This is a genomic window from Novosphingobium sp. CCH12-A3 (assembly GCF_001556015.1).
Classification (GTDB): Bacteria; Pseudomonadota; Alphaproteobacteria; order Sphingomonadales; family Sphingomonadaceae; genus Novosphingobium; species Novosphingobium subterraneum.
In genome coordinates, this window is the sequence record NZ_LSIA01000080.1 from 1 (window position 1) to 41,479 (window position 41,479).

A 41,479-nucleotide genomic window follows, 5' to 3' on the forward strand; every position below is an offset into this window, starting at 1 on the left:
GGGCGGCGGGCGCGGCGAAGGCGGGCGCGGCCGGAGCGGACGGGGCGCCGACGATGGTGAGGCTGGCCCGGCGGCCGACGGAATCGCGCCGGGGGGGCGCACTGCGCATGGAACGTACGGTCATGTCTGTGGCTCCCGTGAAATGGGATGGATGGTAAGGCGGCGATGTCTTGCGGTGTCCGGCGGCGGGCCGGGGTGCCTAGGGCGTCAGGTGAGGCGCCAGGCGTGGTAGCGGCCGATGCGGTCGGTTCGCTGGAGATGGGCGGTGGTGCCGAGGAGAAGCGCGGCGCTCTGGATGGCGATGGGCAGCTGGCTCATCGCGAAGTAGCCGTAGCGGACGAGCGAGAGGTCGATCATCTTGGCGAGGTGGGCGAGGATCAGGATCACCTGCCCCGAACAGGCCCAGAGCGGCCAGGCGCGGTTGGCGCGCAAGGCTACCCACAGCAGCGCGGCCAGGGCCCAGCTGTCGATGACCAGGTGCCCCGGGTCGATCGCGAAGAAGGCGGGACTGCCGAACAGGGCATGGTTGGCGAGATCGAGCAGGATGGTCGCGATAAGGATGGCCGCGACCATGCGCTCCGGCTCCCCGCCCTTGCGCAAGGCAAAGACGAGGATGCCGACAAAGGCGATGCGAGCGGCCCAGATCACGAGCATTGCTTCAACCCCTGCCTGCTGCCCGATTCATCAGCGCCCGAGGCTCAGGCCGCATCGACCAGCGCGACCGGGTGGGCGGCATCGCCGAGCGAGCCCGTGGGCGGGCAGTCGTCGACCAGGCCAGAGCCCATTTCGCGGCCGACGTCGGCCAGCTTGCCATGAACGCGGGCGAGTTCGCCGCTGGCATCGAGCACCGCCTTCTGGCTGGCGGCGAGGCGGAGCAGCGCTTCCTGGCCGGTGAACGGGCCGACCGGGGTTTCACGCCGGGCGCGGACCATGGTGGCGAGCAGGTTCGCCTGGCGGATCAGCGCTTCGTCGAGCGCGGCCTCGGCATCGTGGAGATCGCGGCTGATGCGCAGGCCATGAACGGCGGTGGCATTGCCGGCAACGGCGGCGCGCGCCTTGGCTTGCCCGCCCTTGGTTTGCCCGAAGGTCATCGCGATCGTGTTGTCAGTAGCTTTCATCTTCACACCCTGTCCCGCCCCATTGTCGGGACGGACCCCTTCATGTGGACGCCGACGCCCCCGCGCCGGAAATCCGGTTCATGGAAGGAGATGGCCGGTGAAGGACCTTGCCCTACCGATCGAGCATGGCGGACAGTTGCATGAACATGCTCAGCCCGCCCAGCACGATCAGGATCAGGAACACCGTTATGCCGCCAATATACCCTAGCCGCAGAAGGGTGCCGTTCGGCCCGTCGAACATCTCCGGGAGGACATGATGATAGACCATCCCGTCAGCCTCGGCCGGCGCCTGGCGCCTGCGTTCGACCGGAGCATCCGCCCGACCCTCGATCCCTGGTGCATCTTGCACCGGAAGCCTGGCCTCTGCTCCTGACGGTCCGACATCCGTGTCATCCCGAGAGCTGGTTTCGACCGGAAGCGGCGGAAAACGTATATGGGAATCTTCATATACGGGTTGTTCGTATGTCTCCACCAATCGGCGATAGGCTTGCGCGACCTCACCCCGGGTGGCCACGCCAAGCTTGGCCCGGGCCAGCATGATGCGTTGATCGACGGTATGAGGCGAAATCCCGAGCTGACGCGAGATCTCCTTCGATGTCATATGCTGAATCAACAGATCGAGAACCTCTCTCTGCTTTGCCGTCAGCTCGACCAGCGGATTGTCGCAAAGTTCGCCCGTCACAATCATTGCAGTGATGAATCCCGACTATTCCCGGCCTTCGAAAAAGGTAAACATCCGGTACTGTCAATTCTGCACGAACGCCCCGGATTTGCCAAATATTCTTTCATTCATCGCACCATGAAGGTGATCAGCCAGTTAAAACGCGCTTAACTTGGGGCGGCGCAAACCCGGCGTGTCCAAATCGCTGTTCACGGCGCGTATGGCGTGCAAAAATGATGCGGGGAGTCCGAATCAGGACAGGACGGGTAGGAAATGCGCAGGCGGAACACGGGGCGAGTCGTTGCGACCGGGCGGGCCATCCTTGCGCTTGCGTTTCTGCTCGCCCTGGTGCTTGATCCGACCGTACCGGTGCGGGACAGCGCCTTGGGCTACAGCCTGCTTTCGGCATACACGCTGTGGACGGCAGCGCTTATGGTCCTCGCGTGGCGAAGCTGGTGGTTCGATTTTCGGCTTGCTCCAGCCGCGCAGGCCATCGACATCGCAATCTTCATCGCGGCAGTCTATTTCACCGAAAGCCGCTACACCGAGTTCCAGAGCCCGTTCCTCGCACTGGCCGCGTTCCTGCTTGTTGTCGCCATGGTCCGTTGGAACTGGCGCGCCACGGTCGTCACCGCCATCGTTTTGCTGTTCACGAACCTGCTGTTCGGAATGATCCTGTACTCCTGGGGCGTCGACATCGATCCCTACCGCTTCGTACGGCGCACGATCTACATGATCCTGCTTGCCTCGATGCTGATCTGGTTGAGCATGTCACGCTCGACCGGGCGCCTGGCAGTGTTGCCAGAGCCGACGGGGATTCCGGGCAAACGGCGCGACCTCGTGTTCGATGGAGCGCTCAATCTGCTGGTCCAGTCCTTCGGAGCGCGCAACGTCGCCTTCGCCTTCGCCAGCAGCGAGGAACCGTGGATCGATCTGCGCCGCATGGACGATGGGGTTCCGGACAGACAGCGCCTTTCGCCTGAAACATTCGCGGAGGAGCTCCTTGCCCCCCTGCCGACGATGCTCATAGACATGAAGCGAAGCAGGCAACTGATCGAAACCCCTGTCGACGACGCGATCGAAGTCCGCGCCGAGCAGCTGGATTCGCGGCTTGCGACCTACCTCGGTGTCGAGACCGGGATGATCGCTTCGGTGCGCAGCGTGATGGGGTCCGGCCATCTCGTTGTGTGGAATGCCCACGCCCTCAGTTTTGACGATATCGGCCTGATGTCTGCCATCGCCCGGGAGGTCGGACAGGCGCTGGACCGGGAAGAAATGGCCCTGCTTGCCCGAACAGCAGCCGAAACCGGCATCAGGCACGCGGTCGCGCGCGACCTGCACGATAGTGTCGCCCAGTTCCTGGCGGGCACGCTGTTCCGTCTCGAAGCGCTGCGACGCTGGATCCGCGAAGGCAATGACCCGGAAGGCGAGATCGATTCGATCAAGAACGCATTGCGCCGCGAACAGGGGCAGCTGCGCCTGCTGATCGAACGACTGAGGCGGGGACAGGACAGCGACCGCCGGACCGATATTGCCGAGGAGCTGCGCGATCTTCTGGCTGAGGCAGGTGCGCACTGGCACATCTCGACCGAGCTTGTGCTGACAGGTGCGCCCGAGCCGGTGTCCGTGCAGCTTTCCCACGAAATCCGCCAACTGGTGCGCGAAGCGATTGCCAACGCGGCCCGTCACGGCAAGTGCAGCAAGGTGCTTGTCACCCTGACCGAAGATGTCGGCGAACTGCGCCTGAGCATCACCGATGATGGTGTCGGATTCCCCACCCTCGGCAATGCCGCGCGGCCACGCTCGATTTCGGAACGTGTCGAAGCGCTGGGGGGGAGCTTCAGGCTTGATTCCAGCAGAGGCGGCGCTCGTCTCGAAATTGCCTTACGATCCGGAGAACTTGCATGATTCCAGTCCTAGTGGCCGATGACCACGGCTTCATCCGCGCAGGCGTGGAAGCGGTGTTGCGCGGCACCCGGTTCTCGGTAGTAGCGGCCACCGCAAGTGGCGAGGAAACGCTGGACGCGATCAAGACCCACGATCCGGCCATTGTCCTGCTTGATATCAACATGCCCGGCATGAACGGCGTGCAGACGCTGGAAGTCTTGCGCGATCGTGGCGACAAGCGCCCTGTCGTGCTGCTGACCGCCGAGATCAATGATCGCCAGCTGATTTCGGTGATGCGTGCAGGGGTAGAGGGCATCGTCTCGAAAGACGGGGCGGAGGACGGCCTGGTCGACGTGCTGGAAAAGGTTCACGGCGGCCAGAAGGCCATCGAGCCGATCTTCCTGCAGCGGGCCATCGATCTTTCGCTGCGCCCCGATGCGCAGGGGCCGCTGGCCAAGCTCAACCCGCGCGAGCGCAAGATCGCCGGGCTGGTGGCACGTGGCCTGCGCAACCGCGACATCGGAGCGGAACTGGGCATCGGCGAAGGCACGGTGAAAGTCTATTTGCACACGATGTACCAGAAGCTGGGCATCGATAACCGCACCGAACTAGCGCTGCTGGCGGTGAACGAACAGGACAACTGATCGGTCGTTCGAGCCTGAAAAGCGGGACCCCGGGTCGAGCCCGGGGTGACGGCAGGGAGGTTGGAGGCGAGTTTGAACGACCCGCAACGGTATCGTCCTGACGGGCTTCTCTTGCCCTCTCAATAACTCCTTGGCAGCCCGAGCACGTGTTCGGCCAGGAACGACAGGATCAGGTTCGTGCTGATCGGCGCAACTTGATAGAGGCGCGTTTCGCGCAGCTTGCGCTCCACGTCGTATTCCTCGGCAAAGCCGAAGCCGCCGTGGGTCTGGACGCAGGCGTTGCCCGCTTCCCATGAGGCATCGGCGGCGAGCATCTTGGCCATGTTGGCCTCTGCCCCCATCGGCAGGCCCGCTTCGTACATCCGTGCCGCCTCGCGCACCATCAGTTCGGCCGCGCGCATGTTCGCGTAAGCCTTGGCGACGGGGAAGGCGACGCCCTGGTTCGCCCCGATCGCCCGCCCGAACACCTGCCGCTCCTTGGCGTACTCCACCGACCGCTGCGTGAACCACTTGGCATCGCCAACGCATTCCGCGGCAATCAGCACCCGCTCGGCGTTCATGCCGGAGAGGATGTAGCGGAAGCCCTTGCCCTCCTCGCCCAGCAGGTTCGCCGCAGGGATGCGCATGTTGTCGAAGAACACCTCAGTGGTCGCATGGTTCATCATCGTGCGGATCGGGCGGATGGTCAGCGATCTGCCCACCACTTCGCGCATGTCGACGATGAACACCGACAGGCCGTCGGTCTTCTTCGTTACGTCCTCGCGCGGGGTGGTCCGCGCCAGCAACAGCATCAGGTCGGAATGCTCGGCCCGGCTGGTCCAGATCTTCTGGCCGTTGACGACGTATTCGTCGCCCTCGCGACGGGCGAAGGTGCGCAAGCTGGTGGTGTCGGTCCCGCTCGTCGGTTCGGTCACGCCAAAGGCCTGCAGGCGCAACTCGCCGCTGGCGATCTTGGGCAGGTACTGGCACTTCTGCTCTTCCGAGCCGTGGCGCAGGATCGTGCCCATGATATACATCTGCGCGTGGCACGCCCCGCCATTGCCGCCCTCGGCCTGGATTGTCTCGAGGATCGCCGCCGCCGCGCCAAGGCCAAGGCCCGAGCCGCCGTACTCATCGGGGATCAGCACCGAAAGCCAGCCCGCTTGCGTCAGCGCGTTGACGAATTCTGTAGGGTACTGGCGCTTCTCGTCCAGCTTGCGCCAGTATTCGCCCGGAAATTGCGCACAGAGCTTGCGCACGCCCTCGCGGATTTCGCCGTGGTCCTCGGAGTCATAAGGCGAGAGGATCATCAGGCGGCCTCGAATACGGCTGCTATGCCTTGCCCGCCGCCGATGCACATCGTCTCAAGCCCATAGCGCCCGCCGCGCCGTTGCAGTTCGCGCGTGAGGTTGGCGAGGATGCGGCCGCCGGTCGCGCCTATGGGGTGGCCGAGGCTGATGCCCGAGCCATTGACGTTGAGCATGTCATGGCGGCTGTCATCGTCGGACCAGCCCCAGCCCTTGAGGCAGGCGAGGACTTGCGGCGCGAAGGCCTCGTTCAGCTCGATCAGGTCGATGTCGGCCCACGACAGGCCATTGCGGGCAAACAGCCGCTCGGTTGCGGGGACCGGGCCATAGCCCATGCGCGAGGGATCGCAGCCCGCCGCCGCCCACGAATGGAACCAGGCGATCGGCTCCAGCCCAAGCTCTTCCAGCTTGTCCTCGGCCACGACCAGACACGCCGCCGCTGCATCGTTCTGCTGGCTGGCATTGCCTGCGGTGACCACACCCTTTTCAAGCGGCTTGAGCTTGCCGAGCGATTCCATCGTCGCGTCGGCGCGATAGCCCTCATCGTGTGCGAAGGTCACCGGGTCGCCCTTCTTCTGCGGGATGGTCACCGGCACCAATTCATCATCGAACAGGCCCTTGGCCCAGGCGGCTGCGGCGCGCTGGTGGCTGCGCACGGCATAGGCATCGCAGGCCTCGCGGCTGATGCCGAAGTCCTTTGCAAGATTCTCCGCCGTCTCGATCATGCCCGAGATCACGCCATAGCGCTCGATCGGCTGGCTCATCACCCGCCCCCGCGTCAGGCGGTCATGCAGCGTCAGCGAGCCTGCGCGCACGCCCTTGCGCACATCGGTGGTGTAGTGCTCGACGTTGGACATCGATTCCACGCCGCCCGCCACCACGACATCGGACACGCCCGTCTGCACCATCATCGCGGCATTGACGATGGCCTGCAGGCCGGAACCGCAGCGCCGGTCGAGCTGATAGCCTGGCACTTCCTCGGGCAGCCCGGCCAGCAGCCAGGACCAGTGCGAGATGCACGGCGCCTCGCCATTGCCATAGCCTTGCGCGAAGATCACGTCGTCCACCCGGGCGGGATCGATCTTCGTCCGCTCCATCAGCGCGGTGAGGATCGTCGCGCCAAGCTGCCCGGCGGTGAGCGAGGAAAGGCTGCCACCAAACTTGCCGACGGCAGTGCGGATCGGGGCGACGATGGCGGCTCTACGAAGGGTCATGGTCATTCCTTGTCTGAAGTGGCGACCACGCCCTTGTCGATCAGTGCGGCGATCTCGCCCGAGGACATGCCCAGCCGCTGGCTGAGGACCTCCTCGCTGTGCTGGCCAAGATAGGGCGCGGGCAACGGATCTCCCGCCTCGCGGCCTGGGATGTTGGCGAAGCTGCGCGGGGCGGGATATTCGAAGCCGCTCGGGTTGGCGGGCGATGGGCCGAACAGCGGATTGTTGGTGACGAGGTCCGGATCGCGCGCCATCTCGTGCATTGTGCGATAGCGCTCGAACGTAGCCCCGGCCCTGGTCAGCCGCGCGGCCAGATCGGCGTAGCTGAACTGCTCCGCCGCTTCCTGGAACATCGAGAACAGGCGGTGGCGGTGGACGAAGCGGTGATGATCGCTGGCGGCAAAACTCACTCCCAGTTCCGCTTCAACCGCGGCCACATCATCGGTCAGCCCGAACGCCTCGACCGTCGCCTTCCACTGCTTGGGCGTCAGCGCGGCGACCATGAAGCGATGGCCATCGCCACTGCGGAAATCGCGCCCGAACGCGCCCCAAATGGCATTGCCGATGCGTTCGCGGTCGCCTCCGCGATAGAGCATTTCCGCTGCCGCCCCTGCATTGAAGGCCGTACCGATGGCGACGTCGCCGAGCGGCACGCGCAGTTCGCAGCCTTCGCCGGTGGCATCGCGATGGCGCAATCCCGCCAGCAGCGCAAAGGCGCAATAGGCCCCGGTGATGAAGTCCCAGGCCGGCAGTATCTGGTTGACCGGCGGCGCGGTGCCTGCGTCCCACTCCTCGGGCCCGGTCATCAGAGGATAGCCCAAGGCGGCGTTGACAGTGAAGTCCATTGCCTGCCGCCCGTCATGCCAGCCCATGATACGCACCGAGACGAGATCGGGCCGCCCTCCCGCAATCCGCTCATGCGCCATGAAGCTTTCCACCGGCAGGTTGGTGATGACCTGCCCCGTCTTGCGCGCCAGCTCCACCGCCAGTTCGCGCCCTTCACCGGTCTGCAGGTCGAGCGCCACGCTCTTCTTCGCGCGGTTGAGGTTCTCCCACGACAACGAGCGCCCCTCGCGCGTCATCATGTAGCGCTTGTAGTCCAGGCCGCCGCGCCGATCGTCGATGCGGATGACCTCTGCCCCCATCTGCGCGCAATAGAGGCCCGCCGTCGGCGAGGCGACGAAGGACGAGACCTCGACGATCGAAAGCCCGGAGAGCAGCTGGTACATGACTTACCAGACGGTCCCTTCGCTGGCGAACTCACGCAACAGGTGCTTGGCAATCTGCAACTGCATGATCTGGCTGGTGCCTTCGTAGATGCGCAGGATGCGCGCATCGCGGAAGAAGCGCTCCGCCGGATATTCGGCAAGGTAGCCGGCACCGCCGAACACCTGCACGCAGCGGTCGACCACGCGCCCGCAGGCCTCGGACGAAAACAGCTTTGCCGCTGCCGCCTTGCGCTGGATGTTCTCGCCGCGGTCGGCGCGGGCGCAGGCATCGGCGACCATGCATTCGGCGGCGTAGAGGTCCGCTTCGCTGTCGGCCAGCATCGCCTGGATCAGCTGGAAATTGGCGATGGGTTCGCCAAAGGCCTTGCGTTCGTTGGCGTAGCGGATCGCGGTATCAAGCGCGCGGCGCCCCATGCCCACCCCCATGCCGGCCACCGAAAGGCGTCCGTTATCAAGGCTCTGCATCGCGATCTGGAAGCCGCGCCCTTCCTCGCCACCGACCAGTGCCGAGCCCGGAATGTGGACGTCCTCCATGATGACATCGGCAATGTGCGCGCCCGATTGCCCCATCTTCTTGTCGGGCTTGCCCACGGTGATGCCGGGTGTGCTCATATCGACGATGAAGGCCGAGACGTGCGCGTTCTTGGGCAGCGCTTCCTTCGACGTACGCGCCATGATCAGGCCGATCCTGGCGCTTGGGCTGTTGGTGATGTAGCGCTTGGTGCCGTTGAGCCGGTAGCCGTTGCCGTCGCGCACGGCGGTGGTCTGCATCGCCGCGCTGTCCGATCCCGATCCTGGCTCGGTCAGGCCGAAGCAGGCAATCTCGCCACTGGCGATACGCGGCAGCCATTCGGCCTTCTGTTCAGGCGTGCCATGGTTCTTGATCGCGCTGCCGGTCATGCCGATGTTGATCGACACGGTGGAACGGTAGGCCGGCGAGGCATAGGCCATGTGCATCACCGTGGTGATGTATTGGCTGATGTTCATGCCCGCGCCGCCGAATTCCTCGGGGATGGTGATGCCGAACAGGCCCATCTCGCGCATTTCGTCGAGGATATCGTCGGGAATGCGGTCATTGGCAATCACGTCGTCCTCGGCGGGGATCAGCCGCTCGCGCACATAGCGTCGCAGCTGTTCGAGGAACTGTTCGAAGATTTCCGGGTCCATGCCGGGGTTGACGTTGGCCATGTCAGGGTTCCTCAGACGGGATCATAGGGAAAGACGTGCGCCGAAACCTCGTCGGCACGCGCAAAACTCGGGCGGAATGCGGGGATCAGCTCCTCGGCAATCGCCGTGGGCGTCCAGCCCTCCAGCTTGACCATCGAGCGTACCGGCCGCGGCTTGCTGAACAGCAGGATCTCGTTCTTGCGCACCGAGAAGATCTGGTTGGTAACGTCCTTGGAAAGGTCCGAAGCGAGGTAGGCCACCAGCGGCGCGATCTTGTCGGCGCTCATCGTCTGCATCCGCTCCACCCGCAGCTTCTGCTCGGGCGTCTCTGCCGGGATCGACGCGGTCATGCGGCTCCACGCAAACGGCGCGATGCAGTTCGACCGTACGCCCCAGCGCGCCATGTCGAGCGCGATCGACTGCGACATCGCCACCAGCCCCAGCTTCGCCGCCGAATAGTTGGCCTGTCCCACGTTGCCGATCAGGCCCGAGGTGGAGGTGAAGTGGATGAAGCTGCCCGAGGACTGTTCGCGGAAGTAGGGTGTCGCCGCCTTCGAGACATTGAACGCGCCCGTGAGGTTCACGTCGATGACGCTGGTCCAGTCCTCGTAGGACATCTTGTGCCAGATCGTGTCGCGCAGGATGCCGGCGTTGTTCACCACCGCATCGATCCGCCCGAACCGCTGCACCGCATCCTCGACGATGCTTGCCGCACCCACCGGATCGGCCACGCTGGCAAGATTGGCGTGAGCCTTGCCTCCCGCTGCCACGATATCGTTGACCGTGGTCTGCGCGGGGCCTGCATCTCCACCATCCCCGCCTTGCGCCACGCCTGGATCGTTGACCACCACCGCAGCACCTTCACGGGCGCAGAGCAGCGCGATCTCGCGCCCGATCCCGCGCCCGGCGCCAGTCACGGCAACGACCTTTCCATCCAGCACGCCGGCCATCCGAATCTCCCAACGGTGTCTTGTTGACACTCTTGTTAAGCGACCGATTAAACCATTTCAAGCGCTGCCACCACCACCTTCGGCAGCGCCTTTGGGAGAGGACTTCACAATCACCAAGAATTGTGGTTTGGAAGCTCAACCAATCACCTTGTGATTGAATCAAGGGTGGCTTCCGATGCGCTTCAAGGGCCTCGATCTCAACCTGCTCGTCGTGTTCGACGCGCTGATGGAAACGCGCAGCGTGACCCGCGCGGCAGAGCGGATCGGCCTGACCCAGCCTGCGACAAGCGCGGCCCTGCGCCGGTTACGCGACTACTTCCATGACGAGATCGTCGTCGCCGTAGGCAAGCGCATGCACCCCACGCCGTTCGCCGAGGGGCTCCACCCGCAGATTCAGCTCGCCCTGCGCGGGGTCGAGCGTGCGATCACCACGCCCACCGCGTTCGATCCGACGACCTCGACCCGCCGCTTTCGCATCGTCAGTTCGGACTACATCATGGTTGCCGTGCTGGTCCCCCTGATCGAGCGCTTTGCCGTAACGGCGCCGGGCGTGCGCGTGGAGATTATCCAGCCGACCGAACAGGCCGTGTCCGAACTGGAATCGGGCAAGGCCGACCTCCTCGTCACGCCCGAGCCGTTCCTTGCTGCCTGGCATCCGCATGAAATCCTGTTCGAGGAAGAACAGGTCGTGGTCGGCTGGGCAGAAAATCCGGTGCTCAAGCGGGGGCTTACCGAGGAAGACTTCTACGCCGCAGGTCACGTCACCGTCGCCTTCGGGGCCACGCGCACTCCAGCCTTTGCCGATTCCACGCTATCGCGCATGGGGCGCGAACGGCTGGTAGAAGTTACCGTGTCCAGCTTTGCCTCGGCGCCGTGGTTCATCGAGGGCACCGCGCGCCTTGCGGTTCTGCACGAGCGCCTCGTCCGCCAGATCGCCCGCCGCTTCAATCTGGCCTGGGCGCCAATGCCGTTCGCGTTTCCCAAGATGCACGAAATGATGCAATTCCATGAATCGCGCGCCGACGACGCCGGGCTCAGCTGGCTGCGCCAGCAGATGCGCGAGGTTGCCGCAGAGGCAGCTTGAGCGAAATTGCGCCGCAAACCTTCCCCCTTGATGGGGGAAGGATACCGTAGCTTGCGGGCTTGCCCGCTAGCGGAGGTTGGATGGGGGTGAAATTGCGCCGAGTTCGCGGGCAATGACAAGCGCAACTCCCCCGCGGTTGCCCAATACCTCGTTGTTCCAGAACCGCAGGACCCGGTATCCCTCTCTTGCGATCATTGCATCGCGACGCGCATCGTCTTTTCCACCGTGCTGACCACCATCGATCTCGATTACCAAACGTGCTTGGTGGCTTGCGAAATCACAGATTGCGTGAGCGAGCGGGACCTGTCGGCGAAAACGCCAACAGCCGAATTGCTCCTTGAGCAGGCGCCACATCACCGCTTCGGCTTCGGTGGGTTCACGCCGCATCTTTCGTGCGCGCTGAATTGCCAGAGGAGGTGGAGGCTTCTTCACGTGCGAATTTCACCCCCATCCAACTCCGCCTAGGCAGCAAGCTGCCAAGCCTTCGTATCCTTCCCCCATCAAGGGGGAAGGGAAAGCGGGTTTGCTACCAATTCTGCAGGACGGTCATTGGCAAATCATAGCCATCATCCGGATGCCGCTACTCGTTGCCAGACATCCAGCCACCACCCCTAGTGCGAGGTGCGTCGCGCCCGCTTGATCGTGCCGGAAAAGCTCAGCACGGCTTCCTCCTGTCCATCCGCGCCGTTGCGCAGGATCGTGCCGCGGGCAAAGACCAGGCTGCCCCCTGCGCGCACGCATTCTCCGCGCGCGGTCAGCATCTCGCCCGCCTGTGCGCCGCTGGCGAATTCGCAGTTCATCGTCACGGTCACGCCACTCACTTCGTCGCCGTTCGAGGCAGCGACCATGAACAGCGAGAAGTCGGCGAAGGTCATCAGCGATCCGCCATGGACGATGCCATGGCCATTGAGGTTCTTGGCTTCGGGAACGAACCCGGTGACGATGCCGCGCTCGTCGCGCTTCACGAAGAACGGACCGGTGCCGTCCTCGAACGGGTCCTTGCCCGACCATTTCCACCAGCCGGCCCAGGGACCGTCCTTGACCTGTTCGAAATTGCCCCTGATCGGCGAAGTCTCTGACGTGCTCATGGCCGCCTTCTTAAGCGGACGTTTGAAGGGCTGTCGATAGGGTCAGGCCACTTCCTCACGTTCGCGGGCCATCATGCGGGTTGCCAGCGTCCTTCCCGATATCCACGCATTCTCAACGCGCGGACCCAGCAGCCAGTCACCGCATACGCCGATTTTCGACTGTGCGCTCCACAGCGCGCCAAGGTTGCTGCCGGTCGACATCGCATAGCGCCAGCGATGGGCCGAGGCCGTGACCGGTTCCGGAAGGGTTTCCTCCAGCGCCTCGCTTAAGGCGGCAAGCAGGGCAGCCGTGACCTGCTCCACCGTGTCCTCGATGTGCTGGGTCGACCAGTGGGGGCTGGCCTGCACCACCCATGTTTCCGGGCCTTTGCGCCCCGGCTTGGCACCATTGCGCGCGGCCCAGCTTATCAGGCCCGCCTCGCGTACCGTGTCCTGTCGGCTCGGCAGCCGCTCGGCAAAGGCAAACATGCCGGTCCAGCACGGTTGCGACCGGGCAGCCAGCGCGGTTGCCGCCAGCGAAAGATCGTGCAGGGCCACGATGGCGGATGCCTGCTCGGGCGGGAGGGATACGACAACGGCGTCGAACGGCCCGGCCTGCAGCCGCTCTCCCGCAGCGGTCTCGCCGGTCAGGAACCAGCGATCCTCGCGGCGGACAAGGCCGCGCACGTGCCAGCCGAACGTCACGTCGTGCTGGTCGGCCATGTCCTTGATGACGGCGTTCATCGTCGGCACGCCGACCCACGCGCCGGTTCCGGCGGCAGGCCAGGGCGCAGCAACGCCGCTCGCCGACCAGCGCGCGACTTGCGCCATGAACGCGGGATCGCGCACCGTGAAGTACTGCGCGCCATGGTCGAAATGGGCATCGCCCAGCGGCGTGGTCATGCGGCGCGTCGACATGCGCCCGCCGGGGCCGCGCCCCTTGTCGTAAAGCGCTACGGTGTGGCCCGAGCGAACGAGCTGGGAAGCGCAGGAAAGACCGGACATTCCTGCGCCAACAATGGCAACATGCATCTTCATCGGTGTTTTCGCGGGCTCAACCACGTCCCATCAACGCCAGGACTTCCTTGCGGCTGCTGGCATCGTCGAGGAAGCAACCGAGCATCCGGCTCGTCACCATCCCCACGCCATGCGTCCTGACCCCCCGTCCAGTCATGCAGCCGTGCTGCGCCTCGATCACCACCGCGACCCCTTGCGGCTGGAGATTGTCCCAGATGCACTTGGCGACTTCCGCCGTCAGCCGCTCCTGCACCTGCAACCGGCTGGCATAGCCGTGAAGCACGCGCGCCAGCTTGGAAATGCCGACCACGCGGTCCTTGGGCAGGTAGGCGATCGAGGCGGTGCCGATGATCGGCGCCATGTGATGTTCGCAATGGCTCTGGAACGGGATGTCGCGCAGGAGCACGACTTCGTCGTAGCCGCCCACTTCCTCGAACGTGCGCGAAAGGTGCAGGCCCGGGTCCTCGGCATAGCCGCGGCAATATTCGCGCCAGGCCCGTGCCACACGCTTGGGCGTATCGAGCAGGCCCTCGCGCTCGGGTTCGTCGCCCGACCAGCGGATCAGCGTGCGGATCGCCTCCTCGACCTCGGCGGGAACGACGATCTTCCCGTCCTCGCCGATCACGTCAGCCATGCCCGATGAGGCGGCGAGGGAGGGTGACAGGACGTTCATCGGCAAAGGCTCCGATCCGGCACGAAAAAAGGTTGCGGAATGAAGTCCGGATGCGCCCCGGCCCTGTCAGGAACAACACGGACCAAAGGGCACGGGCTGGAAATGCGCGGAAAGGCGCGTATATCTGTCCGCATGTCCATAGCCGAGATGATCGCCTCCAGCCCGACGGCCGCCGTCATCAGCAATCCGCGTTTGCCGGACAACCCGATCATTGCCTGCAATGACGCGTTCGTCGAACTGACCGGATACCCGCGAGAGGAGATTATCGGCCGCAACTGCCGCTTCCTCCGCGGGCCCACGACGGAGGACGACAAGGCGAGGGTCCTGCGTGAAGGCATTCACCGCAAGCAACCGGTGATGGTCGAAATTATCAACTACAAGAAGGACGGCACCCGCTTCCGCAACGCGGTGATGGTCGCGCCGATCTTCGATGCCGAAGGCGAAGTTGAATACTTCCTTGGCTCCCAGGTCGAACTGCCCGAAGAACAAGGCGCAGCCAACGACGTGCGCCGCAATGGCGCTGCTGAACGCGTCGAACGCCTCAGCCGTCGCCAGAAGGAAATCCTCGTGCTCATGGCGGCCGGAAAGCTCAACAAGCAGATCGCCTACGAACTGGGCCTTAGCGAACGCACCGTGAAGATGCACCGCTCCGCCGTGCTCAAGGGGCTGGACGTGAAGACCAGCGCCGATGCCATCCGCGTGGCGATCGAAGCCGGGTTCTGACGCCCGTCAGCGGTCCAGGAGCTCAGCGCTCTAGCGGCCGCACGCCCTCGATGCGCATTTCGCACCACACGCCAGCCGGATCGAAGTTCAACTCCAGTCCTTCGATCCCCGGCTGCGGCACCAGCAGCGGCGAGCCTATGCCCGGGCGCGCGGGGCTGGTAACGCGCGGGCCGCCTTTCTCCGCACACAAGATATAGAGCGTCGAACCCGACGGGCCGATGAACCAGCTCAGCTCCACATGGCCCCGCCCGCCCGACAGTGCGCCGTACTTTACCGCATTGGTGCACAACTCGTGCAAAGCCATGATCAGCGGAATGCAGCTTCCAGCCGGCAGCACGCACGGTTCTCCCGTCATGCGGATGCGGTCGTCGTGTTCGAACGGGGCGACCGTGTCGCGCACGAGTTGCGGCAGCCGTCCTTCCGCCTCTGCGCCGATCTGCAAGAGATCGCTCGCAGCGGCAAGCCCTTCGATCCGCAGGCTGAACTCCTTGTAGAAATCCATCGCCGATGCCGCCTTGGGCCCGCGCGAGGCGAGCGCCTGGATCAGCGTCAGCATGTTGCGCACGCGGTGGCGCAGCTCGCGATTGTAGCGCTCCTGCTCGGCATTGACGACCGCGATCCGCCGCATAGCCCCGCGCAGGATGCTGCCGATCAGGACCGTCAGCCCGCCCGAGAACACGAACAGCATGAAGAGCAGGCTGCGCACGACGCTCATCTGCGAGAACCAGGGTTCGCCCCCGAAAAGCCGCTGTGCCAGCAGGGAAGCAACAACCAGGTAGGTCAGGGCGTAGCGCAGCTCGAGTGCGAGCGATGCAATCAGCAAGGCAGGCCAATAGGTCACGAACGGCCGCCCGAGCGCGCCCATGTCGAGCGAGGCGCGCAATATCGTGGGCACGACAAGCAGCACCGCAATCCACGCCAGCGATTCCGCAGGCGACCGCACATGGCCAACCAGCGCCCGCACGATTCGTGCCTGACGTGTCTCGCCCACTGCCACGCTCCACCCCCAAATTGCCTGCGACCGGCATGTGCCACGGATTGGTCCGCTATGGACCTCGGTAATCTCCGGCGCGTGCCAAGTCCAAGGAAATTGCTGATTTTGCCGCCAGTTCGGGAGCGTTAACCAACAGTCGCGAGCGCCTCGAAGTCCACCTTGAGCGGCGTTGCCAGCCGCAGCACGTCCGCCAGCGCGATGACTTCGGCCACCGCTGCGGCTTCCGCCACGGTCAGGCCCGAGAAGTCCGGCAGGAACGCCCGGCAGGTCTGCAGCAGATTGGCAGGCGAACGCTCCAGTTCGGAACGATAGGCTTCCAGCGAGTGGCAACCGTCGATCTCGCTCCACGCGATGCCGCTGGGAGAGGGCCGTTCGTGGTAGGCCCAGAGCGCATGGATCGCGCGCTCCACCGCCATCTGCACCTGCTCGACCACCAGCGCGCCCGAGGCGCGAGCCTTAAGGCGTTGGCGGTAGCGGCGTTGGCGTTCGGCGTTGGAAAGAGGCATGGCTTTGATTCTACGCGTTAACCCAATTTGATCCTACTCCGTTACGTTACTTATCCAGTCCGCAACGTACTTTGACCTGCATCAAGGCCGAGATTGTATGTGTTGCATATGATCTTGGCAGGCGCCGCATCGAAGGCCTGTTCGATTCGGCGACAAGATCGCTTGGGAGACCAGATGCATGGAACACCATCAGACCCCGTCCGCCGCTGCCCGCGAACAGGCCTTGCGCCGCGCCATCCCGCTGTTCGACGGCGCCCCGGCCTCGCGCGGCTATGAACTCAATGCCATGTGCTTTTCGTTCAACGAGAAAGCCAACCGCGATGCCTTCCTTGCCGATGAGGAAGCCTATTGCGCCCGCTTCAACCTGACGCCGCAGCAGCGCAAGGCCGTTGCCGAGCGCAACGTGCTGGCCATGCTCGAGGCCGGCGGCAACGTCTATTACCTTGCCAAGCTTGCCGGCATCTTCGGCCTTGGCGTGCAGGACCTCGGCGCCCTCCAGACCGGCATGTCCGTCGACCAGTTCAAGGCCATGCTCGTCGAATGGGCAGCCAAGATCCCCACCAAGGAGAATGCATGATGGCACAGGTCATCGGCGGCTATTTCACCAGCCACGTCCCCGGCATTGGCGGCGCGATCATGCGCGGCGATCAGGACACGCCCTACTGGAAGCCGTTCTTCCAGGGCTTCCCACCGATCCGCGAATGGCTGGCGCAAGCGAAGCCAGACGTCGCCGTGGTCTTCTCCAACGATCATGGCCTGAACTTCTTCCTCGACAAGATGCCGACCTTCGCGGTTGGCGCAGCGCCTTCGTACGACAACGCCGACGAAGGCTGGGGCCTGCCGGTCTACAAGAGCTTCGAGGGCCACCCGGCGCTTTCGTGGCACCTGATCGACAGCTTGGTGCGCGACGAGTTCGACATCACCACCTGCCAGAAGATGCTGGTCGACCACGCTGTGTCGATCCCGTTCGAACTGGCCTATCCCGGTGTCGAGACATGGCCGATCAAGCTTGTGCCGATATCGATCAACACCGTGCAGTATCCGTTGCCCAGCCCGAAGCGGTGTCTGGCGCTGGGCCGTGCGGTCCACCGCGCCCTGCAATCGTGGGGCGGGGACGAGCGCGTGCTGATCTGCGGCACAGGGGGCCTGTCGCACCAGCTCGACGGTCCGCGCGCCGGCTTCATGAACCCGGACTACGACCTGTTCTGTCTGGATAACCTGGCGAGCAACCCGGAAGCACTGACCGGCCACACTGCCGAGGAAGTGGCGGAGCTTGCCGGCACCCAAGGTGTCGAGATCCTCAACTGGATCGCTGCACGCGGCGCCATGGGCGAACAGGGGATGAGCGAAGTCAGCCGCAACTACCACATCCCGATCAGCAATACCGCCGCCGCGAGCCTGCTGCTGGAACCGGCTTAAAGCCAGGAGCCCAAGGTCGGGAGCCTAGCTCCTGCGGCGGGTCTTGCGCGTCGTCTTCGCCGGAGCCTTGCGCTTCGGCGGAGGCGCGACCTTTGGCTGGATATCCGGCCAGGCATCGGCGATCGCCGCCTTCACCACCATGCGGCCCTGCAGGGTCTGCGCTTCGTCATGGCTGGCGAGATAGGTTGCCACCACATCGCGCACCTGCCCCGCACTCACGTCGTCCGGCACCTTGGGCGGGCGCTCCATACTGCGAAACCCGTCGAGCACGCCGATCACGTAGGACAGGCACATGGCCCTGTCGACCGGCGCCTTGGCCGAGCACGCCTCGTTCAGCTGCGCGCCGCTCATCCACTCGGCCCGCGCAGGTGTGGCAAGCAGGGTCAACACGGCAAGAGCGGGAAAACAGCGCAACACGATCAGGGCAACTCCGGGCAATCGACCATCCACAACCCGCGCCAGGCGGTTTTGATCCTCGCTCTTGCCCCGGTGGCGCGACCATCGGCGATAGCGGTGGCGGATTGGCTGCTACTTGCACGCCCGAGTGAAAAGCGGACTTTCCGGATGCGACGCCTAACCAGACTCTGGCTCAATCCCATGATCCCCCATTCGGGGCACGACCCATCCGAGTATCACCGGCACTAAGCTGATCATTAATCCGCCGATGTTGAAAGTTATATGATCCGAAAGACGCCACGTTGGCCCGATGCCGAACTGGAGGATCATCAAAAGCAACCATGCAGTGGATAGGTTCGCATTGCGAAGGCGATGATAAGTCATCAGCGTAAGGGTAATCGCGGCAGAAACCCCGACAAGAAAAACAAGCCAAGCGGGGATGCCGATATTTACAGAAGCCAAAGCAACACAAATGATCGCTACAAGCGTTGCCGATCCAATCCGGTAGCGTGGCCTCTCTGCGTAGCGTTTGATATTCATCTGCATCAATAGCGGCTTAAGATACGAACAATCCGTTTTCCACCCCATTCCTGCTGTTCGGAGCAAAGGTCGACAGCCCCGAAAGCTGCCGTGATCCCGGGTATGAACCAGCGATCACGCCTTCTGTTGCAGGCACTGGACAAGAACGACCCATGGCGCCGGATCAGGTCAGGGGCCATTCGCTTCAGCAGATGGCGGAAGCGTCAGTTCAGCCTAACCCCTCCACCACCCCCAGGGTCAGGATCAGAACTTGTTGTCCCTCGGGAAGCCGTTGGGTGGCAGGCGGCCTGCTGCACCGCGGGCGACCTTCCATGGCAGGAGGTCCTTCTCGACGCGGGTGCGGCCGGATTCGCCGCCCATCGTCCATGACAGGCCGTCTTCCAGCTTCAGCGTGATCACGTCCGACATCTCGCCGTCCTTGTAGCGCTGCAGGGTCACGCCCTGCCCCTTGGCGAGGAGCGGCACCTCAGACAGGGCGAAGATCACCAGCTTGCGGTTTTCGCCGATCACCGCGACATGATCGTGTTCGGGCGCAATCTCGCGCACCACGGCCAGCTTCACGCCGGGCTTTGTGGAAACCACGCCGCGACCTTTTCGGGTTTCGGCGAGCAGTTCGTCCATCTCGGCGGCGAAGCCCCGGCCGGTGTTGGCGGCGAGCAGAAGCTGTCCCTTGGGCTTGTAGACGGTGACGCTGACGATCTGCGCTTCCGGGTCGATATCGACCATCGTGCGGATCGGTTCGCCGAAGCCGCGCGCGCCGGGGAGCTTGTCGGCCCCCACGGTGTAGAAGCGGCCGTTGTCGACCGCGACGAGCAGCTTGTCGGTGGTCTGGCAGTGGAAGGCGAAGGCGGGGCCATCGCCTTCCTTGAACTTGAAGTCGCCATCAAGCGGAACGTGGCCCTTGGCCGCCCTGATCCAGCCCCTGGCGGAGAGGATCACCGTGACCGGCTCCTTCTCGATCATCGCGTCCATGCTGAATTCGCGCGTCGGCGCGGCTTCGGCGATGGTGGTGCGGCGGCGGCCGAGCGGGGTGTCCTCGGCGTAGTCCTTGCGCAGGGCGCCCAAGTCGCGCTTGAGGCGGGTGCGCTGGCGGGCCGGGCTGTCGAGCAGCTTCTGCAGCTCCTCCTGCTCGGCCAGCAGTTCGTCACGCTCCTTGCGCAGCTCCATTTCCTCGAGCTTGCGGAGCGAGCGCAGGCGCATGTTGAGGATGGCTTCGGCCTGGCGGTCAGTCAGTTCGAACTCGGCCATCATCACCGGCTTGGGCTCATCCTCGGTGCGGATGATCTCGATGATCCGGTCGAGGTTGAGGTAGGCGATGATATAGCCGCCGAGCAGTTCCAGGCGGCTCGCGATCTTGTCCAGGCGGTGCTGCGAGCGGCGCAGCAGGATGTCGATCTGGCTGATCACCCATTCCTGCAGCACCAGCTTGAGACCCAGAACCCCCGGCGTGCGGTGCGAATCCAGCACGTTGAGGTTGAGGCCGAAGCGGTTTTCGAGATCGGTCAGCTTGTAGAGCGATTCCTTGAGCAGTTCGGGATCGACGTTGCGGCTCTTCGGGATCAGGACGAGGCGGATCTGCTCGTCGGATTCGTCGCGGATGTCCTCGAGAATCGGCAGTTTCTTGTCGGCAATGAGCTGGGCGATCTGTTCGATCAGCTTGCTCTTCTGCACCATGTAGGGGATTTCGGAGACGACCAGCTGCCACTGCCCGCCGCCCAATTTCTCGACGCCGGTTTCCTCCCAGTTCCCCGCCTCGTCACGGCCCGTGGAAAAGCGCCCGCGCACGCGGATCGCGCCGCGCCCGGTTTCATAGGCGTGGGAGATGACGGCGGGACTATCGACGATGACGCCGCCGGTCGGCAGGTCCGGTCCGTGGAAAACTTCCATCAGCTGGCTGTGTTCGGCGTGGGGATTGTCGATCAGCAGCAACGCGGCGTCGATGATCTCGGCGACATTGTGGCTGGGGATGTTGGTCGCCATGCCCACGGCGATGCCGCTGGAGCCGTTGGCGAGCAGATTGGGGAACAGGCCGGGGAAGATTTCCGGCTCCTCGTCCTCACCGTTGTAGGTGGGGACGAAATTGACGGTGCCTTCGTCAAGCCCGGCCATCAGCTGCATCGCCGTGCGCGTCAGGCGAGCTTCGGTGTAGCGGTAGGCGGCGGCATTATCGCCATCGACGTTGCCGAAGTTGCCCTGCCCCTCGACCAGCGGATAGCGCAGCGACCAGTCCTGCGCGAGGCGGACCATGGCATCGTAGACCGAGGCATCGCCATGGGGGTGATACTTGCCGATCACATCGCCCACCACGCGCGCCGACTTCTTGAAGGCGTCGGTGGGGTTGAGCTTCAGCTGGCGCATCGCCCAGAGCAGGCGGCGGTGGACCGGCTTCAGTCCATCGCGCAGATCGGGGAGCGAACGCGCGGTGATCGTGGAGAGCGCGTAGACGAGGTAGCGCTCCGACAGTGCGGAATCGAACGGGGCATCGACGATTGCGTCGAAAGGATCGGGCTCGGTCGTGTCTGTCGCCATGGTTGGAACGCCTTAGCAACACGTCCGCCCGTGCGGAAGTCACGGAACAACCGCAGTCCCCGGCAATTCTTGGGGGGAACGGGCAAATGCCGCCCCGAATTCCCCCAAAGGAGATTTTCATGAGCAAGCGCGTGCTGATCGTCGCGACCGACGGATTCGAACAGTCGGAACTCGAAGGCCCCAAGAAGGCGTTGGAAGACGCCGGAATCGAAACCGTGGTTGCCAGCCTCAAGGCAGGTTCGATCACCGGCTGGAAGGACAAGAACTGGGGCGATGCCGTCGCGGTCAACATCACGCTCGATGAAGTGGACGCCAACGAATACGACGCGCTGCTGCTTCCCGGCGGCCAGATGAACCCGGACATCCTGCGCATGGACGACCGCGCGGTCGACATCGTCAATGAGTTCGACGATCTCGACAAGCCGATCGCCGCGATCTGCCACGGCCCTTGGCTTCTCGTGGAGGCTGACATCGTCGACGGCCGCACCGTCACCGGGTGGCCCTCGATCCTGACCGACCTTGCCAACGCCGGTGCCGACGTCGTGGACGAGGAAGTCGCCGTGGACGGCAACCTGATCACCAGCCGCAAGCCTGACGACATTCCCGCGTTCTCGAAGGCGCTGATCGAGATGCTGGCTGACGACTGATACCACTTCTGGCGGTTTCCGGGGGTTCACCCCGCCCTCGGGAACCGCTAGGGTCGTATCAGATGAAACAGCTTGATCACACAGAACACAAACTGATCGAGGGGATGGATGCCGCCGCCATGCTGGCGCAGGTGGAGGCATGGTGCACGGTCAATACCGGCACCGGCAACCTTCCGGGGCTCGAAGCGCAGTGGAACCTGCTGGCCGACGCCTTCGCCGCATTGCCCGGAGACATTCGCAAGGTCGAGCCGGCCCCGGTCACCGCGATCGCCGCCGACGGGCACGAGGTGCAGACAGCAAACGGCGCGCATTTCGTGCTGTCGGTCAGGCCGGAGGCGCAGCGGCGCTATCTGCTGACCGGCCACATGGACACGGTGTTCCCCCCTGCCCATCCTTTCCAGACCCTGCGCTGGCTCAACGCGGAAACGCTGAATGGCCCGGGCGTTGCCGACATGAAGGGCGGCATCGCGGTGATCCTCGCTGCGCTCAAGGCATTCGAGCAGAGCCCTGCTGCGGCCGGGGTTGGCTATGACGTGATGATCAATTCGGACGAGGAGACCGGCAGCCTGTCTTCCGCCCCGCTGATCGCGCAGCTGGCACAAGGCAAGGCGGCGGCGCTGACCTACGAACCTTCCGCCCTGCCAGATGGCACGCTGGCCGGAGAGCGTCCGGGAAGCGGGAACTACAGCGCGGTGATCAAGGGCCGATCGGCCCACGCCGGGCGCAATCCGCAGGACGGACGCAACGCGGTGATCGCGGCGGCCGACATGGCGCTGAAGCTGAAGGGTCTGGAGCGTCCCGGCCTCTCCATCAACCCTGCCAGGATCGATGGCGGGAGCGCCAACAACGTCGTGCCCGACTATGCGATCCTGCGCTTCAATGTCCGGCCTCGGCTGCCGGCAGTTGCCGTGGAGTTCACCGAGAGTCTGCGAGAGTTGGTGCAGAGTCTCGAAGCGTTGCACGAGGTTGCAATCCACCTCCATGGCGGGGTGTCACGGCCACCCAAGCCGCTGACCCAAGAGGCCGAGGCGCTGTTCGGACTGGTGCGCGAGTGCGGCGAATCTCTTGGCCAGACGATCCGTTGGCAGGCCTCGGGCGGGGTCTGCGACGGTAACAACATTGCCGCCTGCGGCGTGCCGGTGGTCGATACCATGGGCGTGCGCGGCGGGGCGATCCATTCCGATCAGGAGTACCTGATCGTGCCATCGCTGGCTGAGCGCGCCGCCTTGTCCGCGCTTGTCCTGCATCGACTGTCCGGGGGACACCAATGACATTTCGCATCCGCGCCGCGCGCGCGAACGATCTCCAACCGCTCTACGAGATGGCCAAGCTGACCGGCGGCGGCTTCACCAACCTGCCACCCGACCGCAAGGCCCTGACGGCGAAGCTGGCGCGGGCATCGGAGGCCTATGGCAATAGCGAGGAGGGCGATCCGAAAAATCCGAAGGACGAGCTGTTCGTCCTGGTTCTGGAGGATACGACCACCGGCGAAGTGCGCGGCACGGCGCAGATCTTCACCTCGGTGGGGCGCCAATGGCCGTTCTATTCCTATCGCATGGCCACGCTGACCCAGCATTCGAAAGAGCTGAACCGCACCTTCCGCGCCGAGATGCTCAACCTTGTCACCGACCTTGAAGGATCGAGCGAAGTGGGCGGGCTGTTCCTGCATCCTTCCGAACGCGCAGGCGGGCTTGGCATGCTGCTCGCGCGCAGCCGCTATCTGTTCATCGCGATGCACCGGAAGCGCTTTGGCGACAAGATTCTGGCGGAGCTGCGCGGGGTGATCGACGAGCGCGGCGGATCGCCGTTCTGGGACGGCGTGGCCGGTCGCTTCTTCGGCATGAGCTTTCAGGAAGCAGACTATTTCAACGCGATCAACGGCAATCAGTTCATTGCCGACCTGATGCCCAAGCACCCGGTCTATATCGCCATGCTGCCCGAGACCGCGCGCTCTGCCATCGGTCTGCCCCACCCTTCGGGCCGCGCCGCGATGCGGATGCTGGAAGAGGAAGGCTTTGCCTACGAAGGCTACGTCGACATCTTCGATGGCGGCCCGACGATGACCGCGCGGACCGACCGGGTGCGCTCGATCTGCGAGGCGAAGGAGGTGCCTGTGGCGCACATCCGCGCGCCCGAGGGTAGCGGCAACGTGACCAAGGCTCTGGTGGCGACGGGCAAGCTGGCCGAATACCGCTGCACTTTCGCCGAGATAGCCGAGGCGGACGATGGCCTGACGCTCGACCCCGTAGCCGCCACCGCTCTCGGCGTAAGCGTGGGTGACATGGTCTGGTTTGTCGGTCGCTAAGGAAAAGACATGCCTCTGGTGGAAATCAACTTCGACGGTCTGGTCGGACCGAGCCACAATTATGCAGGCCTCAGCCTTGGCAACCTGGCCTCGGCCAGCAACGCGGGCGAGGTGTCCTACCCGCGCGCGGCAGCGCTTCAGGGCTTAAGCAAGATGCGGCACAAGCTGGGCCTCGGGCTGGCCCAAGGGCTGTTCACGCCCCTGCCCCGCCCCAACCCGGTACTGCTCGGCGCGCTCGGGCTTGAAAGCATCGACGAAAGCGATGCGGCGCAGCGGCGGTTGCGGGCGGCGGCGTGGTCTGCGTCATCAATGTGGACGGCCAATGCGGCGACGGTGAGCCCCGCCCCTGACACCGCGGACGGGCGCTGCCACCTGACTGCGGCGAATCTGGTGACGATGCCCCACCGCTCGCAGGAATGGCCCGATACGGTGCGCCAGTTGCGCCTCGCCTTTGCCGACAGCACCGCCTTTGCCGTGCACGATGCGGTGCCGCCGTGCTTCGGCGACGAGGGCGCGGCAAACCACATGCGCATGTGCGCGAGCCACGATGCGCCGGGGATCGAGATCTTCGTCTACGGGACGACTGGCGGCGCCTTCCCCGCACGCCAGCACGAGCAGGCGAGCCGCGCCGTGGCACGGCTGCATGGCCTCGATCCCGAGCGCTGCCTGTTCGTGGAACAGGCGAGCGAGGCGATTGCGGCAGGCGCGTTCCACAACGACGTGGTGGCCGTGGCCAACGAGCGGGTGCTGTTCACGCACGAACAGGCCTTTGCTGACCCCGAAGGCACTTATGCCGCGATCCGCGAGAAGTTGCCCGAGGCCGAGATCGTGGTGGTGCCGGCCAGCGTGGTGAGCCTTGGCGATGCGATCAGGAGCTACCTGTTCAACGCACAGTTGCTGACGCTTCCACGGGGCGAGATGGGCCTGGTGATCCCGCTCGAGGCGTGGGAGACGCCATCAGTGCGCGGCTGGCTGGAAGGGCACGTTGCCTCGAACGGCCCGATCCGCAAGGTGCTGCCGGTGGACGTGCGCCAGTCGATGGCCAATGGCGGCGGACCTGCCTGTCTGCGCCTGCGAGTTGTCGCCGATCCTGCCACTGTCGACCCGCGCTTTTTGCTGGACGAGGCGAAGATCGCGGGGATCGAGAGGGTGGTGGAGGCGCACTGGCCCGAGCAGATCGATCCTGCTGATCTGGGGGCGGAATCCCTGGGCCGCGCAGTGGTCAGCGCCCGGCAGGCACTGCTCGAATTGCTGGAGGTGCAGGAACTGGCCTGAGCCTTGCGGCGTATCTTCCGAAAGAGCCGCTTCACAGGTTGTCGCTTCGCTTTACAGTGAAGATTGGATTAACCAGACTATTGCCAGCGTTTCATGATCTGGCACGATGCTTGCGGAGAGACTCGCCGACGAGGGGCGCCTCGTCAAATGAGGATATTGCTTCGGATGTTTCGCAAGATCGGTCGCCTGTTTGTCATCAAGACCCGCTTCGAAGCGTTCGCGGTGATCTACGCGCTGGCGCTGGGCGCGGTGGAGCGCGGGCACGCCTATCTTGGCCAGTATCCGGGCTTTGCCGGCAAGTTGCTGTTCGTCGCAGCCACCGGCGCGGTGTTCATCGCCGGGGCGAAGATCCTCGACTCGCTGCGGATGGAGCGGCGGCTGCAGGAGCTTGAGGCGAAGGCCGAGGGGTAGTGCCAGCGTCCTTCGACAAGCTCAGGACGAGCGGGACTTGGGACTACCTTTTGAAAGCCGCTCATCCTGAGCTTGTCGAAGGATCGCAGCAAAGCAAGTAGGGCGATTCTGTTGCTAGGCTCGCCCCCAGCCCCCGGTTTCCGATTCTGTTACCCGGTTCGGTCCGAACCGTGCTTTCGCTTTATAACTTCAGGGCGTTAGCCCCTAGAATTATGCGGCGAGAGCAAGTGCTTCGTTGTCGTTGGCACTTGTGAGTTTTGAGCCTTGAACGGGTTACTCAGCCCGGGCAAAAACAGCGCTTTTCAACACACGTCGATCCTAGTTCGGCCCCATCAACACCCTTGCGACAACAAGGCCCGCATCCCGAAAGACACGGTAGTGATGGTGGAGCCGCCGGGTACCGCCCCCGGGTCCGCTGTGCCTATTGCACGCCGCAGTTTATCACCATAGCCGGCCGAAACCGGCAGGGACCCATATAGGGATGCGGGCGCAAATGAAAAGGGGCGGGATTGCGCCTGCCCCTTTGAAGTTGTTCTGGCAAGGCGCTTCAGCCCTTGGCCCTCAGCGCATCGCGGATTTCGGCGAGGAGTTCGACCTCGGTCGGGCCGGCGGGCGCGGCGGGTGCTTCCTCGGCGGGCTTTTCGAAGGCCTTGTTGATCGCCTTGACCAGCAGGAAGATGATGAAGGCGACGATCACGAAATTGACCGCCTGGGTGATGAAATCACCATACCCGATCATCGGCACCCCGGCGGCCTTCAATTCGGCATAGCTGGACACATCGCCCTTGAAGTCTGCCGGGACCGGGCCGAGGCGCACGAAAAAACGGCTGAAATCGACGCCGCCGGTGATGAAGCCGACGACCGGCATGATCACGCTTTCGGTGAGCGAGGTGACGATCTTGCCGAATGCGCCACCGATGATCACGCCGACCGCCAGATCGAGCACATTGCCCCGGGCGATGAATTTCTTGAACTCTGCGAACATGCCGACCACTTCCCCCTTCACGTCCTGATTAACCATGATCCCTTTTCCGTTGGTTGCCATCGTGCGCGGAACGCCACAAGTGGCAATCGGTTGCAGCATGGGGGATACTTGAACCGTTTCGGCGGACCGCTATCTCTGCTGCATAACTTTAGGGGAACTCACGTCGATGGCCGCTACCCGCTTCACGCAGATCGCTTTTGCCACCGTTGCCGCTGCCAGCCTTTCGGCCTGCGGGATCAACTCGGTCCCCGCGGCCGAGGAAGAAGCCAAGGCGCGCTGGGCGGACGTCGAAAGCTCGTACCAGCGTCGTGCCGACCTGATCCCGAACCTGGTCGCCACGGCCAAGGGCGCGGCGGCTTCGGAAACCCAGATCCTGACCAACGTGACCAACGCGCGCGCCGCCGCCACGTCGATCAACATCACTACCGACGATCTTTCCAATCCGGAAGAGTTCGAGAAATTTCAGAACGCGCAGAACCAGTTGACCCAGGCGCTGGGCCAGCTGCGCACGGTGGTGGAGAACTATCCGCAGTTGCAGAGCCAGGCGCGCTTTGCCGACCTGATGGTGCAGCTCGAAGGCACCGAGAACCGCATCAATGTTAGCCGCACCCGCTACAACGAGGCGGTGCAGGCCTACAACACCACGATCCGCACCTTCCCCGACGCGATCGGCGCGAAGCTGATCCATGGGGCCAAGCCGATGGTGCCGTTCAAGGCTGCTGCCGGATCGGACGTGGCGCCGACCGTCAATTTCGACATGAATGCACCGGCGCCTGCAGCGTCGGGCAAGTGACGTGACCCGCCAGTTGCGGGCTTTCTGGCAGACTGTTGCGCTGCTGTTCCTGCTGATCGCGGGAGCAGCACACGCGGCCATGCCCGCACGGCCTGCGGGACCGGTGCTGGATCAGGCCGGGATCATACCCGATGCCGACGAGGCGGCGCTTGCGCAGAAGCTTTCCGCCTACAACGCGCAGACCGGGCGGGCGGTGATCGTGGCCACGGTCGCCTCGCTCGACGGGCAGGATATCGAGACATATGCCAATACGCTGTTCCGGGCCTGGGGCGTGGGCGGGAAGGAGACCGATCAAGGCCTTCTGTTCCTGATTGCGCCCAATGACCGCAAGGTGCGGATCGAGGTGGGCTATGGGCTGGAGGAGTTCCTGCCCGACGTGCTGGCTGGCCGGATCATCTCGGGCGCGGTGACGCCGCTCTTCAAGGCGGGCGACTATCCGGGTGGCATAAACGCCGGCATCGACCAGATCCTGACCCAGCTTAACCGCAGTCCCTCAGATGCCAAAGCTGTGGCGGAAGCGGCCAAGGCCGGTGCGCGCGAGGGCGTCTCAGGCGGATCGACCATAGGCAGCGCGATATTCTGGGTGGTTCTGATCGTGGTGATGATCGCCGTCTTCGGCCGTCGTCGGAAGGGGTATGTGCAGCGGCGCAGCGGAATCGATCCGGGCATCGTGCTGTGGGGCATCAGCGAAATTGCGCGTGCCGCATCGGATAACCGCCATTCCGGCGGCTGGGGCGGCGGCGGCGGGTCCGACTGGGGCGGTGGCTTCGGTGGCTTTGGCGGCGGCGATTCCGGTGGCGGCGGCGCTTCGGGGGACTGGTGATGAGCAGGCTGGTGCAGATGACCGAGGCAGATCACAAGCTGGTCTCCGACGCCGTGGCCGCAGCGGAGGCGCAGAGCGCGGGCGAGATCGTGACGATCGTGACGCCACTATCCGACAGCTACCGCGACGTGGCGCTGGTCTGGAGCGCTCTGGTGGCGTTCGTGGCGCTGGCCGTGGTGGACATGTTCGCCGGGTTCTACCTGCCCGTCGTCGAGCAGGTGCTGGGGTTGTGGGCGTTCGAATGGACTCCGCGCGCCGTACTGGGACTGGCGCTGACGGTTATCACGCTGAAGTTCGGGGCCATGTACCTGCTCATGCGGTTCACGCCGCTCGGCCTGTGGCTGACGCCGCGCCGGGTCCGCAATGCGCGGGTGCGCGAGCGGGCGCTGACGTGTTTCCGGGTTGGGGCAGAAAGCCGGACGACTGGCCATACCGGCGTGCTGATCTACCTGAGCCTTGCCGAGCACCGAGCCGAGATCATCGCCGATGCGGCGATTGCCTCGAAGGTTTCGCCCGAGACCTGGGGGCTGGCGATGAAAGCCATGCTTGACCCGCTGCGGCAGGGACGGATGGCGGAAGGCATGGCAGCGGCGGTGGCCGAGGTGGGCAGGGTCCTGGCCGAGCATTTCCCACGTTCCAGCGATGACAAGAACGAACTGCCCGACAGGTTGATCGAAGTATGAGTCTTGAAGAAGAGTACCGCGACCATCCTGAGCAGGTGCACTGGCAAGGGCGTTTCATCGTCGCCAAGACGCGCGGACGGTGGGAATATGTCTCGCGCAATCGCAACATCAAGGCGGCCGTAATCCTTGCGATCGAAGACGGGCACGTGCTGCTGGTCGAGCAGTTCCGCGTGCCTCTCGGGCGCCCGTGCATCGAACTGCCCGCCGGGCTGATCGGTGACGAAGCAGGTGCGGAGAACGAGGACCCGACCGCTGCGGCGGCGCGCGAACTGGAGGAAGAGACCGGCTATCGGCCGGGCCGGATCGAATCGCTGGGCGAGTTCCATTCCTCGCCGGGCATGGTGACCGAGGCCTTCACGCTGTTCCGCGCGCGCGATCTGGAAAAAGTTTCCGAGGGCGGCGGCGTGGAAGGCGAAGGCATTACCGTCCACCGGGTTGCCCTTACGGAAATCGAGCGCTTCCTCAGCCAGAAGCGTGGCCAAGGCTATGCCATCGACGTGCGGATGCTGCTGCTGCTCGCGCCGGGAATCATGGGCTGATCTTGCGCTGACGTTTCCGGGACTTGCGCGATCGGGCGCGAGTTGCTTCGTTGCCGACAATCAACAGGTGGAAAGCCCACCCCCGACCCCTCCCGCAGGCGGGAGGGGCTGGGGGTGGGCCTCTTCACTTGGCGCGCAAAGACGTTGGAGAGGACAAACATGGGCAGGGTTCAGGGCAAGAAGGCACTCGTCACCGGGGCAGCGCAGGGCCTTGGTGCGGCGCATGCGTGGATGCTGGCGCGCGAGGGGGCACGGGTCCTGCTGACCGACATCAACGGCGATGGCGCAGCGGCGCAGGCCGAAGCGATCAACGCCGAACTGGGCGCCGGGACGGCCTTTGCCATGCGCCATGACGTGACCCAGGAAAGCGATTGGGACGCAGCGATTGCGCTGGCGGCGGAAAAGCTGGGCGGACTTTCGGTGCTGGTCAATAACGCTGGCGTTGGCGTGCGCGGGAATATCGAAACCTGCACGCTGGAGGAATGGCATCGCGGCTTTGCCATCAATGTCGATTCCGTTTTTCTCGGCTGCCAGAAGGCCCTGCCCCTGCTGCGCGACAACCAGCCTGCCTCGATCGTCAACATCAGCTCGATCGCCGGCCTGATCGCTTCGGACACCATGCCCGGCTATAATGCCAGCAAGGCGGCGGTGTGGATGCTGACCAAATCGGTTGCGCTCTATTGCGCCAAGCGCGGCTGGGACGTGCGCTGCAATTCGGTGCATCCCACGTTCGTGGACACGCCGATCCTAGACGGCATCGCGACAAATGCGAACATCGACAAGGACGTGGTCATGGGCAAGCTCGCCCGCCAGATCCCCTTGGGCCGCGTGGGCGAACCGGACGACATTGCTGCGGGCGTGCTTTACCTCGCCAGCGATGAGAGCCGCTTCATGACCGGGGCAGAACTGAAGCTCGACGGCGGGATTTCGGCGATGTGAGGCTTGCCGTTCGACGGCCTGTTATTTGCAGGCGACGTCGAATGACTGGAGATCGATCGCGAGTTCGACCGGGCCTGAATAGCTTCGGCTGATGCCTTCGCGCAGTCGGGCCTCGTAATGGGCAAGCGGTGCCGGCGGGATGGCGAAGTGCGTCAGAACAAGCCTCGACACATTTGCCCTTGCGGCGAGGCCGCCAAGATCGACCGGCGTGATGTGATGCGTCGAGAGGTGCTTGCTCATGGACTGAAACAAGGCTTCGGGCATGTCGGGGCGCGTCTTGCGGATGGACGCAAGTATCGGATCGAGATCGATGACTTCGCTGACGAGCAAGTCGGTGCCGGTTGCGAGTTTCTCGAACCCTGTGCTCGGGCCAGTGTCACCGGAATAGGTGATTGATCGCGAGCCGAGCTGAAACCGGTAGCTGAGCGAAATTGCCCGGTCGGCCTTCCCTGAGGCCGATTCATCGTAATGGGAATTCTCGATAGCAGAGATTTTCACGTTGCCCGCCCAGACCTGATCGCCCGACCGCAATTCAACGACTTTTACGGTCTCCGTCGGGGGGGTGCTCTTTTGCCCGAGCCCGAAACCTACGCGCGACTGCGGGCCCATCGTGGTAATGATCCCGTCCACAATCTCGCGCGTGCCGGGCGGGCCATAAATGGTCAACTGGCCAGGCATGTTGTTCATCCAGCGCAGGCCTATGACCGCAGGCAGTCCGCCAGTATGATCCATGTGGTGATGACTGATGAAGACGGCATTGATGCGAGTCAGATCAAGGCCGCGACGTGCAAGTTGCACCACCGTACCGTCACCAGCGTCCACCAGTGCGGAGAAGTCATCGGCGGTGAGCAGGTTGGCAGGTTCTGATCGGTCAGGGGTCGGCACCGGCCCACCCGCGGTTCCCAGCGTCATCCATCGCAATGGCGGACAGGTTTCAGCCGCAGCAGCCTGTTGTGCACACAGGCAGGCAAGCGCCGCGAGCGCAGCGGAAACGCATGCTCTGATGGCCATCACGAAAATCCTCTCACCGATACGTTATCTGGCCGCCTTCATCCCGGGATTGCGGGCGCTTTACAATCCCGGGAGTTCCAGACGCAGCAAACCGGTTCAAAATACCACGACCGAGCGGATCGACTTGCCGGCGTGCATCAGGTCGAATGCGGTGTTGATTTCCTCAAGGCCCATGACGTGGGTGATCATGGGGTCGATCTCGATCTTGCCGGTCATGTACATGTCAACGATCTTGGGCACGTCGGTGCGGCCCTTGGCGCCGCCGAATGCGGTGCCGCGCCAGTTGCGACCAGTGACGAGCTGGAACGGGCGGGTGCTGATTTCCTTGCCGGCTTCGGCCACGCCGATGATGATGGAGGTGCCCCAGCCGCGGTGGCAGGCTTCCAGCGCGGTGCGCATGACTTCGGTGTTGCCGGTTGCGTCAAAGGTATAGTCGGCGCCGCCGTCGGTCATCTGGACGATCTTGGCCACGGTGTCCTCGCGGCTCATGCCCTTCGAGTTGAGGAAGTCGGTCATGCCGAACTTGCGGCCCCATTCCTCGCGATCGGGGTTGATGTCGACGCCGATGATCTTGTTTGCGCCAGCAAGGCGCGCGCCCTGGATCACGTTGAGGCCGATGCCGCCGAGACCGAAGACCACGACGTTGTCACCCACCTGGACCTTGGCAGTGTTGACGACGGCGCCGACGCCCGTCGTCACGCCGCAGCCGATGTAGCAGGCCGACTGGAACGGCGCGTCCTCGCGGATCTTCGCCACCGCGATTTCGGGCAGGACGGTGAAGTTCGAGAAGGTGGAGCAACCCATGTAGTGGAAGATGGTCTGCCCCTTGTAGGAGAAGCGGCTGGTGCCATCGGGCATCAGGCCCTGCCCCTGCGTGGCGCGGATCGCGGTGCACAGGTTGGTCTTGCCCGAGAGGCAGCTTTTGCACTGGCGGCATTCCGGCGTGTAGAGCGGGATCACGTGATCGCCGGGCTTTACCGAGGTGACGCCGGGGCCGACTTCACGCACCACCCCCGCACCTTCATGGCCGAGCACGCTGGGGAAGATGCCTTCGCTGTCGAACCCGTCGAGCGTGTAGGCATCGGTATGGCAGACGCCGGTGGCCATGATTTCGACGAGGACTTCGCCAGCCTTGGGGCCTTCAAGGTCGAGCTCGACGATTTCGAGCGGCTGCTTGGGCGCGAACGCTACGGCGGCGCGGGTCTTCATGGTGTCCGGTCTCCCTTTGGATGTGGCGGCGCGTTAGCATAATTGCTACGGCAGTGTTAAATTGCACAATATGCGAAACACTGTTGCAAGACGAGAATAATGAGCAATCGCTGGGACGGGATAGATGAAGTGGTGGCGGTTGCCGATACCGGCACCTTCGTGGCGGCGGCAAAGCGGCTGGGGACATCGACTTCCCACGTGAGCCGGGCCGTGGCGCGGCTGGAGCAGAGCCTTGGCGCTCAGTTCTTCCACCGCACGACGCGGGCTGTCAGCCTGACCGACACCGGGCGCACGCTGGTCGACCAGTTTCGCCGCCTGATTGCCGAGCGCGACGAGGCGATTGCCATGCTCGACTTGCAGGGCGAACCGCAGGGGCACTTGCGCATCACCTGCCCGACCGCGCTGGGCGAGCGCTTCGTTGCGCCGATCGTGCGCGCCTATGTGCAGGATTATCCGAAGCTTTCGGTGGACCTTGACCTCTCGAACCGCGTGGTTGAGCTGGTCTCGGAAGGGTACGATCTGGCCATTCGCACCGGCACCCTGCCGGACAGCCGCCTGATCCGCACGCAGATCGCCACGCGCGGGATCGTCACTTGCGCTTCGCCGGCGTACCTGGCCGCGCATGGCACGCCCGAGACGGTGGACGACCTCGAGGCGCATGACTGCATCCCCGCAACGCTCGACATGTGGCGCTATCTGGTGGACGGCGAAGTGCGCACGGTGCGACCACGAGGGCGGTGGCGGTGCAGCAATGGGACAGCGGTCTTCGATGCGGCGATGGCGGGGTTGGGCCTGTGCCAGTTGCCCGAATTCTACGTGAGCAGGGCGATTGCCGAAGGCGCGCTGGTCGAAGTCCTGTCGCAGTTCAGGCCCGAGGTCGATCCGATCTGGGCGGTCTACCCGCAGCGGCGGCACTTGCTGCCCAAGGTTCAACGGATCATCGAAAAACTGCGGCGCGAACTGGCCACGGCCATGGCGGCGGGTTGAAATGGCGCGCGTTCTTTGAGAACGTTCACAAGAATAGCTATGCAACAAGCATGACAAGGCTGTCAGCGGTGGCTAGAAGGCGCGATACGCCAAATATGGCTGGGTGAGGAGAGATACGTGGCAGGCAGCAATGCACATTCAGGTTCGCAGAGGGCCGCGTTCATCGCGGTTACCGTGCTGTTCTTTGCCTGGGGTTTCATCACCTCGCTGATTGATCCGCTCGTCGCCGCAGTGAAGGGCATCTTCACGCTGACCACGCTGGAAGCACAGCTTTCGGCCTTTGCCTTCTTTATCGCCTATGGCGTAATGAGCTTCCCGGCGGCAGCGATCATCGGACGCCTGCGCGCCGTTCCGGCGATCCTGCTGGCGCTGGCAACGATGGTCGTGGCCTGCCTTGTGATGCTTGCGGCGGCCAACATCGCGTCATACCCGCTGGTGCTGGCCGGACTGTTCATGCTGGCTGCGGGCATCACGGTGCTGCAGGTTGCCGCGAACCCGCTGGCCGCAGCGCTCGGCAAGCCCGAAGGCAGCCATTTCCGACTCACGCTTTCGCAGACGTTCAATTCGTTCGGCACCTTCCTTGGGCCGGCTTTGGGCGCGTCGCTGTTCCTGAAAGGCGTGGAGGTGTCGGAAGGCACCGCGTTGACGCCTGAAGTGCGCGAGGCGGCGCTGGCCGGGATCGACCGCGCCTACTTCTGGATCTGCGGACTGCTGATCGTGCTGCTGGCGTTCTTCTTCGTGAACCGCGCGCGCATTTCCGCCGCCGCCCCTCCGGCACAACCGACCGGTGGCATCGGGGCGCTGCTGCGCCAGGCGTTCTCGTCGCGCTGGGCGGTGCTGGGTGCAGCCGCGATCTTCATCTACGTGGGCGCGGAAGTTACCATCGGGACGCAGATGGCATTCTACCTCAACAATCCGGGCATCTGGAATGTCAGCCTCGAGCAGGCGGGCAAGGCCGTTTCGTTCTATTGGGGTGGCGCAATGGTTGGCCGCGCGATCGGCACGGTGCTGCTGGCCCGTTTCCCGGCGGCGCGGCTGATGACACTGTTCGCCGCGATTGCCGCGGCGATGTGCGCCTACCTGTTCCTCGTCGGCGGGGTTTCGGCGGGCTATGTCGCACTGGCGATCGGCCTGTTCAATTCAATCATGTTCCCGGTGATCTTCACGCTGACGTTGGAGCGTTCCTCGGCCAGCGAAGAGGCGACCTCGGGCCTGTTGTGCACCGGCATCATCGGCGGCGCGCTGATCCCGGCGCTGGCCGGCGCAGTGACGGATGCGGCGGGCATCTTCGCGTCGTTCCTCGTGCCGCTGGTCTGCTACGTGCTGTTGGTGGTGTTCGCAGCGAGCGCGGCAAAAGCGCCGATCCTGCGCCGCGCAAGTGGCGAAAGCATGCACTGATCCGCGTCAAATGACAGCCCCATTACACGTCGGCCCCGGTCCTTGCGCCGGGGCCGAATTTTTTTGGCCACCCGAGGCCGTGCGTGCCGTAGCGTAAGGGGCTCGTTCCGGCCCGGACAGGGCGCGCCCCCTCTTTCCCTTTACGTAAGCTTCCACTAGCTCTTAGGCCATAGAGTCGTTCCAGCGACAGGCGACCGGGAGAGAGCATTGGAAGCTGCAATCGGCATGGATGCGCAAGCGATCGGCACAATCGCGAAAGGGCTGGCGGGAGCCGGTCCCGACTTTTCCGTGCGCGGCGTTGACGGCTGGCTGCAGGGGCGCACGATGTATGGCGGGGCATCCTCGTTCCTCGCCTATGCCGCGGCCCGCAAGGCGCGGCCCGACCTGCCGCCGTTGCGCGGGGGCCAGATCAGCTTCCTCGCCCCGGTGGGGTCCGACCTGGACATCACCGTAGCAAGCCTGCGCGAAGGCAAGAGCGTGGCCAACATCCAGACCGACATGACAAGCGGGGGCACCCTGGCGCATCGTGCCGCGTGGGTATTCGGCAGTGCGCGGCCATCGAACGGATCGGTCACGCCGCAGCGCGCGGAAAACTTCATATCCCATACCGAGATGGAGGAACTGGGTTCGCCCGAGGGGCTGCACTTCATCCAGAAATTCGAACTGCGCCGCGGCGAAGCAAAGGAAGATCGGCGTCCGGGCGTTGTGCGGCGCTGGGTGCGTCTGCGCGACCGTACCGAACTGGATCCCATCGGAGAGCTGGTGCTGATCGGCGATACGCTGCCGCCCGGATCGATGCGCGCGATGGAGCGCAGAGGCCCGATCAGCTCGATCAACTGGGCGTTCACCCTGCTGGGAGACTCCCCGCAAACGCGCGACGGCTGGTGGCTGCTCGAGACGGCTTCGAACCACATGGCCGAGGGCTTCAGCAGCGAGAGCTTGCGCATGTGGAACGCCGACGGCGTGCAGGTGATGCACGGCCTGCAGAGCGTGGCAATCTTTGGCTGAGGGGAAGGACATGGAACTGGCCGACGCGCAATCGCTGGGGTTCGAGCCTGACCGGCTGGACCGGATCGGAGCCTATCTCGACGAGCACTATATCGCCAGCGGGCGCTTGCCGGGGCTCGACGTGCTGGTCGCGCGCGATGGCGAGGCGGTCTATCGCCACACCGCAGGCCGTGCGCGCGAGGACGGGACGCCGATGGCGGTGGATACGATCTGCCGCATAGCCTCGATGACCAAGCCGCTGACCTCGGTCGCATTCATGATGCTGGTCGAGGAAGGCAAGGTTGCGCTCGACGATCCGGTGACGAAAGTGATCCCGGAGTTTGCCAGCCTTGGCGTCTATGCCGGAGGCGGCGGCGAGGTGGATTTCATGCCCGTCCGCCCCGCCCCGGTGATGCGCATGGTCGACCTGATCACGCACCAATCGGGGCTGACCTACGGCATCCAGAACCGCACCAACGTGGACGCCGCCTATCGCAAGGCGCGGCTGGACGGGCACGCCAGCCTGCCCGGCAACGACCATTTCGTCGAGCAACTGGCCAAGTTGCCGCTGGAGTTCGAGCCGGGACAGGCGTGGAACTATTCGGTGGGCACCGACGTGCTCGGCGTGGTGGTGGCGCGGCTTTCGGGGATGAACCTTGGCGAGTTCCTGCGCACGCGCATCCTCGATCCGCTGGGCATGGTCGACACCGGGTTCCATTGCCCCGACGACAAGGCGCATCGGCTTGCCGATGCCTGGGCCTACCAGGCCGGGCAGCCGCCACAGTTGTTCGATCCCGCCGAGAAATCGGGCACGCGCCGAGTGCCACGCTTCGAAAGCGGAGGTGGCGGGCTTTTGTCGACCACGGCGGATTACCACCGCTTCTGCCGCATGCTCGTGAACGGCGGCGCGGCAGACGGGGTGCGTATCCTCAGCCCCAAGACGCTCCAGTTGATGACCGCCAACCACCTGCCCGGCGGCGCGGATCTGACGCAGGTGTCCAAGGCACTGTTCAGCGAGGCCTACAACGCGGGCGCTGGATTCGGCCTTGGCTTCGGCATGACCATCGACCCGGCGAAGGCGCTGGTGCCGGGGTCAGCCGGCGAGTTCTACTGGGGCGGCATCTTTTCGACCGCGTTCTTCGTGGACCCGGTGGAGAAGGTCCACGCGGTCTTCATGACCCAGCTCTACCCTTCGTTCATCTATCCCATCCGGCGTCAGTTGAAGACGCTGATCTACAGCGCGCTGGCCACCAGCCGCGCCTGATCCAGCTTTAGGAGAGAACCACGATGTCCGACCCCATCCCCGGTGCCAAGGAGCACATCGACGCCGCTCGGAAGCTGGCAGCGACCATCGACGATATCCCGGCTGACACGCAGCTGCTTCCCATCAACCGCGTCGGCGTGATCGGCGCTGGCACGATGGGCGGCGGCATCACCATGAACTTCCTGACGGCGGGCATTCCGGTGACCATCGTGGAAATGACGCAGGAAGCGCTCGATCGCGGCGTTGCCACCATGCGCAAGAACTACGAGAACACCGTCAAGCGCGGAAAGATGGAGGCCGCAGACGCCGAGGCCGCGATGGGCCGGCTGACGCCGACGCTGGACTTCGGGGCGCTGGCCGAGGCCGATCTGGTGATCGAGGCGGTCTATGAAAGCATGGACGTGAAGAAGGACGTGTTCGGCCGGCTCGACAAGGTGGCCAAGCCGGGCGCGATCCTCGCCTCCAACACCAGCTATCTCGACATCGACGAGATCGCCAGTGTCACCTCGCGCCCGGAAGCGGTGCTGGGCATGCACTTCTTCTCGCCCGCCAACGTGATGAAGCTGCTTGAAGTCGTGCGCGGCAAGGCGACGGGCAAGGCGCAGCTGGCAACGGTGATGGCGCTTTCGGTGAAGATCGGGAAGGTGCCGGTGGTCTCGGGCGTGTGCCATGGCTTCATCGGCAACCGCATGCTCTCACCCCGTCAGGCGCAGGCCCATGCGCTGATCATGGAAGGCGCGAACTATTGGGACGTGGACGAGGCGCTGCTCGAATTCGGTTTCCCGATGGGGCCGTGGCAGATGGCCGATCTTGCCGGTGTGGACATCGGCTGGCACCGCGATCCCAATCGGATCGAGACATTGCGCGATGCGCTGTGCGCGGTCGGCCGCTGGGGGCAGAAGACGAAGAAGGGCTTCTACGACTACGACGACAACCGCCAGCGTTCGCCTTCGGACGAAGTGAAGGCGATCATCGCCGATTTCGCCCAGAAGGAAGGCAAGCCACAGCGCTCGATTGACAAGGACGAGATCCGCGAACGCCTGCTCTATCCGATGATCAGCGAAGGCGCGCTGATCCTTGAGGAAGGCATTTCGCAGCGGGCGAGCGATATCGATACCGTCTGGCTCAACGGCTATGGCTGGCCTGCATGGACCGGCGGGCCGATGTTCTGGGCCGATCATATCGGGCTCGATACCGTGGTCGCGGGCCTGAAGAAGCACGGCCTTCCCGTCGCACCCCTGCTGGAGCGCAAGGCGGCTGCAGGCGAGAAGTTCAACGGCTGACCGGAGAACTGCGATGCGGATCGAGGATATCGTCGAGAGCGAGTTCACGCCGCTGAGCGACATTCTGCGTGCCCATGCCGCAAGGCGGGGTGATGCGGTGGCGCTGGCGGACGAGAACCGCACTGTCGGCTGGGCCGAGATGGACGCCCTGCTCGACCGCATCGCCACGGCCCTGCAGCGCGAGGGCGTGCAAAGGCACGAGCCTGTGGCCATCGCGGCAATGAACGCGGTGACCACGGGCCTCGCTTTCCTCGGCGCGATCCGGGCAGGCGCGGTGGCAGCGCCGCTGACATCCACTGCGACGCCGGAAACGATCATCGCCATGCTTGAGGACAGCGGGAGCCGCGTTCTGCTGCTGGACAGGGAGATTTCGGACCGTCTCGCGCGGCTGGACCTGCCCGCCGGGGTCAAGCGCATCGCACTGGACGATAGCGACGCCGGCGAACCGTTCAGCGCATGGATGGCCGAGGAAGGCGCGATGCCGGAAGAGCGCACCCCCGCCCCCGGCGATCCGTTCAATATCATCTATTCATCAGGCACCACCGGCGCGCCCAAGGGCATCGTGCAGAGCCACAAGATGCGCCACGAATATGCCCGGCGCACCATCCCCGGCGGCTATGGCGACGATACGGCGGTGATCTGTTCGACCCCGCTCTATTCCAACACCACGCTGGTCAGCTTCCTTCCCGCGCTCACCGCAGGCGGCAAGGTTGTGCTGATGCGCAAGTTCGATGCGCGCACGTTCCTGCAATTGTCCGAGCGCGAGCGGGTGACGCACGCCATGCTCGTGCCGGTGCAGTACCGGCGGATCATGGAAGTGCCCGACTTCGACCGCTTCGACCTGTCATCCTACAAGCTCAAGTCCTGCACCTCTGCGCCCTTCCCCGCCTGGCTCAAGGCCGATGTGCTCAAGCGCTGGCCGGGCGGCCTGACCGATGGCTATGGCATGACCGAGGGCGGCGCGACGGCGATCCTGCTGGCGCACCTGCACCCGGACAAGTTGCACACCGTCGGCCAGCCTTCCCCCGGCCATATCATCAAGATCATCGACGAGGACGGCAACGAGCTGCCGCAAGGCGAAGTGGGCGAGATCGTCGGCCATTCGCCGATCATGATGAACGGCTATCACAACAAGGCCGACAAGACCCGCGAGGTCGAGTGGTACGATGCCGAGGGACGCCGCTACATCCGCCACGGCGATGTCGGCAAGTTCGACGAGGACGGCTTCCTGATCCTGATGGACCGCGCCAAGGACATGATCATCTCGGGCGGGTTCAACATCTACCCCAGCGATCTGGAGGCTGAACTGACGCGTCAGGACGCGGTGAAGGAAGCTGCTGTGGTGGGCGTGGCTTCGGATGCCTGGGGCGAAACGCCATTGGCAGTAGTCGTTCTGGCTGATCCTTCGGCCGACCCCCAGGCCGTCCTGGCAGAAGCCAACAGACACCTGGGCAAGACGCAGCGCATTTCCGCGATCGAAGTGGTGGACGAACTCCCCCGCAGCCCGATCGGCAAGGTGCTCAAGCGCGAATTGCGCGACAGGTTTGGCGGCAATCCCATCCTCGCCGCCACATCGCTTGAAAAAACATCCCCAGCAGGAGCTTGAACCATGCGTGACGCCGTAATCGTATCGACCGCCCGCACGCCCATCGGGCGCGCCTACAAGGGCGCCTTCAACGCCACGCCGGGCGCAACGCTCGGCGCACTCTCCTTGCAGGCCGCCGTTGCCCGCGCCGGGATCGATCCGGCCGAAGTTGACGACGTGCTGTGGGGTGCAGCGCTGCAGCAGGGCGCGCAGGCGGGCAACATCGCGCGCCAGGTCGCGCTGCGTGCGGGCCTGCCGATCACCACATCGGGCATGAGCATGGACCGTCAGTGCTCGTCGGGCCTGATGACCATTGCCACCGCCGCCAAGCAGGTGATCATCGACCGCATGGACGTGGTTGCCGCAGGCGGCCAGGAATCGATCAGCCTGGTCCAGACCAAGGACATGCGCGTCGCCCCGGACAAGAGCCTGATGGCGATGCACAAGGCGATCTACATGCCGATGCTGCAGACCGCCGAGATCGTCGGACAGCGCTATGGCATCAGCCGCGAACAGTGCGACGAATATGCCCTGCAATCGCAGCAGCGCACCGCCGCCGCGCAAGCCTCCGGCAAGTTCGATAACGAGATCGTCGCGGTCGATACCTCGATGGGCGTCCAGAACAAGGAAACCGGGGAGATCACCTTCCAGGACGTCCACCTGATCAAGGACGAAGGCAACCGGCCCTCGACCACCATCGAGAACCTGCAGGCATTGAAGCCGGTGATCGAAGGCGGCATCGTGACCGCGGGCAACGCCAGCCAGCTTTCCGACGGATCGTCGGCCGTGATCGTGATGGAGGCAGACCTCGCCGCCAAGCGCAGGCTCACGCCTCTGGGCCGTTATGTCGGCATGGCGGTGGCGGGCACGGAGCCTGACGAAATGGGCATCGGCCCGGTCTTCGCCATCCCCAAGCTGCTGCAGCGCTTCGGCCTGAAAATGGACGACATCGGCCTGTGGGAACTGAACGAGGCCTTCGCCGTGCAGGTCCTCTATTGCCGCGACAAGCTGGGCATTCCCAATGACCTGCTCAACGTCAACGGCGGCTCGATCTCGATCGGGCACCCCTATGGCATGACTGGCGCCCGCTGCACCGGCCACGCCCTGATCGAGGGCAAGCGTCGTGGCGCGAAGTACGTCGTGGTGACGATGTGCGTCGGCGGCGGCATGGGTGCAGCGGGGCTGTTCGAGGTTCTTTGATCCGATAAGCCGGGAATGCCCACCCCCGACCCCTCCCGCTTGCGGGAGGGG

42 protein-coding genes, 1 other RNA gene and 1 pseudogene are annotated in these 41,479 nt (G+C 64.4%); 23 read left to right on the forward strand and 21 right to left on the reverse strand.

Annotated elements, in window-relative coordinates:
- Nucleotides 1-207: 207 nt before the first annotated feature.
- The 3 genes from AX703_RS05855 to AX703_RS05865 form a co-directional block, all read right to left on the reverse strand.
- Nucleotides 208-654 carry a hypothetical protein gene (locus AX703_RS05855; RefSeq protein ID WP_062343240.1) on the reverse strand — a complete coding sequence of 149 codons (447 nt, stop codon included), beginning with the start codon at nt 652-654 and terminating at the stop codon, nt 208-210.
- 44 nt (nt 655-698) lie between these two features.
- A complete protein-coding gene (locus AX703_RS28230) occupies nt 699-1,118 on the reverse strand; it encodes a hypothetical protein (RefSeq protein WP_062343241.1) in 420 nt (139 codons plus the stop codon).
- A gap of 112 nt (nt 1,119-1,230) precedes the next feature.
- Nucleotides 1,231-1,806 (reverse strand): helix-turn-helix transcriptional regulator, encoded by a 576-nt coding sequence (locus AX703_RS05865; RefSeq protein WP_062343242.1) that lies wholly within the window; start codon nt 1,804-1,806, stop codon nt 1,231-1,233.
- A 246-nt stretch (nt 1,807-2,052) separates the two neighbouring features.
- On the opposite strand from AX703_RS05865, the gene AX703_RS05870 reads away from it, so the two are divergent.
- Together AX703_RS05870 and AX703_RS05875 are read left to right on the forward strand one after the other, a co-directional pair.
- Entirely contained in the window at nt 2,053-3,687 is a 1,635-nt protein-coding gene (locus AX703_RS05870) for a sensor histidine kinase (protein ID WP_062343243.1), read from the forward strand.
- Entirely contained in the window at nt 3,684-4,310 is a 627-nt protein-coding gene (locus AX703_RS05875; RefSeq protein WP_039337690.1) for a response regulator transcription factor, read from the forward strand. Before AX703_RS05870 ends, AX703_RS05875 begins: the two co-directional genes overlap by 4 nt.
- 119 nt (nt 4,311-4,429) lie before the next feature.
- Here the strand turns inward: AX703_RS05875 and AX703_RS05880 are convergent, their stop codons facing one another.
- Genes AX703_RS05880 through AX703_RS05900 form a run of 5 tightly spaced genes read right to left on the reverse strand, consistent with a single transcriptional unit; the run spans nt 4,430 to nt 10,156 of the window.
- The gene (locus AX703_RS05880) at nt 4,430-5,599 is read right to left on the reverse strand and encodes an acyl-CoA dehydrogenase family protein (RefSeq protein WP_062343244.1); all 1,170 of its coding nucleotides are present in this window, start codon (nt 5,597-5,599) and stop codon (nt 4,430-4,432) included.
- Nucleotides 5,599-6,810 carry an acetyl-CoA C-acetyltransferase gene (locus AX703_RS05885; protein ID WP_062343245.1) on the reverse strand — a complete coding sequence of 404 codons (1,212 nt, stop codon included), beginning with the start codon at nt 6,808-6,810 and terminating at the stop codon, nt 5,599-5,601. The genes AX703_RS05880 and AX703_RS05885 overlap by 1 nt, the downstream gene beginning before the upstream one ends.
- A 2-nt stretch (nt 6,811-6,812) precedes the next feature.
- Entirely contained in the window at nt 6,813-8,039 is a 1,227-nt protein-coding gene (locus tag AX703_RS05890; RefSeq protein WP_062343246.1) for a CoA transferase, read from the reverse strand.
- Nucleotides 8,040-8,042: 3 nt separating this feature from the next.
- Nucleotides 8,043-9,227, reverse strand: a complete 1,185-nt coding sequence (locus tag AX703_RS05895; protein WP_062343247.1) for an acyl-CoA dehydrogenase family protein — start codon at nt 9,225-9,227, stop codon at nt 8,043-8,045.
- An 11-nt stretch (nt 9,228-9,238) separates the two neighbouring features.
- Entirely contained in the window at nt 9,239-10,156 is a 918-nt protein-coding gene (locus AX703_RS05900; RefSeq protein WP_062343248.1) for an SDR family NAD(P)-dependent oxidoreductase, read from the reverse strand.
- A 175-nt stretch (nt 10,157-10,331) separates the two neighbouring features.
- On the opposite strand from AX703_RS05900, the gene AX703_RS05905 reads away from it, so the two are divergent.
- A complete protein-coding gene (locus AX703_RS05905; protein ID WP_062343249.1) occupies nt 10,332-11,240 on the forward strand; it encodes a LysR family transcriptional regulator in 909 nt (302 codons plus the stop codon).
- 66 nt (nt 11,241-11,306) lie between these two features.
- Here AX703_RS05905 and AX703_RS05910 read toward each other — a convergent pair whose 3' ends face one another.
- The 4 genes from AX703_RS05910 to folE all read right to left on the reverse strand — a co-directional run bounded on the left by AX703_RS05910 (nt 11,307) and on the right by folE (nt 13,958).
- Nucleotides 11,307-11,672, reverse strand: a complete 366-nt coding sequence (locus AX703_RS05910) for an endonuclease domain-containing protein (RefSeq protein ID WP_255355033.1) — start codon at nt 11,670-11,672, stop codon at nt 11,307-11,309.
- A 179-nt stretch (nt 11,673-11,851) separates the two neighbouring features.
- Nucleotides 11,852-12,328, reverse strand: coding sequence for a PaaI family thioesterase (locus tag AX703_RS05915; protein ID WP_062343251.1), 477 nt, complete (start codon nt 12,326-12,328; stop codon nt 11,852-11,854).
- 42 nt (nt 12,329-12,370) lie between these two features.
- Nucleotides 12,371-13,345, reverse strand: a complete 975-nt coding sequence (locus tag AX703_RS05920; protein WP_082734448.1) for an FAD-dependent oxidoreductase — start codon at nt 13,343-13,345, stop codon at nt 12,371-12,373.
- A gap of 16 nt (nt 13,346-13,361) precedes the next feature.
- Complete coding sequence (gene folE, locus AX703_RS05925) at nt 13,362-13,958, reverse strand: GTP cyclohydrolase I FolE (protein ID WP_039337745.1); 597 nt, start codon at nt 13,956-13,958, stop codon at nt 13,362-13,364.
- A 171-nt stretch (nt 13,959-14,129) separates the two neighbouring features.
- On the opposite strand from folE, the gene AX703_RS05930 reads away from it, so the two are divergent.
- The gene (locus AX703_RS05930; RefSeq protein WP_039337698.1) at nt 14,130-14,720 is read left to right on the forward strand and encodes a PAS domain-containing protein; all 591 of its coding nucleotides are present in this window, start codon (nt 14,130-14,132) and stop codon (nt 14,718-14,720) included.
- A gap of 22 nt (nt 14,721-14,742) precedes the next feature.
- Here the strand turns inward: AX703_RS05930 and AX703_RS05935 are convergent, their stop codons facing one another.
- Complete coding sequence (locus tag AX703_RS05935; RefSeq protein ID WP_062343252.1) at nt 14,743-15,711, reverse strand: sensor histidine kinase; 969 nt, start codon at nt 15,709-15,711, stop codon at nt 14,743-14,745.
- A gap of 128 nt (nt 15,712-15,839) precedes the next feature.
- Nucleotides 15,840-16,220, reverse strand: a complete 381-nt coding sequence (locus tag AX703_RS05940; protein WP_062343253.1) for a hypothetical protein — start codon at nt 16,218-16,220, stop codon at nt 15,840-15,842.
- A gap of 178 nt (nt 16,221-16,398) precedes the next feature.
- On the opposite strand from AX703_RS05940, the gene AX703_RS05945 reads away from it, so the two are divergent.
- On the forward strand, nt 16,399-16,797 hold the full coding sequence (locus AX703_RS05945) for a protocatechuate 4,5-dioxygenase subunit alpha (protein WP_062343254.1): 399 nt from the start codon (nt 16,399-16,401) through the stop codon (nt 16,795-16,797).
- Entirely contained in the window at nt 16,797-17,639 is an 843-nt protein-coding gene (locus AX703_RS05950; RefSeq protein ID WP_039337701.1) for a class III extradiol dioxygenase family protein, read from the forward strand. The genes AX703_RS05945 and AX703_RS05950 overlap by 1 nt, the downstream gene beginning before the upstream one ends.
- Nucleotides 17,640-17,663: 24 nt before the next feature.
- On the opposite strand, the gene AX703_RS05955 is transcribed toward AX703_RS05950, so the two are convergent.
- The 3 genes from AX703_RS05955 to parC form a co-directional block, all read right to left on the reverse strand.
- On the reverse strand, nt 17,664-18,056 hold the full coding sequence (locus AX703_RS05955; RefSeq protein ID WP_156451935.1) for a Rap1a/Tai family immunity protein: 393 nt from the start codon (nt 18,054-18,056) through the stop codon (nt 17,664-17,666).
- A gap of 156 nt (nt 18,057-18,212) precedes the next feature.
- Nucleotides 18,213-18,581 carry a hypothetical protein gene (locus tag AX703_RS05960; protein ID WP_156451936.1) on the reverse strand — a complete coding sequence of 123 codons (369 nt, stop codon included), beginning with the start codon at nt 18,579-18,581 and terminating at the stop codon, nt 18,213-18,215.
- Nucleotides 18,582-18,818: 237 nt separating this feature from the next.
- A complete protein-coding gene (gene parC, locus AX703_RS05965) occupies nt 18,819-21,104 on the reverse strand; it encodes a DNA topoisomerase IV subunit A (protein ID WP_039337704.1) in 2,286 nt (761 codons plus the stop codon).
- Between the two features lie 119 nt (nt 21,105-21,223).
- Between parC and AX703_RS05970 the strand changes: the two genes are divergently transcribed.
- The 5 genes from AX703_RS05970 (at nt 21,224) to AX703_RS05990 (ending at nt 25,742) form a co-directional block, all read left to right on the forward strand.
- Nucleotides 21,224-21,751, forward strand: coding sequence for a type 1 glutamine amidotransferase domain-containing protein (locus AX703_RS05970; protein ID WP_062343257.1), 528 nt, complete (start codon nt 21,224-21,226; stop codon nt 21,749-21,751).
- Nucleotides 21,752-21,813: 62 nt separating this feature from the next.
- On the forward strand, nt 21,814-23,022 hold the full coding sequence (locus AX703_RS05975; RefSeq protein ID WP_062343258.1) for a hydrolase: 1,209 nt from the start codon (nt 21,814-21,816) through the stop codon (nt 23,020-23,022).
- The gene (locus AX703_RS05980; protein WP_039337708.1) at nt 23,019-24,056 is read left to right on the forward strand and encodes an arginine N-succinyltransferase; all 1,038 of its coding nucleotides are present in this window, start codon (nt 23,019-23,021) and stop codon (nt 24,054-24,056) included. Before AX703_RS05975 ends, AX703_RS05980 begins: the two co-directional genes overlap by 4 nt.
- Nucleotides 24,057-24,065: 9 nt before the next feature.
- Nucleotides 24,066-25,331 (forward strand): N-succinylarginine dihydrolase, encoded by a 1,266-nt coding sequence (locus AX703_RS05985; protein WP_062343259.1) that lies wholly within the window; start codon nt 24,066-24,068, stop codon nt 25,329-25,331.
- Between the two features lie 165 nt (nt 25,332-25,496).
- Entirely contained in the window at nt 25,497-25,742 is a 246-nt protein-coding gene (locus AX703_RS05990; protein WP_039337710.1) for a hypothetical protein, read from the forward strand.
- Nucleotides 25,743-25,838: 96 nt separating this feature from the next.
- On the opposite strand, the gene ssrA is transcribed toward AX703_RS05990, so the two are convergent.
- Both ssrA and mscL read right to left on the reverse strand, forming a co-directional pair.
- Nucleotides 25,839-26,246, reverse strand: a transfer-messenger RNA (tmRNA) gene (ssrA, locus tag AX703_RS05995).
- A gap of 43 nt (nt 26,247-26,289) precedes the next feature.
- Entirely contained in the window at nt 26,290-26,727 is a 438-nt protein-coding gene (gene mscL / locus AX703_RS06000) for a large conductance mechanosensitive channel protein MscL (RefSeq protein WP_082734450.1), read from the reverse strand.
- A gap of 166 nt (nt 26,728-26,893) precedes the next feature.
- On the opposite strand from mscL, the gene AX703_RS06005 reads away from it, so the two are divergent.
- From AX703_RS06005 to AX703_RS06025, 5 genes are all read left to right on the forward strand, one after another.
- Nucleotides 26,894-27,520, forward strand: coding sequence for a LemA family protein (locus AX703_RS06005; RefSeq protein WP_062343260.1), 627 nt, complete (start codon nt 26,894-26,896; stop codon nt 27,518-27,520).
- Nucleotides 27,489-28,343, forward strand: coding sequence for a YgcG family protein (locus tag AX703_RS06010; RefSeq protein ID WP_062343261.1), 855 nt, complete (start codon nt 27,489-27,491; stop codon nt 28,341-28,343). The genes AX703_RS06005 and AX703_RS06010 overlap by 32 nt, the downstream gene beginning before the upstream one ends.
- Entirely contained in the window at nt 28,343-29,026 is a 684-nt protein-coding gene (locus AX703_RS06015) for a TPM domain-containing protein (protein WP_062343262.1), read from the forward strand. Before AX703_RS06010 ends, AX703_RS06015 begins: the two co-directional genes overlap by 1 nt.
- Nucleotides 29,023-29,565 (forward strand): NUDIX hydrolase, encoded by a 543-nt coding sequence (locus AX703_RS06020; protein ID WP_062343263.1) that lies wholly within the window; start codon nt 29,023-29,025, stop codon nt 29,563-29,565. The genes AX703_RS06015 and AX703_RS06020 overlap by 4 nt, the downstream gene beginning before the upstream one ends.
- Before the next feature lie 159 nt (nt 29,566-29,724).
- Complete coding sequence (locus AX703_RS06025) at nt 29,725-30,504, forward strand: SDR family oxidoreductase (RefSeq protein ID WP_062343264.1); 780 nt, start codon at nt 29,725-29,727, stop codon at nt 30,502-30,504.
- Nucleotides 30,505-30,525: 21 nt separating this feature from the next.
- Here the strand turns inward: AX703_RS06025 and AX703_RS06030 are convergent, their stop codons facing one another.
- Nucleotides 30,526-31,515: an MBL fold metallo-hydrolase gene (locus AX703_RS06030; RefSeq protein ID WP_082734449.1), complete on the reverse strand. Its 990-nt coding sequence runs from the start codon at nt 31,513-31,515 to the stop codon at nt 30,526-30,528.
- Nucleotides 31,516-31,611: 96 nt separating this feature from the next.
- Nucleotides 31,612-32,724: an S-(hydroxymethyl)glutathione dehydrogenase/class III alcohol dehydrogenase gene (locus tag AX703_RS06035; protein WP_062343266.1), complete on the reverse strand. Its 1,113-nt coding sequence runs from the start codon at nt 32,722-32,724 to the stop codon at nt 31,612-31,614.
- A gap of 99 nt (nt 32,725-32,823) precedes the next feature.
- On the opposite strand from AX703_RS06035, the gene AX703_RS06040 reads away from it, so the two are divergent.
- From AX703_RS06040 to AX703_RS06070, 7 genes and pseudogenes are all read left to right on the forward strand, one after another.
- Nucleotides 32,824-33,711 carry a LysR family transcriptional regulator gene (locus tag AX703_RS06040; protein ID WP_062343267.1) on the forward strand — a complete coding sequence of 296 codons (888 nt, stop codon included), beginning with the start codon at nt 32,824-32,826 and terminating at the stop codon, nt 33,709-33,711.
- Between the two features lie 117 nt (nt 33,712-33,828).
- Complete coding sequence (locus AX703_RS06045; RefSeq protein ID WP_062343268.1) at nt 33,829-35,109, forward strand: MFS transporter; 1,281 nt, start codon at nt 33,829-33,831, stop codon at nt 35,107-35,109.
- A 207-nt stretch (nt 35,110-35,316) separates the two neighbouring features.
- Entirely contained in the window at nt 35,317-36,117 is an 801-nt protein-coding gene (locus tag AX703_RS06050; protein ID WP_230487691.1) for a thioesterase family protein, read from the forward strand.
- A gap of 10 nt (nt 36,118-36,127) precedes the next feature.
- Nucleotides 36,128-37,360, forward strand: coding sequence for a serine hydrolase (locus tag AX703_RS06055; RefSeq protein WP_062343269.1), 1,233 nt, complete (start codon nt 36,128-36,130; stop codon nt 37,358-37,360).
- A gap of 44 nt (nt 37,361-37,404) precedes the next feature.
- Nucleotides 37,405-38,643, forward strand: a pseudogene (locus AX703_RS06060) (3-hydroxyacyl-CoA dehydrogenase NAD-binding domain-containing protein); the annotation flags it as partial.
- Between the two features lie 13 nt (nt 38,644-38,656).
- Nucleotides 38,657-40,249: a class I adenylate-forming enzyme family protein gene (locus tag AX703_RS06065; RefSeq protein ID WP_062343271.1), complete on the forward strand. Its 1,593-nt coding sequence runs from the start codon at nt 38,657-38,659 to the stop codon at nt 40,247-40,249.
- Nucleotides 40,250-40,252: 3 nt separating this feature from the next.
- Nucleotides 40,253-41,428 (forward strand): acetyl-CoA C-acyltransferase, encoded by a 1,176-nt coding sequence (locus AX703_RS06070; RefSeq protein WP_062343272.1) that lies wholly within the window; start codon nt 40,253-40,255, stop codon nt 41,426-41,428.
- The last annotated feature ends 51 nt before the right edge of the window (nt 41,429-41,479 follow it).

What these genes read in the sequence shown, in the direction of transcription:
- AX703_RS05855 (WP_062343240.1), bottom strand. Translation starts at nt 654, where the DNA reads ATGCTCGTGATCTGGGCCGCTCGCATCGCCTTTGTCGGCATCCTCGTC.
- AX703_RS28230 (WP_062343241.1), bottom strand. Translation starts at nt 1,118, where the DNA reads ATGAAAGCTACTGACAACACGATCGCGATGACCTTCGGGCAAACCAAG.
- AX703_RS05865 (WP_062343242.1), bottom strand. Translation starts at nt 1,806, where the DNA reads ATGATTGTGACGGGCGAACTTTGCGACAATCCGCTGGTCGAGCTGACG.
- AX703_RS05870 (WP_062343243.1), top strand. Translation starts at nt 2,053, where the DNA reads ATGCGCAGGCGGAACACGGGGCGAGTCGTTGCGACCGGGCGGGCCATC.
- AX703_RS05875 (WP_039337690.1), top strand. Translation starts at nt 3,684, where the DNA reads ATGATTCCAGTCCTAGTGGCCGATGACCACGGCTTCATCCGCGCAGGC.
- AX703_RS05880 (WP_062343244.1), bottom strand. Translation starts at nt 5,599, where the DNA reads ATGATCCTCTCGCCTTATGACTCCGAGGACCACGGCGAAATCCGCGAG.
- AX703_RS05885 (WP_062343245.1), bottom strand. Translation starts at nt 6,810, where the DNA reads ATGACCCTTCGTAGAGCCGCCATCGTCGCCCCGATCCGCACTGCCGTC.
- AX703_RS05890 (WP_062343246.1), bottom strand. Translation starts at nt 8,039, where the DNA reads ATGTACCAGCTGCTCTCCGGGCTTTCGATCGTCGAGGTCTCGTCCTTC.
- AX703_RS05895 (WP_062343247.1), bottom strand. Translation starts at nt 9,227, where the DNA reads ATGGCCAACGTCAACCCCGGCATGGACCCGGAAATCTTCGAACAGTTC.
- AX703_RS05900 (WP_062343248.1), bottom strand. Translation starts at nt 10,156, where the DNA reads ATGGCCGGCGTGCTGGATGGAAAGGTCGTTGCCGTGACTGGCGCCGGG.
- AX703_RS05905 (WP_062343249.1), top strand. Translation starts at nt 10,332, where the DNA reads ATGCGCTTCAAGGGCCTCGATCTCAACCTGCTCGTCGTGTTCGACGCG.
- AX703_RS05915 (WP_062343251.1), bottom strand. Translation starts at nt 12,328, where the DNA reads ATGAGCACGTCAGAGACTTCGCCGATCAGGGGCAATTTCGAACAGGTC.
- AX703_RS05920 (WP_082734448.1), bottom strand. Translation starts at nt 13,345, where the DNA reads ATGAAGATGCATGTTGCCATTGTTGGCGCAGGAATGTCCGGTCTTTCC.
- folE (WP_039337745.1), bottom strand. Translation starts at nt 13,958, where the DNA reads ATGGCTGACGTGATCGGCGAGGACGGGAAGATCGTCGTTCCCGCCGAG.
- AX703_RS05930 (WP_039337698.1), top strand. Translation starts at nt 14,130, where the DNA reads ATGTCCATAGCCGAGATGATCGCCTCCAGCCCGACGGCCGCCGTCATC.
- AX703_RS05940 (WP_062343253.1), bottom strand. Translation starts at nt 16,220, where the DNA reads ATGCCTCTTTCCAACGCCGAACGCCAACGCCGCTACCGCCAACGCCTT.
- AX703_RS05945 (WP_062343254.1), top strand. Translation starts at nt 16,399, where the DNA reads ATGGAACACCATCAGACCCCGTCCGCCGCTGCCCGCGAACAGGCCTTG.
- AX703_RS05950 (WP_039337701.1), top strand. Translation starts at nt 16,797, where the DNA reads ATGGCACAGGTCATCGGCGGCTATTTCACCAGCCACGTCCCCGGCATT.
- AX703_RS05960 (WP_156451936.1), bottom strand. Translation starts at nt 18,581, where the DNA reads ATGCAGATGAATATCAAACGCTACGCAGAGAGGCCACGCTACCGGATT.
- parC (WP_039337704.1), bottom strand. Translation starts at nt 21,104, where the DNA reads ATGGCGACAGACACGACCGAGCCCGATCCTTTCGACGCAATCGTCGAT.
- AX703_RS05970 (WP_062343257.1), top strand. Translation starts at nt 21,224, where the DNA reads ATGAGCAAGCGCGTGCTGATCGTCGCGACCGACGGATTCGAACAGTCG.
- AX703_RS05975 (WP_062343258.1), top strand. Translation starts at nt 21,814, where the DNA reads ATGAAACAGCTTGATCACACAGAACACAAACTGATCGAGGGGATGGAT.
- AX703_RS05980 (WP_039337708.1), top strand. Translation starts at nt 23,019, where the DNA reads ATGACATTTCGCATCCGCGCCGCGCGCGCGAACGATCTCCAACCGCTC.
- AX703_RS05985 (WP_062343259.1), top strand. Translation starts at nt 24,066, where the DNA reads ATGCCTCTGGTGGAAATCAACTTCGACGGTCTGGTCGGACCGAGCCAC.
- AX703_RS05990 (WP_039337710.1), top strand. Translation starts at nt 25,497, where the DNA reads ATGTTTCGCAAGATCGGTCGCCTGTTTGTCATCAAGACCCGCTTCGAA.
- mscL (WP_082734450.1), bottom strand. Translation starts at nt 26,727, where the DNA reads ATGTTCGCAGAGTTCAAGAAATTCATCGCCCGGGGCAATGTGCTCGAT.
- AX703_RS06005 (WP_062343260.1), top strand. Translation starts at nt 26,894, where the DNA reads ATGGCCGCTACCCGCTTCACGCAGATCGCTTTTGCCACCGTTGCCGCT.
- AX703_RS06010 (WP_062343261.1), top strand. Translation starts at nt 27,489, where the DNA reads ATGCACCGGCGCCTGCAGCGTCGGGCAAGTGACGTGACCCGCCAGTTG.
- AX703_RS06015 (WP_062343262.1), top strand. Translation starts at nt 28,343, where the DNA reads ATGAGCAGGCTGGTGCAGATGACCGAGGCAGATCACAAGCTGGTCTCC.
- AX703_RS06020 (WP_062343263.1), top strand. Translation starts at nt 29,023, where the DNA reads ATGAGTCTTGAAGAAGAGTACCGCGACCATCCTGAGCAGGTGCACTGG.
- AX703_RS06025 (WP_062343264.1), top strand. Translation starts at nt 29,725, where the DNA reads ATGGGCAGGGTTCAGGGCAAGAAGGCACTCGTCACCGGGGCAGCGCAG.
- AX703_RS06030 (WP_082734449.1), bottom strand. Translation starts at nt 31,515, where the DNA reads ATGGCCATCAGAGCATGCGTTTCCGCTGCGCTCGCGGCGCTTGCCTGC.
- AX703_RS06035 (WP_062343266.1), bottom strand. Translation starts at nt 32,724, where the DNA reads ATGAAGACCCGCGCCGCCGTAGCGTTCGCGCCCAAGCAGCCGCTCGAA.
- AX703_RS06040 (WP_062343267.1), top strand. Translation starts at nt 32,824, where the DNA reads ATGAGCAATCGCTGGGACGGGATAGATGAAGTGGTGGCGGTTGCCGAT.
- AX703_RS06055 (WP_062343269.1), top strand. Translation starts at nt 36,128, where the DNA reads ATGGAACTGGCCGACGCGCAATCGCTGGGGTTCGAGCCTGACCGGCTG.
- AX703_RS06065 (WP_062343271.1), top strand. Translation starts at nt 38,657, where the DNA reads ATGCGGATCGAGGATATCGTCGAGAGCGAGTTCACGCCGCTGAGCGAC.
- AX703_RS06070 (WP_062343272.1), top strand. Translation starts at nt 40,253, where the DNA reads ATGCGTGACGCCGTAATCGTATCGACCGCCCGCACGCCCATCGGGCGC.